Raw genomic sequence first — 57,671 nt, forward strand, 5'->3', positions numbered from 1 at the left:
TGAGTTGTTTGATCGCACATTACATTGTATGTATGTGTCGTTCTAATTTTTGCCCAACTCGCTATTTAATTGTCAAAGACCTTGAAGGTTAAAGCGAACGATCTATAATACAGTGATCGTAAACTTTGTCAACCTTGCTTTGTCTATTTCAGAGAACTTTTCTCGCCGAAGCGAGAGGCACTTTCTATCTAAGAGCAAGCGCCCTGTCAACCACTTTCGTGATCTTTTTTGAAAGACTTGCTGACCACCCTTTCGGGAGGCGCGGCGAGCAATCTAGAAGATTGCGTTCCCGCTGTCAACAGCTTTCTAAAAATTTGTTTTTCAAAATCATCCTGCCGCGTTAAGCGACTTGATGCGGAGTGGAAAGCTAATCAATCACCCCGTGTCTGTCAACATCTTTTTGATTTTTTTTATTTGAAGCTGATTCAAATCGAATCACTCATTTAAAGTTGATCAGATGCCATCAGGCTCTGTGCTATCAACTTAACTACCTCAAATTTTCAATCATCTCAGCACCTTGTTTCCTCAGTGCGGTGTGGGAATCTAAGTGAACCCGCACCCGATGTCAACAACTTTTTAAGATCTTTTTCAGTTCAAATCGAAGCTACTCTTAAACGTCATACCCGTCAGGGCTGTATTCGTTTTAAAACCTCAACTCGTCCTATATTAAATGATCTTAGCACCTTACTTCCGTTTGGCGCGGAGAGAGAACCTATTCGGAACCCCTTCCAGTGTCAACAACTTTTTGATTTTTGTTTTGCTCAAGCTCTATTTATATAGAAGCTTGATTCAAGCGATGCTTTTTAAACTTATTCCAGCTCGTTTGCATCGATTTAAATATCAAAAAGTTCAATGATCACGTTGCCTTACTTTCGTTCAGCGCGGAGACGAAACCTAGTGAATTCATCCCCGAGTGTCAATCACTTTTTAAAACTTTTTTTGAAGCGCTCAACCAATTCGCTTGAAGTACTTCAGCAGGCGGCAGGGACTAATCAAAGTATGCGTTCTGCTCTCTTAAAATTCTAAAAAGTTCAATGATCACTGCGCCTTACTTTCGCTCAGCGCGGAGATGCAACCTAGTGAAACGTCCATCTCCTGTCAACCGTTTTTTTGCTTTAAAACAAAAAAAATCCCAGTCGCCCGCGAGCCAGTTTCTGGCCCTCAACAACCGGGAAGCAGGTTCTATAAAAACTACTCCTCTCCGTCAATACGTTTTTGAATTATTATTGCTATATCTTGAATGGAGATACAACGGAGAAAAACACGCCTTATATTATTAATTCGCAAAAAATTGGAGGAGTGACCACTCCGCATATTGCCTTTATTCTAAATAGGTATACAAACGAATTTCATTAAGGCAACAATACTCCCATTTAATCAACCCTAACAACATTTACGATCATGTTTTTCCTAGACCTCAATTCACAAAGAGCCCATCTGCTTCATGGCTTTAAGACAGGCCTTGCGGCCGTCATTGCCTACACAGCCGCACAACTTATGCATCTTAAATTCGGATACTGGGCTTCCCTGTCTGCTGTCATCGTTATGCAGATAAACGTAGCTGACTCTATCCGCATGTGTCTCTACCGTTTTTCCGGAACAGCTGTCGGAGCAGCAATTGCCATTGCCTGCATTATGATTTTTCCTGAAACTCCATATATGACAGAACTGGCATTATTCCTGTCCATGGGGTTCTGCGCATATATGACCAAATATAATGTCCGTTATAAAATGGCGGCAATCACAGCGTGCATTGTTTTATTAGCCAGTGTGGGAGAACCGGGAAGAGTAAGTTATGGTCTTTTCAGAGTTCTCGAAATTACCCTTGGAGTAACAAGCGCATTCCTAACAAGCGTCCTCATACTTCCATTGAGAGCCAGTGTGGCCTTAAAAGAATCCATACACGAACAATTCAATACCTGCGCAACAATATATGATACCATGATGGAAAGCTTTTTGGAGAAGCAGACCGGGCTTGATCCAGACATGCTTGAGTCCATCAACAGTAAAATTGTCAACAGCCGTGAACTATATATAAAGGTATTAAAGCACGAGAGCTACATATACAATGAAGACACTGAAATGCTCGGGCTTAAAGTCCGTACACTTGAAAAAAGTGTCGCCCATTTAAGAGCCATGCTCTACGCCTTAAACAATGTTAAAGGTCAAGGCTATGACATCATTATGAAAGATGAACTTCACCGAATGTCAAAAGCTATCTCAAACGCCATGAACGCTATCGGCTCCGATGAATTGCCTGACGATCAGGCCCTTTCATGTGCATTAAAGGAAAATCAGGACAAGCTTGCCGCATTACGTGAAGAGGGAGCAACCAGAAGGTTCTATCTTGAAAAGATGATCCAGTTTTTTGCATTTTACCATAGTGCGGAATTCATGTGCAAAGACCTGCTGGCTTATACCCTTGAAAGGAAGGAAGTGCATAAACGCCTTCATGAAGAATAAAAATCAAATTCCAATCAGAGCATTCAGCAAAACATCTGCTTTTGGCTTATCATACTTATGAGTAGATAGGATTTCTCTGACCTTAAGGTCTTTGCCATAATATTCTTCATTCAGCTTGTGCCGTGGTGAAAGAGCTCCACCACTATATGCCATAGCTCCCAGAAATCCACTGCTGCTTGTCAGGGTCAGAACATTTTCCCTGGCACTCAGTGTATCGCGAAAACTGCTTCCGTTCAGCTCGCCCAGAACTAAATCAGCTTTTGCAGAGAGATTGAAAGTTCCATTGTAAACACTTTCCAGACCGGCATCATCAAAAAAGAATACCAGTATAGTACTCCCTGAGAATCCACCCTGTAGACCGACATCAACTCCGCTCAAAGAATAAAAGGCCGGACCGTTCCAGAAACCGGTGACATCCTTTGCACACAAAACACCTGTTCCTGATTTGATTCCAACCATGAACGCAGCCTTGTACTGATCTGGTATTATAAGCAGGCCTTTTGCTTCTGAAAGGAGGTAGTCTATTGTCTGCGGATCACTATCTCTGCGAAATTCAAGAAAAGTGCAGGCACAATCATCTACAATACGCTGACTTTGGAGAGAGCTGTTGCTGAGGCATGGATTACCGGAAATTACTTTGACAGGCTGACACGCAGGCAGAAAAAACAAAGCTGCCCCGACTATCAGCAGGCAGATAATATTCTTTAAAGCAACTGGCAAATAATTTACTGATTTTTTAGGCATATATATGACTATCTCCAATTTTTTACAGCTCTATGGTTATTTCAAAACAAGATAGAGTCTAAAGCCTGTGCCTGCAAATTTCAAATCAGGTTTATCAGAAATAAAACCCGGCTACAGTTTTCACAGTCAGCCGGGCTATCATAAATAATTTATTAGTAGCTCTGAATCATAACCTTTCCTTCCATCATCATAGGAATCCAAAGCTTATCCTCTTTTGAATCGTAATAAAAATCAGCTGGTCCACCTATCTTGCGTCCCAAATTTACGCTTTGAATTTTCCCGGACTTAAGATCAAGGCTGCGGAGCACCCCGCTTCTGGCAAATTTCACCCAGTCGGAGAATAAAAGTTTATCGCCAACAGCAACAATTCCATCATAAAATCCGCCAGAGGAAAAAACCTTTTTATATTCCATACTGGCACCTTTCAAGCACCCCTTTCCAATAAAACCATCAGCTTTTTTACCTGAACCGTATGAGGCAATATATAACGTATGGCTTTTACAATCGTAACTCAGTCCATTAGGACCATTAAGATCAGCAGCGGTCTTAATTTTGGTATATTTTCCAGTATCAGTTACTGCAACCAGATAAATATTACCTACGTCTGTAGCTGATACCGCAATAGTACTTTTATCAATCACAGCTATGCCATTTAAAAAAGATGTTCCTTCGTCTGAAAAGTCGAGATCAAACACCTTCCGCCCGTTTGAAGTGGAATAACCTTTCAGGTGATTAAGGTCCGCGACATACAAAACTCCGTTTAAAGCGGCTATTCCTTTAGGAGCGTCGAGACCTTCGATAAATTTTTCGTCTATCATCAAACCATCTGCCGAAACCCGTGAAATAAAACCGTCACCATCACGGTCCAGCGGTCTAATCTCAGTTCCGACATTTGAAACATAAAAATATGTTCCATCAGAAGTAACGCTTTCAGGGCTTGAAAAGCCTTCAATTATCGACTGCCCCGCAAAGCATGCAGCCGAGTGCAGCATAATGACCAGAACCAATAATACTGTTGAAATCTTATTCATAATTGTCTCCTTTGTGTTGAGGAAACAATTACCCGGACTTATTATTCAACGCTCCTGTTTACAGCTCAATTTCTGCCGATTTCGGTTCAAGTCGAAATTCTTTGGGGCTCATACCGTAAAATTTTCTGAACACAGCACTGAAATGTGACTGGCTGTCATAACCTGATTCATAGGATATCTCTGTTATACTTTTAGCTGAATTACGCAAAAGCTGGGCTGCCCATGAAATTCTTCTTTCACGTATCCATTTTGCCGGAGGCTTACCGAAGATTCTGTTGAATTCTCTTTTGAAGGTTGAAAGGCTTCTGCCGGAAAGCTCGGCCATATCATTGATGCTGATATTTTTATTGAAATATTTTTCTACAACAGCTGAGATATCATCCTCATAACGGCAAAAATGTAAAAAATTCAGAAATTCGGAATTTCTGCTGTCAGCACATATATAATGGAGCAGCTCAAACGATTTAAGTTTTAAAAAATCCTTATCACCGCCAAGAGGTGTTCCAAGTAAGTTAACAACAGAGGTAATAAAGGTGCTGATCTGTTCGCTGACAGCTACTTTAAAGACCGGGAGATTGTTACGCCCCTCTGTGCCTACAGCTGATCTTGAACCGAGGAATTCACTCAGAACAGCGTCTTCAAAAAAGAAAAGCATATTCTGAAACGACCCCCCATTTTCGGGAATCATTTCCGACATCAGATGGCATCCCTTTCTGGTAAAAAAAGCTTCCCCTGCCCTGACCAGCAGATCAGTATCATTGGAGTGAATACATTTTTCACCTTCCAGAATAAAAACCAGAGAATGCTTTGAGACACACATTTCATGTTTGAAATCGGACTGCCGGCGTTGGAACTGAGCCAGAATAACTCCATCCGCAGCTACATTTGGAACTTCAGCAGAATTTATTAAATCTCTTGGTATTGAAAGCATGATAAAAAAAGGGCCGTGAATAACGGCCCATCCTTATTATTAAAAATCAAGATTATTAGGAGTTCTGGGGAAAGGAATAACGTCACGGATATTGGTAACTCCAGTGATCATCATCAGCATCCTTTCGAATCCCATACCGAAACCGGAATGAGGAGCAGTTCCAAAGCGTCTGCTGTCCAGATACCACCAGTACTCTTCCGGATTAAGACCCAGCTCATTAATCCTTCTTTCCAGAACATCCAGCCTTTCTTCACGCTGGCTGCCACCGATAAGTTCACCAATTCTAGGCACCAGAACATCCATCGCGGCGACAGTCTTTCCGCCGTCATTCAAACGCATATAAAAAGGTTTTATTTCGACCGGATAATCATAAACGACAACCGGTTTTTTGAAATGCTCTTCCGCCAGATACCTTTCATGCTCTGTCTGAAGGTCTATTCCATATTCCGGTTTATATTCGAAATCCTTACTCTTCTTGCAGTTCTTTAAAAGCTCTACAGCGTCAGTGTATGGCAGCCGTTCAAAAGGTTCTTTTAAAATATTTTCAAGGGTGGACATCAGCGATTTATCCACAAACTTGGCAAACAATTCAATATCCCCTGCACATTTATCAAGAACATGGGATATCAGAAATTTAATCATCTCTTCGGACAAATCCATGTTGTCATGAAGATCGTAAAAAGCAACCTCAGGTTCGACCATCCAGAATTCTGCGGCATGACGTGGAGTATTTGAATTTTCGGCTCTGAAAGTCGGGCCGAAAGTATATACACCACCAAGAGCCAGAGCCAGCATTTCAGCCGGAAGCTGACCGGAAACTGTCAGGTGTGACTGCTTGCCGAAGAAATCCTTCTCCAGCTGCTCTTCCTTATTTTTTTTAAGATCTTCAAAACCAAGTGAAGTTACCCGGAACATCTCACCGGCACCTTCACAATCGGAACCGGTTATGATCGGAGTATGAACATAACAAAATCCTTTTTCATGGAAAAAGCGGTGTACTGCCCATGAAAGCTCGGAACGAATGCGGAACATTGCTCCATATTTATTGGTACGCGGTCTCAAGTGGGCAATGGTGCGCAAAAATTCATCACTATGGCGCTTCTTTTGCAGAGGAAAAGTTTCAGGATCGGCAAAACCAAGCATTTCCACAGCCTTTCCACGCACTTCCCACTTCTGTCCCTTACCGGGTGACTCGACAAGTTCACCGAGAATACTTACCGAAGCACCAGTTCCGACATTTTCCAGAACAGCTTCAATCTCAGGGGTATGGTCAATTACAACCTGAATATTTTTAAGGCAGGAGCCGTCATTGATCTCAAGAAAAGAAAATCCCTTGCTGTCACGTTTAGTGCGGACCCATCCCTTTATAAGTAGTTCCGGGGTGGCACTTTCAGCATTAAGAGCATCGTACACTCGCGTTCTTTTCATAGCAGCTTTACTCCATTATAGTATTTTAAAAATGTTTATCCGCTGCCGGGTCAAATTTCAACAGGGATAATGACAATTGCTCCATTTTAGATTGCCCCACTTTCCTCCCGGTTGCATCCGGGGTGGGACTAGGATATCTTCCCGTGTTTTCAAAAGAGAAAAAAGGGGATTTCAATGGGATTCTTTACCAATGTAAAAAAACTCTGGAAAAATCCGGAAGAGCGTGCTCAGGAAGCTCTGAAGGATTATCTGGGCGATGAATATCAGGAAGAAGAACAGCCTCTTGAGGCTGACCAAAAAGCAGTTGAAGAGCAAGAGCTTGAAGAAACAGCTTTAAATGATGAGCAGAAAACAGTTTCAGAATCAGCCGAAACAAAAGCTGAAATTCCAGAAGCTGAAATAAAAGAATCTGAGACCGAAGCAGCGCCTCAACAAGCTGAGACAAAAGAAAAAGACACGGCAGAAAAAGAGGCTGAACCAGTAGCTGAACCTGCTGCTGAACCTGCTGTTGTTGAGCCGGAACCTGAAGCTGTGCCTGACGAAGAGCAGCAGACCACTCAGGTTGAGACTGAACAGGAACCGGTAAAAGCAGAACCCGTCCATGAAGAAGAACCTGCTGCTGAAAAAATCAACAAGCAACCTTCTCCTAAAGAAACTACTACAATTATAGATGCTGAAGGGGTCGGCCTGCGTTCCGGTGATGACGACCGTCCACAATGGCAGAAAGACCTGACCATATCCTTACAGCAGGCTGAACCGAGACTTTCTGTATGGCTTGGACTTATTCTGGAAGGAATTGAATCCGCAGGAGATGAGCTTTGGGAACGCATAGCATTCCTACTTGAATCTCTTGAAGCTCCTAAAGCAGAAGCCGACAAATTTGTTTCAGAATTTCGTGAATGGCTGGAGGAGATGGACTATGAATTTGTTGACGAATTCAAGTCGGAACTCCAGTACCGCCTTGCTCTGGCCCTTGAACTTGAGGATGAGGAAGACGAACGCAGCAGACTTTTCATAAAACTTTCCGAAGGTCTCAACAAAACTAAAGAGCAGATCACAAAGCGCATTGACTCCATGCTCACAAGTCACAGCTCTTTTGATGATGCTTTCTGGGAAGAATTTGAAGAGATTCTCATAATGGCAGATGTAGGTTTTGAAGCAACCATGGAACTGGTTGAACGCATGAGGGAACGGGTTCGCAAAAGCGGAGAAACAAATCCCGAGAACTTCAAGAATCTGCTTCGTGACGAGCTGGAAGAAATATTCAAAGCTCCTAAGCGTATTAAAGCATACAATCCGCCTGAAGTTGTCATGATGATCGGCGTAAACGGTGTGGGTAAGACAACAACAATTGCAAAGCTTGCCCACCGCGCAAAACTTCAGGGACGCAAAGTTCTCATCGTTGCCGGTGACACATTCAGAGCTGCGGCTATCGGACAGCTTGAAATATGGGCCAAGCGTGTCGGAGTAGGTTTTTACGCCAAAGAAGAAGGCTCGGACCCTGCCGCGGTAGCTTACGAAGCCATGGATTACGCCGTTAAATATGACTACGACCTCATGTTGCTTGATACCGCCGGTCGTCTGCACACTAAAAGTAATCTGATGGACGAACTCCATAAAATCAGAAAAGTGCTGGGCAAAAAGCATGAAGAAGCCCCACAGCGCAGTGTGTTGGTAATTGACGCGACAACAGGTCAGAACGCACTGTCCCAAACCAAATTATTCAATGAATCTGTTGGGATTGATGAATTGATTCTTACCAAGCTTGATGGAACAGCAAAAGGTGGAATCATTATCTCGGTAACCATGCAGCACAAATTGCCGATAACTTTTATCGGGCTGGGCGAAAAGATGGAAGATCTCAGACCATTTAATGGTGAAGATTTTGCTAAAGCCCTGCTTGGATCAAAAGATGAAGAAGAATAAAATTCGATAATCATTACTAAAAAAATCCCCCGTAATACTAATTACGGGGGATTTTTTTAGTAATTTTTAATTATCAGAGCACCATTGCTGATCAACTTCAAAGTCCCATAGGGGTGTAGCACTGGACTTGAAAGACGGGAACTCAAGATAGCAGTGATGCAGATACATAGTATCTCCCTCACCTTTTCCGTACAGCGGATCACCAATGATCGGATGTCCTTTTGCCGCGAGGTGAACCCTTATCTGATGTCTGGCTCCTTTGGCTATTCGTACTTTCACCAGAGAAGTGTCATCCGAAAAATCTTTCAACGGTCTAACGTAAGAAAATCTCAGTTTATCAGCTGTTTCATTGGTAACTTTAGTTACAGACCGGGAGTCAGTATCAAGCCCGAACCGTATTTCCTCATCATTCTTAAAGCTGCCGGAAACTCTGGCCAGATAATATTTCTTCACAAATCCTGAATTTTCATACTGTCTGAAAGCTTCGGCGGCTTCACTGGTAAACGCAACCATCAGAATTCCTGAAGTCAAAAAATCGAGTCTGTTCACAAGGACTGCCGCCTCTTCAGGAAAAAGAGTGTTGAGCATACTTTCCACAGACTGCTCCAGACTCCCTGTAATTGAGGCACTATGCAGCCCTGAGGGCTTAAAGACAGCGGCGTAGTCATCAGTCCTGTTTAAAACTTTTACTCCGGGAGCAACTAAACCGGGGCACTCATTGACCGGTGAAGCCAAAGTTATTTTCTGTCCTTTATGTACTTTGTAAGCCGGAGTTCTGGGCTTACCATTCAGCAAAGCCTGCCCGGAGGTGATAAGCCGTCTTCTCAGCCTTAAACCGGAGTCAGGCAGCAATGAAGCCAGAGCTTTATCAAACCGTAATCCGTCAGTTCTATCATCAACTATTTTATCTTCGTTCATACTTGTCCTGTATTAATTTTTATACACTTGTCTTCTGCTGAAAATTAAGAACATTTTTTGACTGACAGAGATAAAGAGAATACAACTTTCAATTCAAATGGGACAGTGAAAATCAGTGAAACTCAAAACAGGAAGTCAGTCAAAAAGTGAATATCAGAGGATGTATTTACACCCTTATGGCCGCTACAATGTGGGGGCTTATAGGTCCGATATCTAAATTCCCCATGGAACAGGGTTTATCCCCGATTGAAAACGCCTTCTGGCGAGCAGCTATCGGGTGGATATTTTTCGCAGCCCACGCCTACCGCAAAAGCTCCCTTAAAATAGAAAAAAAAGATTTGCTGCCGGTACTCGTTTTCGGTGTAACTGGCGTCACAATATTCTACGGGGCATATCAACTTGCAGTGCGCGATGTAGGAGCGGCCTTAGCCTCTGTACTGCTATACACTGCTCCGGCATGGGTTGCTCTCATGTCATGGCTGTTTCTCGGTGAAAAAATGGGTTGTTCAAAAGTAATCGCACTCATTATGACAGTTTGCGGAGTGGTCTGTGTTTCCATGGGACCACAGCTTTTTGGAAACGCCACAACCATAAAATTTACATGGTTCGGTATAATCTGCGGCCTTACTTCCGGCTTCACTTATGCTCTTTACTACATCTTCGGCAAGACATTCCTGACCCGTTATTCCACACCGACAGTCTTTCTCTATGCTCTGCCTGTAGGAGCGGTACTGCTGCTGCCTTTTTTTGAATTCCACCACAAGACCTCCGGTTCATGGGCCTGCCTCATAGCTCTCGCCCTGATATGCACTTATGGAGCAAACTCCGTTTATTATGCCGGATTAAAATACCTAGAAGCAACCTCAGCCGCAGTTATCGCCACTTTCGAACCAGTAATTGCCGCAATTCTGGCCTGGCTGTGGTGGCAGGAAAAGTTTGACTGGACAGGATACCTTGGCAGTATGCTGATACTCGGGGCGGTTATGATCATTGTCCGTGCCGGACGGAAACAGGAAAAGACAAAAAAAGAATGTCCCGCTTAGTAAAATTCAGGAGCTTTTAAATGCTTGAACAGGTTAAGGCCTCTGCCGGGTCCGGAAAAACTTATGAACTGACTGCACGCTTTCTGTCTCTGCTGGCAGGTTCCATGGAAGAAGACAGCATACCGGTATGCAAATCAGATCATTCCAAAGGTTACTGCTGGCCGGAGATAATGGCCGTAACCTTCACCAATAAAGCTGCTTCTGAAATGAAAGAGCGCATAATCCGCTCACTCAAAAACCGGGCTCTGAATATTCAGGGTGACGGCTTAGGTGCGGACTGGAAAAGTTCCGAAGCTAAAGCCCAGCTGACAATGATACTGCGCCGTTACAATAAGTTGAATATCCGCACTATCGACAGCCTGCTGAACATGATTGTCAGATTATTTGCTCTGGAATTGAAGATAAGCCCTGAATTCGAAATTCTGTTTGAACCTGAGTCCCTTTTCGATCCTGTTTTCAATAAATTTCTGACAAAATGTGAAGATGGTGATCCGAAAAATATAGACCTCATGGCAAACGCCATCAACGGACTTATCAGGCATGAAGGAGGCAAAGGGTTCTGGCTGGCTGAGAAAATGCGTTTGAGAATGCTTGATATTTTAAAACATGTTTTCGCATACCCGTATGAAAGGCTTACAGACAACTCGCAAATTTTCGAACTGATCACTCCATATTATGATTCTTTCAAGCGCTCACTCAATAATTTTGCAGCAGTAATCGAAACTGACCGTCTGGGGGTTAAGAAACCCTTAATAACTTATCTCAGCTATCTGGAATCGCTCGAACCTCTCCAGCCACCCAAAGGCTCGGCAATGATATGCAAAGATGATTTTTCAGAATGCGTAAAAAAAGCCGACCATGGAAAAATTCTGCCGAAGCACGAACAATTATATTACGACCTTAAGCTCAAGCATGACGAGTATACCGACAAGGCAGAGATTTTATCCGGGGCCTATGCTCTTGCACCATTTGTGCGCATAGTGGAAGAACTCCGAGATGAAATTATCGCATGGCAGCAGGATCATGGGGTCTTATTAAGCTCTCTGCTTCCCAAGCTGGCATCGGCCATGTTGAACAGTGACGGAGCTATGCCTGATGCTTTCTGCAAGATGGGCTCAAGACTGCATCATTTATTAATTGATGAATTTCAGGACACAAGCACAGAACAATGGAGTGCGATTCTTCCTCTTGCCGAAGAATGCCTTTCAAAAAACGGAAGCCTTTTTTATGTGGGAGATGTAAAACAGGCCATTTACGGCTGGCGCGGTGGTGAAGCGGAACTTTTTGACAGTATCGGCTATAGCCCCGAACTGAACGGGATAAGCCAGACAAAATCAAGTATGCTTGAATTCAACTGGAGAAGTCTTGAAAAAATAGTTGAATTCAATAACTCTTTTTTTGAAACTCTGGCAGACCCGGATATCACAGAAGAAATATCCGAACAGGTCTACCCTAACGCCCCTTACGAATTCCGCTCTGAGCTGGCCGAAAAAATAAGTGCCTATTTTGAAAACCCGGCACAATCACTTCCAGAGAATCTGAAACGTGACGGCGGATATGTTCTTTTCCAGAAAGTACCTTCTGAAAACGCCGCAGAAATTTTAGAAGAAACACAAACAGTATTTTCGGATATTGTAGATGAAATTAGCAGCCGCAGAGATTACCGGGATATCTGTGTTCTGGTGCGCTCAAATACACACGCACAAATTGTCTGCGACTGGCTGATCAATAAAAACATTCCGGTCATCACTGAAAACAGTCTCCAGCTGGACCGCCATATTCTTGTCCGCCAACTGACATCCTTTCTAAAATTTCTGGATTATCCGCAGGACGATCTTGCCTTTCTGGAATTCATCTCCGGTAAGGAAATTTTTCAGGAAATTTCAGGAATTGATTCAAACAAAATTATTTCATGGCTGGCGCAACGCCAAAAAGGGCTTCTTTACAGGAGATTCGCTGAAGATTTTCCTGAAGTATGGGAAAAACATTTTTCTCCATTTATACGAAAATCAGGCCTGATGACTCCATACGATATTGTGAGTGAGCTTATTTCCAGATTTAAAATTCTGGAAAGGAGACCGCAGGATGAACTCTACCTCCGCAGATTTCTGGAAGTAATTCACCTGTGTGAAGAAAAGACTGGTACCTCACTAGCCTCTTTTCTGGAATTCTGGGACTCTTCGTCAGCAGAGGAAAAAGTTCCGCTTCCTGAAAACGTCAATGCGGTACGGATTATGACCATTCACAAATCCAAGGGACTGGAATTTCCAGTTGTTATTGTCCCATTTCATCACTGGTCACTGCCCAGAGCAGATAAAACTTTTTATGACGCTGAAATAGATGGGCATAATATCCTCACATTAATGGGCAGTTATCTTGGAGAGCCATATTACGAAAACCGGACCTCCATGATAACTGAACAACTGAATCTGTTATATGTTGCATGGACCAGGGCCGGTGAAGAATTGTACGGATTTCTGCCGGATAAAATTCCTTCAAGAACAATATGCCCGGTACTGAATGTTATAAACTCGATTATCGGAGAAAAATTTAATGACGAAGGTTTATTTAGTTTCGGAACAAAACCCGGTGGAGATTTAAAACAGCAGGGAGAAATAACCAGTAAACATCCAGCTGCCATTGTTAATCATAATGATTCAGAAGAATTAATGTCGTGGCTGCCGCGACTTAGAGTCTACAGGCATAATCTTGAAGATTATTCTTTTGATGCAAAAATGCGTGGAGAACTCACCCATAAGGCAATGGAACTGCTTATTCCGGGAACGGATGATGAGGCCGCAGTGGAAAAAGCTGCTTTATCAGCTATCGGCCTGTATCCTCTTGCAGAGGAGATGAAGGATACTCTGCTACAGGAAATTAAAGAGTCATGCCTTTGGGCATTATCTATCCCGGATATCCGTAAAGCCGTAATTTCAGGCAGACCGGAATCAGCAATAATGGATCAAAAAGGCAATGTGCACCGGGCTGACCTGCTATACATGACCGCTGAGGAAGCTCTGGTAATAGAATACAAGACAGGAAATCCATCGCCTGAGCACCATACTCAGGTTAAAAGGTATATTTCGCTACTATCCCAAATGCCCTCACACCCTGAGCTTATAAGAGGTCTGATTGTCTATCTTGACGGTAAAAATACCACGGAGGTGCTTCTCTAATGAATAACCTTCCGATCACTATTATTTCATGGAAAAATAATTTTATCCCGGAACTCGGGAAACTTATTATCGAAGAAACCAGTGGAGAACTCTCAAATACAGTCATCATCCTGCCGCACAACAGACCGGCAAGATATCTGCGCAAATTTTTTGCAGAGACAGATCTTCTCCCCAAGCCGTGTATTCTCCCGGAAATTATTTCATTCACCGACTTCCTCAATACAATATTGCAACGCATGAACAGTCAGTTGCCATACAATGCCGGCAAGCTTGATCAGGTCGGAATGTTATTCGGGATAATAGAAAAGTTAAGAGAAAGCAGCTCCGGTATTATCAAGCTGCTGCCATTTGAAAGGCTCAACTTTTTCCCTTGGGGTATAAGACTATCATCACTGCTGGAAGAACTGCTGCGGCAGGGAATTAAGCCGGACAATCTGGACATGCTTCGCGGAGAGGTTCTGGACTGGGCGGCAGCACTTCTTGAAGAGCTTGGAACTATTTATGATGAATATGTATCCGAACTTGAAAGCCGCGGCTGGACAACTCCGGGAATGGACTGCCTGAAACTGTCTGAAAATCTGGAGCAGACAGAATCCATTTTAAAGGGACGCAATCTATATCTTGCCGGGTTCTACGCTTTAAGCGGAATAGAGGAAATGTTCTTCAAATTCCTCTGGCAGAACTGCGGCCTGAAGATAGTATGGCATAGTGATCCAGCCCTTGCTTACGGTAAAAAAGGTCATTTTGCCGTTTCAGAACATCGCCGCTGGATAGACAACTGGGGTGCTGAAGTTGATTGCAGTCAGGATGATACCGATAGCTGTAAACTTCCTGAACTTAAATTTTATGAAGGTTTCGACCGCCATTCACAGCTCTCAGAGCTGGAAAAAGAGCTTCTCAACACCGAGCATAAAGACAGTGGAATAGTGCTGCCGGATACCGGGCTGCTGCTTCCGGTCATGCATCATCTGCCGGAACTGGATGTCAACATAAGTATGGGATATCCACTTGAGCGTTCCGCACTTAACGGTCTTCTCGAAGCAATATTAAAACTTCAGGAAAATCGCAGCGACAATAAATTTTTCTGGAAAGATATAACCTCAGTAATCAGACATCCTTATCTCAAAATGCTGGATCTTGATGGAGAACAGCCACTAAGAACTGTCTTTCACCAATGGGAAGCGGTCATGCGCGAGGGAACTCCGTATACATCTTTATTCGACTTCAGCCCTGTTTACAGTGACGGCAACGAACTTCTGGTTGCTGATCCTGAAAAAACCGAGGAGTTGCGGCGGGAAGTTGTACATGCCTGTATTGAAAATTTTACAGAAATTACAACTCTGGCAGGTTTGGCTGAAAGCCTGCAGGAACTGGCAGAAATGCTCAGAAAGAGAGGTGGAACTCTCTGGCAGAGATACCTGCTGGACTCTGAATGCCTGTTCCGCCTTATGAATGAAGTAATCCCTGAATTAAAGCAAAGCTCCATAAGCCATGATATTTTTGACCAGAATCTTGTTTTTTCAATTTTCCGTCAGCTGATATCCATGCAGAGAGTTTCTTTTGAGCCTGATCCCATATCCGGTATGCAGATACTCGGAATGCTTGAAAGCCGCCTGTTAAGCTTTGAGCGTACTTATATTCTCGATGCCGTTGATGAAAAGTTACCGGGAACCGACCCTAACGATCCTCTTCTTCCGGACAACCTGCGTTTTCTTCTTGATCTTCCTGATTCAAGGGAGCGGGAAAGCGTTGCGGCATACAATTTTTACAGCCTGATTATGGGCAGCAGAGAAACTCACATATTCTACCAGTGCGGAGTTCAGCCGGGGCTACTCGACGGGCGAAGCATGCGCAGCCGCTTTATTGAACAATTGATATGGGAACTTGAAAAAGAATCAGGAGCAATAATCAAACCCACTGACAATTTTCCTCTTAAAGCTATCAGCTTTCCTGTCAGCCCAATTCATTCTTCCCCGGAAGACATTGACAAAGAACCAGCCTATGAAAAACTACAGGACCGGCTGAAAAATAAAGGACTCTCCCCGTCAGCAATTGATACCTATATAGCTTGTCCGAAACTGTTTTATTACCGCTACCTTTCAGGCGTTAAGGAACCGGCAACGGTAAATACTGACGGTGACCGCGCCGGATTTGGAGAACTGATTCATAATGTTCTAAAGGATACGCTACTTCCGTTTGCAGGTAGAGAACTTAATCCCGGAGAAATTGCCCCTGAGCAGGTTGGTGATCTGTTCCTTGAACGGCTCAAAATAGACAGCCTTTATTTAAATCTTCCTTACGATGCCAAAAAAGCTCTTGAACAGGCAGGCAGACACAGGCTTGAAAAATATATATCATCCATTCCACGCACTAGAATTGAAGCCATAGAACAGGATTCCGCCTTTAAAATTGATATCCTGAATCAGGAAATACTTATTCAGGGCAGGATAGACCGTGTAGATTTTAGAAATGATCACCGTATCATTATTGATTATAAAACAGGCGGCCTGAAAAAACCCGGCCCGTCTTTCTGGGAAAATGATGATATATGGGAAACAGTTGATAACGGTGAAATAAATTCCTGTCCCGAGGATTTCCTTGAGAAACTATATAACTCAGCCTCCAGCTTACAGCTTCCGCTCTACCTGAGCATGGATCACTTTTCTTCAGGAGTTATCCCTTATGATGCAGTTCTGGTGGAGCTTGTGGAGTCAGGAATTGAAAAAAGTCTCTTTGACAAAAAGATGCCGGAAGAAGACCGGGACACTATAATTACAAAAAAAATTCCGGCACTTACAGAATATATTCTCAAACATATTATCGAAAGCCCTACTTTTACGGCAATTAAATCCAGACAATGCGACTGGTGCTGCTACAAAGAGGCATGCGGAGCCTAAAATGAAAGCTACGCCTAAAGCTGAAATTGTTATCTGTGGAGCCGGTATCATCGGACTGACAATAGCTCGTGCGCTTTTATCCAACGGTCATAAAAATATCATTGTAATCGACAAAGAGCAGAACATTGCCAGCCATGCCTCCGGCCGCAACAGTGGAGTTCTGCATGCCGGCATATACTATGCTCCCGGAAGTCTGCGTGCAAAATCATGCCTTTCAGGAAATTTTCAAATGAAAGAATTCTGCCGGGAAAAGGGTATCCCTGTCCGCCAGAATGGAAAAGTAATCGTTGCCCGTGAGAAATCTGAACTTGAGACTTTGCATGAACTATATGCAAGAGCTTCGGAGAACGGTGCTAAAGTTGAGATTATTGATGAAAAACGACTGGCAGAAATAGAACCGAATGCGAAAACCTGCGGCGAGGCTCTTTTCTCCCACTATACCGCAGTGGTAGACCCAAAGCTGGTTATGCAGGCTTTATACGCAGAGCTGGAGGCAGATAAGAACATTGATATACAACTGGGCAATGCCTTTATAAATGCGGACCCGGTGACGAATACAATCGTGACAGAGCGTGGTGATATTAAATGCGATCTTTTTATAAATGCCTCAGGGGCATACAGTGATAAAGTCGCCAGATGGTTCGGATTCAGCCAGAAATATAAATTAATACCTTTCAAAGGAATTTATAAGAAGTTAAAAAAAGGTAAGGAACATCTGGTCAACGGAAGTATATATCCCGTTCCCAACATTAAAAATCCTTTTCTGGGAATTCATTTCACCAAGGGAGCCAGCGGTGATGTTTATTTGGGACCTACGGCTATACCAGCTTTTGGTAGAGAAAATTACGGATTGCTGAGTGGCATGGATTTAGGCATGCCATCCATCCTGTTTCAGGATATGGTTCTATTCTTTAAAAATGAAAAATTTCGCCGTATAGCGCTTGATGAACCTAAAAAGTATTTTTTCAGCCATTTTTATTCCGATGCCCGAAGACTTGTTAAAAAGATTGATCCTTCCGATATCGAAAATTCTCCTAAAGTCGGTATCCGTCCTCAACTTATCAATTGTGAAAACAATTCACTAATGATGGATTTTGTGGTTGAGAATGATAAAAAAAGCATTCATATATTGAATTCTATTTCACCGGCTTTCACTGGTTCAATGTTTTTTGCGGATATGGTTGTCAAAAATTATATAGATTAACCTCTTATGTTTGCTTGCTACAACATCAGTTATACACTTTATAAAACAAACTATGTTTACAATTTTACGTTGATTTGAAGTTCTACAATTTAAGAACACAATACAATAATGTTTTGTTACAAATTATATACAGATATACATGCAATTAAGAATGTATTATTTACAAAAATAAGTTACTGCTTAACTTAACTATGTTAAGTTCTTTCAAAATAGCCGGTTACATCATTCTACTCTATCGTCTTCTTTGAAAAACAACTTGACTAAATGGCTTTTAGAGGAAAAGACTTTTTTCGCTCTTAACATATATAAAAACAGGAGATCATATCAAATGAAGCTTCCCCAGCTTAAAATGGGCGATCTGGTTGCCAGAATGCCTATAGTTCAGGGCGGTATGGGAGTAGGTGTCTCCTTGTCCGGATTAGCGTCGGCAGTAGCCGAAGAAGGTGGAATAGGAGTTATAGCCGCAGCAATGATCGGCTTGACTAATCCCGCCTCCGGTAAGGATCACGCCAAAAACCATATTGACGCCCTTGCTAGTGAAATTCGCAAAGCAAAAGAAAAAACAAAGGGAGTTTTAGGCGTAAACATAATGGTTGCGCTCTCCAACTTTGCAGATATGGTCAGCACCTCAATAAAAGAAGGAGCTGACGTAATATTCTCGGGCGCAGGACTCCCTCTCGATCTGCCTCAATACCTGACAGAAGGAACCAAGACCAAACTGGTTCCCATCATTTCATCAGGCCGTGCAGCACGTATAATATGCAAAAAATGGTTATCTAAATTCGATTACCTTCCGGATGCCTTCGTAGTAGAAGGTCCCTTGGCAGGAGGTCACCTCGGTTTCAAGCCTGAGCAACTTGATGATCCGAATTACACTCTTGAACAGATTGTTCCGGAAGTTCTCGACGCTGTTAAACCTTTCGAAGAAGAAAGCGGAAAATCAATTCCTGTTATTGCAGCTGGTGGAGTCTACTCCGGTGAAGACATTTGCAAATTCATCAGGATGGGAGCTGCCGGTGTTCAGATGGGAACCCGCTTCGTGGCCACCCATGAGTGCGATGCCGATGATAAATTCAAACAGGCTTATATTGACGCGAAGAAAGATGATATCACCGTCATCCAAAGCCCGGTAGGATTACCCGGTAGAGCCGTCAAAAATGATTTTCTACAACAGGTCAGTGATGGTGAAAAATCTCCATTTAAATGCCCTTTTCATTGCATAAAATCATGTAAAGTTGAAAAGAGTCCTTACTGCATAGCTTCAGCCCTCATAAACGCACAACGCGGAAAACTGAAAGCCGGATTTGCTTTTGCAGGAGCCAATGCTTGGAGAATTGAGAAAATTGTTTCAGTGAAAGAACTTTTTGCTGAATTGAAAAATGAATTCCTACAGGCATGTTCAGGTTTACCAAATCCGTTACATCCTGAAGAAGTTAAATCATAGTTAATTATTTAAAGTAGTTAAAATTAGCATTTTTTAATCAGATACAAATAGTAGAGGCGGGATATTCTTTAATACTAAAGAGTATTCCGCCTCTTTTTATTAGCTAAAATTCATATTGCTCATAATCAGTCGAGCAAAAAAACAGAGCCATGCTGACGCATAGCTCTGTTTGATAATTCTATGAATATAAATATTAACGGTTAACTGTAGACATGCTGTAAACTTCATGGGGATCAAGAATAAGGACGACACTTCCGTCACCCATGATAGTTGCTCCTGATATACCCCTTAAATCATAATTATTAAGGTAATTTCCAAGAGGCTTAATAACTATTTCCTGACGCTCAAGAAGTTTATCAACAACCAGCCCCAGTCTGCGGTCATTATCATGAATAATAACTACCGGAAGAATTTCTCTTTCCGTATTCTGGATCGGTTCGGCCAGAATTTCAGCCAATTCAACTATTCCGAGAACTTCACCGCGAAGCGTTACTGCTTTGCGTCCATTGACTTCCGTCAATCTTTCAGCCTCAATCTTAGTTGTTTCAGAAACGGCATCAAGTGGAATAGCGTAATTATCGCCATTTACCTGAACCATGAGGGCATCAATAATTGCCAGTGTCAAAGGTAGTGTCAGGGTGAACTTGGAGCCTTTGCCAACCTCTGAGGAGATGTGAACCTGCCCCTTAAGTTCCTTGATGTTGTTACGGACAACGTCCATTCCAACACCTCTTCCTGAGATATCTGTTACCTTTTCAGCAGATGAAAATCCCGGTGCAAAAATAAGTTCTATAGCTTCACGGTCATCAAGGTTACGTGCTTCATCAGCAGAGATAAGCCCTTTCTTAATGGCAATATTGCGCATTTTTTCAGGGTCGATACCTCTTCCGTCATCCTCAACTTCAATAGCTACGGAATTACCCTTGTGGTAAGCTCTAAGCCACACATGTCCCTGTGAAGTCTTTCCGAGAGCAAGCCTTTCTTCTTCAGGTTCAAGACCGTGGTCAACAGAGTTACGAATAAGGTGAACCAAAGGATCGCCGATCTCTTCCACAACACTCTTATCAAGTTCAGTCTCTTCACCTTCGGTTATAAGCTCAACTTTTTTACCGCTTTTACGACTTAAGTCTCTGACCAGTCTCGGGAACCGGGAAAAAACAGTCTGAACAGGAACCATACGCACTTTCATAATTGTATCCTGAAGATCGTCTGAAATTCTGGATAAAGCGTATGTTGTTTCAGTCAACTGCTGTGCAACAAGAGGAACATCAATATTGCCGTCTTCCAGTCCTCTGGCGAGCATATTATAACGTCCCCTGCTTATGATAAGCTCACCGATAAGATTCATAAGATGATCAAGTTTTTGATGATCAACTCTGATAGTGGACATAGCCTTAGGCTTTGCTGGAGCCTTAGACTGTTGGGGAGCGGAGCTTCCTGCCCCGGCTTTAGCTGCCGGTTTTGCTCCGGCCTTCGGTGCAGCTGCCTTAGGAGCAGGCTTTGGTGCTGTCTTAGGCGCAGGCTTGGGAGCAGGTTTAGGTGCTGGTTTGGGCTCCGGCTTAGGCTCGGGCTTTGGTTCCGGCTTAGGCTCGGGCTTTGGTTCCGGCTTAGGCTCAGGCTTTGGTTCCGGCTTAGGCTCAGGCTTTGGTTCCGGCTTAGGCTCAGGCTTAGGTTCCGGCTTAGGCTCGGGCTTTGGTTCCGGCTCAGGCTCACCTTCTGTTTCTCCGGACTGGTCTTTCAGCTCACTTATAGCAGCAACAACCATATCTTCAATGATACTGCATTCCTGCTTCAAGAGATCAACCATAAGCTCAAAGCTCATATCAGAAGATCTGGCCTGATCAACCAACCCGGCGGTCCTTTCTGCATAAACTTTGAGATCTTCAAACCCCATATATCCGGCAGAGTTCTGAACCGAAACCAGACTTCTGAATAGTCCGTCAATATAATCTTTCTGGTCAGGATCTTCGGCCAGAGTTTTTAAAGCTATATGAATATTTTCAATCTGCTGATTAACTGTCTGCTCAAATACGGCTACATCTTCCGGGTCAAGTCCATCATCTGCGGGCTCTTCTAACTGAATTTCATCTTCGGCAGCTTCAGCAACTTCTTCTACTTCAACTAATTCTTCTTCCGGTGGGGCAACCACTCCGGACTCAACTGCCCTTTGTAAAGGTTCTACCAGCTGGGTAATATCCAGCGGCTGAACTTCGCCGTTTGAAGGTGAAACATGTGCTATCAAAGATTCTATACCATCTACTACAGCGAGAAGAAGGTCGATCATCATATAGTCACAGTTTACTTCACCCTTGCGAACCCTGTTGAGCAGTGTTTCAGCTTCGTGAGTAAGAGAATTAAGCTCTCTGAAGCCGATAATGCCACTATTACCCTTCAGGTTATGGAAATATCTAAAAAGGTCGTTAACCAGATCATCGTTGGAATCGGGTGATTTCTCCAGCTCAATCAATCCATTAGTAAGATTCTCAATTATTTCATGAGCTTCTTCCAAGAAGTCAGCCAGATGCCCCTCTCCTACAGTAGTGAGATTATATGCTTCCGCATTCTGATCGACCACTGCAACGAACTGGTAGTAATTCTTCCGGCTGTCATCACCAGATGAATTGTTTCCTTGAACCATGTCCACCTCCGGATCTTCCGGTTCTATATCTTCACCGGATTGCTCCGGTTCTGAAACTTCTCCGGACTCTTCCGGTTCGGCTTCAAATTCAGGCTCCGACTCAACTTCCTGAACTTCTTCACTCTGAGGAGCAGGCTGTGCTGCAACAGATTCACCGGCCATAATAGCCTCAATTCTATCTATTATAGGGCCAGTCTCTACTTCCCCTTCGTTGCCAAGTTCATCCAGATTATCTATCAACTGCCGCAAAGCATCGGTAGCAGCAAGAATAACATCCATTATCTCTGAATTAACCGCAATCTCGCCTTTCCTAAGCTCATCAAGAACATTTTCTGCCTTGTGGGCAAGTCCATTAATGATATTAAGACCCAAAAATCCTGAAGCACCCTTGAGTGAGTGCATAGGCCTGAATATTTCATTCAGCAGACCAAGATTTTCAGGAGCTTTTTCAAGCTCAAGCAGGTTGGGCTCAATCGTTTCCAGATGCTCTTTTGCTTCAATGACAAAATCTGCAAAAATTTCAGGATCCATGAAATCCTGGCTCATTGAGACACCCCTGTTTTAGTAGTGTTCATCCGTACCTCAAAGAAGTTGAGTCAAAAGCGCCTGTTATTCAGCTGTTGTGAACATGCACAGCAGTCTAGCCTAACAGCATTTTAATATTTTTAACCATTTTTTCCGGCTGGGCAGGCTTTACCATATATAAATTTGCACCAAGGCTCAGACCGGTCTGAATATCCCTCTCCTGCCCTTCAGTTGAAAGAACAATTATAGGAATATCCTTGTAAGCATCCTGTTCGCGCACGGTTTTGATATATGTGAAACCGTCCATTCTAGGCATATTAACATCCGAAATAATCAGGTCAACGCCTTCGGAACTGTAAAGCTTCTCAAGTCCATCGAGGCCGTCTTCGGCTGTAGTAACCTTGAAACCTTCTTTTTTCATAATGAAGGCGACAAGATTCCTTACAGTCTTTGAATCGTCCACTATCAGAATATGTTTAGGCATTTCCCGCTCCTTCATTCGTTAAAATTTGTTCAACCAGACGATCAACGGAAAGGATATTGACCAGTTTCTCTCCATATTTGTAAAGACCGAGAAGAAACTCCGAACGTACACCAACTTCGGATTCGACCCCCCAAACGATATCTTTACTGTCTGCCCGGTACATTGTCCTGACACCATGAATGGCTAGTCCCAACTGGAGGCCTTTGTGTTTGCAGACAACAACAAATTTATCTTTTTCACCTTTCTCTTCGTTCAAAAGATGGCGTAAATCTAAAACAGGAGTCACTCTTCCGCGGAGATTGATTATCCCCTGCATAAAAAGCGGTGCAGAGGGTAAAAGAGTCACTGGTATTTTTTTAACAACTTCCTGAATAGACATAATAGGCAGAGCATATTCCTGATCCCCAACCACAAAGCTGACGAGCTGAACTTCCTCTTCAGTCATCAACCTTTCTTCATACCCTTCATCACTGCCATGGTTATCATCAGCGCCATTTACAAGGCCGGATAAAAATCCAGGGACTTCAGCCGAGCGGGGATCAACCGGATCGATATTTTCAACCAGCTGCTGCCCGTCAACCCCGAGGTATTTATCCATGAAGGCAGTTTCGGCAGACGTAAAATCCTGTTCCGATTTCTCATCGGGCAGCTTTACGTTTTCTATGAAATATTCTTCAGGAGTCTTCATTTCGAATTATCTCTCTTGCCAACTGCATATATTCAAGGGAACCACGGGTTCGTGAATCAATATCAAGGATAACCTTTCCACTGGCACATGCCTCCCTGAACTTTGTGTCTATATGAATAACCGTACTGAATACTTTTTCACCGAGCTTACGGCGAATAAGATTCAAAATTTTTCTGCATGCTCCTGCTCGTCCATCATACATAGTTGGCAAAGCCATGAAACGAACCGGGGCAGGCAAAACCTTATTCAACGTCTTGATCGTGTCAAACAGCAGTCTGATACCGTAAAGAGCCAGAAAATCAGTCTGAATCGGTATCAAAACAAAAGTTGATGCGACAATCGCGTTAACAAGCAGCACTCCAACATGAGGAGGGCAATCCAAAAGGACAAAATCATAATAACTGGAGATCTCTTCAATTGCATTTGAGAGAATCATCCCTTTATTCTTTCTATCTTTCAGATCTATCTCAAGCTCTGAAAGCCTGATACAGGCCGGAACAAAATCAAAATGAACAGATGTACTTCTGTTTATGATCTGGTTCCATATTTCACTGTAATCAACATCTTCAAAGAACAGATCGTGAGCGGTATGATGAACGCTCTCAGGGAAAAAGGATAGCTGAACCGATGCGTTTGCATGTGGATCAAGATCTATAACCAGCACTTTTTTTGACAAGCGGGTAAGAGCTTCACCCAGTGTCAATGCAGTAGTGGTCTTTCCTACCCCTCCCTTTTGGTTGGCTATGGCCAGGACTTTTGCGCCCAATGCCGCTTCCTCTGTTACAAAATTATTTAAAAACAGCCCCTCAAATAGCAGTATAGCTATTCAAGTTTCTGGTAGATGATGGCTCCCGGATGATGAACCGGCTTAAAAGCTCTTGTTATATTATGCAATGACTCTGAATGACCGATAATAAGATGTCCGCCCGGAACAAGATTATCGTAAAAGGCGTTAATTACCTTTTTCTTCATTGCATCATCAAAATAAATTATAACATTTCTACAGAACACAATTTCAGATCTCTCTACGCGCTTGACCTGGACTCTGTCGCTCAGATTGATCTGCCCGAAGGCAACCATCCTTTTCAGTTCCGGCTTTATTTTGAAAACTTTGCCATCAGCATCAAAATACTTACTTACTATCTCTTTCGGAGTAGTGCGCAATGCGTATTCAGAATATTCGCCCTTTCTGGCGGATTTCAAAACTCTCTCAGACAGATCGTTAGCAGTAATTTTAATATTCCAGGAACTTAATTTGCTTCCCAGAACTTCACTGATAATCATAGCCAGAGTGTAGGGTTCCTCCCCGGTTGAACATCCTGCAGACCATATTCTGAGTCTTTTGCTACGCTTCTTACGCAACTCATCGAACACAGCAGGCAATACTTTAGTCTCAAAGACCTTCAACTGCGGTGGATTTCTGTAAAAACTTGTTTCATTTGTTGTGATAACTTCAAAAAGCTTATTCAGTTCAGCTTTCTTTCCAGAGTCATACTGCAAATAATAATAATATTCGCCGAAGTCTTTCAGGTTCAATTCTTTCAGACGATTGGCAAGCCTATTTTCCAGAAGGTACTTCCGGTTGGCAGCTATAAAAATGCCAGCCTGATCATAAATGAAATCCCTGAGCTGGGTGAACTCCAGCTCTGAAATCTTCAGCTCTTTTCGCAGCGAAATAGTTTTGGAAAACAGAGAAGACATTTATTCTCCATCTCCTTGCTCTTCTTGTATTTTAAGAATTGATTCCTCCGCAGCCTGAACCACTTCCGAATCTTCACTGGAGTTAGAAACTGCCAGCAGCGCCTGAAAAGCCAAAGTTCCTCCGATATTGCCTAGAGCGTCAATAACTTTAAGAACTACAAGTTTGTTCGGAGCATCAAGCAAAGTAATCAGCTTTGCCAAAGCTGCTTTTTCTTTTTTCTCTCCCAAAGCTTCTGCTGCACGAATCTGAACCCAGTCGTCAGCATCATCAAGGGCCTGAATTATATAACCAGCAACTTTTTCATTATAGCAATGCCCCATCAGCTCAATAACTGTCAGCCTTACATCACGATTCTCATCATTAAGGCGGGAGACGATTAAATCGAGGTCTTCGTTATCGATGGTACATAAATTAAGTGATTCCAGCGCAATCTTACGGATATCAGGAATTTCATCTTCAAGAGCGAGTTTAATGATTTCAAGATTTCCTTCGGAATCAAGCTTACCCAGAGCATAAACAGCCATAAGCCTATCAATAGGATCATCGCTGGAAAACATTTCCACAAATCTGGAAATCATTTCCTCGCCGCCTATTGAAACACAAGCTTCAAGAGCTGCTTCCTTGACGTCGTCATACGGATGCCTGAGCAAGGAGAAAATTTTCTCACCTTCTTCTTCAAGCCCAAGCTCATCACCAAGAAAGAGCAATGTAGCTTTAAGCATTGCCCCATCCTGCTCTGTTTCAAGCACATTGACAAAAAAGTCTTTAGCCTCTGCTCCTGCAACTTGAACAAGAGCCGCAAGGATATCCCTCTTAAGGTTACGGTCCTTATCAGGGAAAGCCTTCATTAAAGCTTCTGCTGTTTCAGGTCCTTCAATCTTTGAAAGAACTTCAACGGCAACAGTGGCCACTTTCACTGAATCAGAGTTCAAAGCATCGATTAAGGATTGATTGAGACCTATATTAGCAAGATTATCAACAATGGCAGCGAGCCTTTCCCGGTCACGGTCAGGATCAAGCTTTTCACTAAGCTGTAGAACCTGCGCACTGGCTTTCTCGCCACCAACGAATCCAAGCCCCAGAATGGCTGCGTCCTGAACTTCCTCATCTTCATCTTTCAAAGCGATGAGCATGTATTGGCGAAGTTTTTCCTTTTCGGAGCTGGAAAGCAGCTTGAGAGATTTGCCGCCCAGAATATTAACTATGGCTTTTACTATTTTATTTCTTAAAGCTGTTGCCGACTTATCCAGATGCCTGAGCAGCATGGTTACAGCCTTGATGTTTCCAACTTCACTTAGAGCATCAATGATCATTGAAGCAACAAGATCGGAACTGTGATCAAGGGCTTTAACCAGAGCTTCTACCGAGCTGGCATGTTTGATTTTAGCCAGAGCTTCGATAACAGCATACTGAACCCATTCATCATCTTTCATTGCCAGATTCAAACACTTAGCGGCATCAGGGTTGGCTAATTCACCAAGGCTCACCGCAGCCTGATATCTGACATTGACTTCAGGGTCTTTAAGAAGAGCATCGCATAACGGCTCAACAGCCATGAAGCTGTCGGTAGAACCAAGTATATCAACAGCAAAAATTCTTACATCTGTATCTTCATCATGGACAAGGGCAACCAGTGAAGGAAAATCCTGAGCCCCGACCTCACGCAGAAGGTCCATTGAAAGATTTCGGACCGGAGCGTCATCAGATCTCAGAAGAGGAACAACTGCCTGAACAGTTTCCTTTCCCCCTATATGCCTCAAAGCATGATCTGCTGCTTCCTGCAATCCTAAATGGTTGGTTTTCAATAATTCGGCGAGAAGAGGTACTGCTTCAACACAATTGTGCTCACCAGCCTGAAACGCGGCCTCACGAACTATTTCGTTATCATCGCTGTTAAGGTCTTTAAGAATCTTGGCGCAGTCCGTCATTGCCCATTCCCCGTTTGTTTAAAAGCCTTACGAAAGTAATCAATCCTACTCACGTTAAATGCATTTTACAGATACAAATTGTTCATAATGGCATCTGCCATATCATCAATATCAACAATTTCATCGGCAAGGCCGTCATCAACTATGGCCTTAGGCATACCATAAACTACACAAGTTGAGTCACTCTGGGCAATAGCCCTGCCGCCTTTTGATTTAAGAACTTTTATACCGTCTCTTCCATCATTGCCCATACCGGTTAAAATTACTCCCAGAGCCCTTCTGCCCATTGCCTCGGCAACGGAAGTAACTAAAACATTGGCCGAAGGTTTGTATAAGGCATCGGCAGGATCAGGTGTGACGCAGAGATCAACCCTGCTCATCTTCTGATTTAATATAAGATGAGATCCCCCCGGAGCCACAAACGCATGTCCGGGTGAAAGTCTATCACCTGTCTCAGCTTCTTTAACACTAATTTTGCTCACTCCGTCCAATCTTTTGGCAAACGGACCGGTAAAAGCTTTCGGCATGTGCTGAGCAATAACAATACCTGCCGGGAAATCAGCCGGGAAAGCTGAAAGAATTTTCTGCACAGCCGGCGGCCCACCAGTTGAGACGCCAATTACAACAACGTCTCTTTTCGGCCTGCCGACTCTGGGCTTCACAGCTTTCGCAGCAGAACGGCTTTCCACATTTCTGTGGGCTGCAAGGGAAGACCGTAATTTAGGCACGGGACGCATTTTGCGCCGGGCCACAGTTTTAACCTTTGTTATAAGATCAAATTCAATTTTAACGATATCTAGAGAAACCTTGGATAGCTGCTTTGGAATAAAATCTACAGCACCAAGATCCATTGCTTTCAAAGTTGCCTCAGCACCTTCAGTTGTCAATGAGCTTACCATCAGAACAGGACGTGGCATTTCCATCATTATATGCCTTAAAGCTGTCAGCCCGTCCATACGTGGCATTTCAATATCAAGTGTTACGACATCCGGATTGAATTTTCTTATTTTTTCAAGCCCTTCTTCGCCATCACGAGCGGTGGCAACTACTTTGATACCGGAATCTTTTTCCAGCATCGTACTGATAGCCTTGCGCATGAAAGCGGAATCATCGACAACAACAACCGTAATCACTAAACAAATCTCCTTTTCACTAACAAATCGCGCTAACATTCAGGGTATACTAAAAGAACTTGAAAATATGCACGAACCGACAATGGGAATTTAGCGATAACCCCCGTATCCGGGAAAAATATCTCACATTTACATAAATTTGTCCAACAGACCGGGCAAAAATATAACCCGATTAGCAGACTTATTATAGTTAACATGAAATTAGCAAAAAAAACCACCCTGCTCCATTTTTACCATAGGCGATTGGTAATAACAGTGCAACCACCATTGAGAAGACATTCGAAAAAATAAGAAATTATTTTTTTAAGCTATTTTTTCCTTGCCAAGAGCGGCAGGTTTAGATAGATACAGTTCCTCGCTACGGGATGTGGCTCAGTTTGGTAGAGCGCTGCGTTCGGGACGCAGAGATCGCTGGTTCAAATCCAGTCATCCCGACCAGAAATTTCAAGGGGTTACGGCAAAAGCTGTAACCCCTTTTTTGCATTTAAGCACAAATTTTTAAGAATTTAAGCACAAGCCTTTTTCTCACTCCTTAAAATCCTTTTCCCCCATCCCATGCACAAGCCACCAGTATTGGAGCCATTCATCCTCAATAGTATTGCATATAATTTTAGGTGGCAGCTTACCCGAAATTTAACACCCCACAGCTTTTTACGGCAGCAGGTTTCGGAGTACTTTGAGAATATTTTTAGGTTGCAAGGCTATACGGAGGCCACTTTTGGGGTGGCAGCGGAGCAGCTCATAAACATATGAAAAATATCCTGAATTAGACTTGTTGTGCTTTAATATTTTATAGGCGTTATCTTTACCTTTGTGATAGGCGTAGCGTGCGACCCAAGACTTTAGGAATTCCCGGTCGACCTTCGGATCAACCGCTGTCCCATAGCGCAATGGTGCTGAAAATGTGATTGTATCATCAATAAAATCAGCAACACTAATAGCACTGCTGACATTTCCACCATGCCGCCTGCGAACCATCGCCTCACAGGGAATTGAGGCGACATTCCCGGTCAGCATCAACCGCAGTAATGATTCCAGATCAGCTGAAATAATATCATGCTGGTAGAAGCCTATCTTAACCGCCATATCACGCCTATAGAGTGTGGAGCCGTGAAACGGGAAATAGCGTCCGGTAAGCAGAGCTTCAAAGGCTTCGGCTGGCGTGTATATACACTTGTCACAATTATTTGATTCACTAGACTTGAGGACTCCTTCCGGAGACAGATCATCGAACACCCCGGAAACCATCACCAATTCGGGATGTTCCTGAAAAAGTGCAACTGCCTGTTCAATAAATGTGGGATCAACAAAATAATCATCGCCATCAAGATTTAAGACCAAATCTCCACGAGCCCGATCGTAAAGCGTTTTCTGATAATTCGCCACCCGCCCAAGATTATGTTCATTACGGCAGACACGAACTCTTGAATCGTTCTTATAGGAAGCCATAACGTCCAGACAGGCTTCATCACTTGAATGATCATCGGCTATAATTATTTCAAGATTCTGATATGTCTGCGCCAAGGCCGAATTTACCGCCTCAGGCAGAAATTCAGGCTGATTATATGTAGGAATCATTATGCTAACGAGTGGTGCTGAACTATTCATAATATTTAGGTTGTTATAGATTTTTATATCTGGTGTGGCAAAAAATTAAGGTAAAACCATAATCGCTTGCTGCTTACATTGTGTCTTTGAATTTTGAAGAAGCAAAGGAAGTTAATTCTTGAATTATTATTAATGAAAAATCAACAGAATGAGACTGCCGATATTATTCCAGCAAGGCCATGAAACACTGCCTCAACAAGGCATCTAATAAAGATTCGCAATGCGGATGATCTATATTAAAAATGAAGGAAGAGGCTTAAAGCGCTGCTACAGCGACAATATCTATTTGCCGTGAGTATTTATTTTTTGTAGCATTCCAATTTTTAAGAATATTTTGAAAGTTCTGTTTGAGTTTTATTTTTATTATTCCTGACTTAAAGCGCTGCAGATGAGTTTTTTGCCTAAAACAAATAAATTTTAACCCGAAATTAACTTACAAATTAATACGCAAGCAAGAGTGAGAGCTAAACATGAATATGGAATTTAAATATGTGCCTCCGGGAATGCCCAGCGAATTACAGTCATTAAATCTTGATGAACTCTGCCAGCATTATTGGACTCATCAGGATTGTTTCATGACTGATGAGTATCTCTGCACAAGCTATTTTAGCAGATTTCTGGCAGAAGCAGATCTCACTAAGCACCAGAATGCGATTAAATGCTTTATTCATATGATGAATAAATTCATACAGCTGTCACCATTTAATCCCATTCTTCAAAATGTCACGGCCCAGCTCTACAACACAGCGGAGAACTCTGTAAAAAACAAGTTACTCGCCCCGCACAATATTTCCTCTGATTTTCAGTCAAGAATCACACATCTGCAACAACGCGGTAAAATTCAGAAAGCCCACGATGTTATTCTGGCTGAATTGCAGTCTTCTCCAGCCAGTCTACCTTTAGCTGATATGCTGCTGGAAATGGACATCTCAAGTGGTCTCCCGCTTGAATCATGGCTGAATAATTTTGAGGTTCCCGATCTTTTCAAAAAGGACTGGCAACACCTGCTGGCATTGAAACATGCCAAGTATGCAAAGTTTGAAGAGGCACTATATTACTGGGAACAGATAGCTGATGGAGCAGACATGGACCGCGACATAAGTTGCAACCTTATGGGCGCAAGTTATCTAAAGACAGGTAATAAGCAAAAAGCAGCCGAGCTATTTGCAAAATCTCTTGCAATAGACCCGTCACAGACTCCGATAAAACTGCTCAAAGCTGAACTTGAAAATCCCTTTACCATAAAAAAAGACGCTCTTGGCGACAGGTCCATTCCTGTCTGCATATACTCATTCAACAAAGACAGTTTCCTTGAAATGACCCTGCACAGCGTCTGCAAATCTTCTCTTGGAAAATCCGATATAATTATTCTGCTCAACGGGTGCAGTGATAACAGTCAGAATGTAGTTGAGAAAATAAAGTCTGAATATCCTGAGGTTTCCATAGAATTAATCGTAATGCCGGTTAATATTGGAGCTCCTGCTGCAAGAAATTACCTTGTGAACCGTGTTCTGACATCCAGAAACACTGAATACATGGCTTTTCTTGACGATGATGTGGAATTACCGGCGGACTGGCTGGAAAGCCTTGTTACTGCAATAGAAGAAGATCCGAAGATAGGAGCTGTAGGCTGCAAGGTTCTGAATCCGCAAGACTCTAGCTACCAGTATCTTTACCGGAACACATCCATAGCTAAACCGGGTATAATCAGGCTTAGTCTCAGTACGCCGCTGCATACTACGGATTCAGGGTTATATGATGTCAGACGTGATGTTGATACCGTGATGGGCTGCTGCCATTTAATCAGGACTGAGTGTTTCGAAAAAGTGCCGGGATTTGATATCGGTTTTTCGCCAAGCCAGCTTGATGATGTTGCTTTTCATCTTGATCTGCGTCTGCACGGCTATAAGGTGAGGTATCTTGGACAGCTCTCCTGCACCCACCACCGTTCAACTGGCTTTATGAATGCCAAAATGCACGGATTTAACGGCAACTCTTTAGGTAATGACGTAAAATTTTATTACCGTTTTCTTGACTCATTTGAAAAAATAAAAAGCTGGCAGGATAATCGCAATAGCAAGCTGAGCTGATCAATTTATAATTAATAAAAAAATCCGGGAACTGGACTTCAGTTCCCGAATTTTTATGTTTTTAACTAAATTTCAATTATTCACAGATGATACAGGGAGCCTTTAATAAACGTACAATCATCACAGTTGCGCATAAAGCAACAATCATGCTTACAAGGTAGACAGACTCAAGTCCTGATCGGCCGGCTATCCAGCCCAGCACGGGTCCGCTCATCCCAAGTGAAATATCCAGAAAAACTGTATAGGTTGCCATAGCAAGTCCACGATGCTCAGGAACAACCCGCCGGAGTGATTCAACTCCAAGAGCGGGATAAACAAGCGAATATCCCAGACCTGTCAAAGTAACACCAATTATGGCTGCCAAAGGTCCCTGCGCAATCCAGATAAGTCCCTGTCCGACACTTTCTATGAGAACACAGACCAGAGCAACTTTAGCTCCACCTATTTTATCCGGCAGATGTCCGAGACAAAGCCTGCCGACCATAAAAGAGACACTCAGTGCGGATAAAACTATCCAGACTCCGACCCAGCCTCCCTTAACAAAAAGCAGGGTTATGAATGTGGTTACAGCTCCATATCCAAAACCACTCAAGGCCACACTGACTCCGGGCATCCATACAGCACCGATGACTTTTTTGATTGATACGGTATTTCTCGGCGGCGGAGGAACAGAAGCAAGCCGATATATCAACGGCAGAGCAAGCAGTGGAATGAGAAATGAAACAATGGCTACACCTTCAAAGTGGTAACTTTCATAAACAAAATTACCAAGGGGAGTACTGACTGCAAGAGCACCGAAAATAGCAGTTCCTATCCAGGCCATGACCTGTCCTGAGCGGTTGGGACCCAGCATGGTCATCCCCCAGCACAAAGATCCGGTTATAACCAGATTCTCTCCTGCCCCAAGCAGAAAACGTCCGAGCACCAAAAGGGAGATGGAAAGTATTTTAAAATTTGCCAGCAGAGTTGAGGCTATGCAAAGCGCACCGGCACAGGCCGCAACAAGCAGTCCCAGAACAACGGCCTGCTTAACCCCTTTCCGGTCGACAAAAAGCCCTGCTCCGGTTCTTGAAAAAACAGCAACCGCAAACTGACTGCCCACAACCAGCCCGACTATAAAGGTATCAAAGCCGAGATCATTGTGAACATAAAGTGGCAGAACAGGCATAGCCAGCCCGATGACCAGATACAACATGAAAACAACACCTATCAGCGGTAAAAGGACTTTCGGCCCTGTACTTTCATCAACCGGCTGACTGGCTGTTAAAGAATTATCAGTGGAACACATAATTAATTTTAAAAACCATATCCTTTACAATTAGATAACAATTTAAAACATAATCAAAAATTTTTTACTTCAAAAAATAATCTGAATTTTTAAACCGAGAACACCATACTCTCAGCCGCAATACATTTTTATGATTACGACTTATTGAATAAGTGCTGAATGAACTGAGAACCGCTCGGCAGTATGCACAAAAATTAGTACGGCTTAATTACCAACATTTTTTTCAAGATAGGAAGGATACCGATCCCCGTATATTTCTATTTTCGATAAGGCTGTATCAAGTTCACTCAGTTCCTGTGCAGTAAAGGTGATTTCAGCTGCACCCAGATTTTCCTTCAAGCGATTCATATTTCTTGTTCCAGGTATAGGCACAATCCATTTTTTTTGAGCAAGAACCCAACCAAGAGCAATCTGCGCCGGAGTGACTTTTTAGCCATTGCGATATCATGAATTAATTTAACAAGGACCTGATTTGCATCAAGATTCTCTGGAGCAAAGCGTGGCACAATACTTCTGAAATCATCTTTACCAAAAGTCGAATTCTTATCAAAACGACCGGTAAGAAAACCTTTGCCAAGGGGACTGAAAGGCACAAGCCCTATACCCAGATCTTCGAGCAAAGGTATGAGTTCGCTCTCAGGTTCACGCCACATCATTGAATATTCACTTTGAACAGCAGTAAGGGGCAATATTTCATGAGCTTTTTTAACAGTTGCAATTCCGGGTTCAGAAAGTCCCCAATGCTTTACCTTCCCCTGTTCCATAAGCTCTTGTACTGCTCCTGCTACATCTTCAATGGGTACTTCAGGATCAACACGGTGCAGATAATAAAGATCAATCGCTTCAATCTTTAACCTTTTAAGCGATCCCTCTACAGACTTGCGAATGGCCTCAGGTCTGGAATTCAGAATCTGTTTTCCATCACGCAGATCAATCCCGAACTTGGTGGCAATGGAAACCTGACCTTTAAAAGGTTCAAGGGCTTCACCAACAAGTTCCTCATTGAGATATGGCCCATAGACTTCGGCTGTGTCGAAAAAGTCTACCCCCATCTCAACGGCAGAACGGATCAGCGCTATCATTTCATTTTTATCAGCTGCCGGCCCCTGAGCAAAACTCATCCCCATACAACCAAGTCCCAGAGCTGAAACTTTAAGTCCGCTTTTTCCTAATTCTCTTTTCTGCATATCAAATCTCTAAGCCCTATCTGTAATTTTAATGAGCTGACTGACGCTACATATTTTGCGATAGTCAGCTTATAACTATTTTTATTGATTCCGAACTGCTTGATTAAGATAATATTATATGTCTCAAATATTTTTAAACAGAGCGAAACCATGTCATAAGTCAGCAATACTTCAAGAATACTTACTCCAGTATTCAATTCCTATTTTATTCTTGCCCATTTCTACGAGATTGAGAGAGACCGGATTGTATTAAAATAGTATATTCTGTTAGAAGCCCGGGGTAAGGAGATAGAAATGGTCACTGAATCTACAAACCAGATTATTAAATCACGTAAAAAACTTGCCCGGAAAATTCTTCAAAAAACAGAATTCAGCCATCGTTTAGAATCAGAAATACCCGGCCTGATTTTCGTCAGGCACGAATCGCCCACAAGCCCTTTAAATACGATCTACAATCCTTCAATATGCCTTGTTGCTCAGGGATCAAAACGGGCCGTTCTAAATAATAATGAAGAGTATGTATATAACGAAACAGATATGCTGATAACCTCAGTAGGGCTTCCTGTTATATCAAGCATTCTGGAGGCAACACCCGAAAAACCGCTTTTATCCCTTGTCTACAGGCTTGATATGCATGCTGTAAGCCAACTTCTTGTAGACAGTAACCTACCGGTAATTCAAAAAGAACACACCAGCAGGGGGATGGCTTTGTGCAAAGTTCCAGCTGAACTTTACAGCTGTTTCAACAGGATGATTGATCTTCTTGATAATCCAAGGGATATTCCCATAATTGCCCCGCTGATTCACAAAGAAATTATTTACAGACTCCTTATGAGTGATCTCGGCTCAAGACTACGCCACACCGCCACGGCAGGCACACACGGTCAGCAGGTGGCCCAAGTGGTCAACTGGATTCAGCATAATTTTAACAAGCCCTTCAAAACAGAAGATCTTGCTAAAAAGTCAGGAATGAGCATTTCAACTTTTCATAATCATTTCAGGGAAATGACCGCAATGAGTCCATTGCAGTTTCAAAAATCACTTCGCCTTCACGAAGCCCGCAGACTCATGCTTACCGGGAAAAAAGATGCCTCAACCGCAGCTTTGAAAGTGGGATACGAAAGTGCCTCACAATTCAACCGCGAGTATAAAAGAATGTTCGGTGATCCTCCCTTGCGGGATATAAAAAAGCTGAACAGCTCTGTAGCAGAATATTATCCTGAGCGGTACGATCATATCCGGGAAGGGAATATTTAAAAAACAACAGCAGCAGATTCAAATAATGCGATCTGCTGCTGTTGCATTTATCTCTATCTGAGGGACCAAAATTCCCCTCACACTCCAATTACAGGCAGTTTATCCTGTTTGCAGCACAGGCAGCACCAAATCCGTTATCAATATTAACCACGGATACTCCACTGGCGCATGAGGTCAACATTCCCAGCAGCGCGGAAAGCCCTGAAAAAGATGCTCCATACCCTACCGAGGTGGGTACAGCGATTATCGGCTTGGAAACCAATCCGCCGATAACACTTGCCAGAGCTCCTTCCATTCCAGCTATGACAATCAGTACTCTGGCTTTTTGAATATCTTCAAGCCGTTCCATAAGTCTGTGAATACCGGCTACGCCAACATCAGATATCACCTTTGAATGATTACCCATCATTTCACAGGTAACTCTGGCTTCCTCAGCAACTCCGAGATCAGAGGTTCCAGCGGTGACAATCATCACTTCACCTTCGCGGTAATCAACAGGATGGCTTATATATGTGAGGGTTCTGCCTAACTCATTATACTCTACCCCAGCACACAGACTTTTTACATGCGCGGCCATTTCAGGACGGACTCTTGTCGCCAGCAGATTGGTGCGATCTTTCAATTTCAAGAAAATATCACCGACCTGTTCAGGTGTTTTTCCTGCACCATATATAACTTCAGGGAATCCGTTTCTAGATGGCCGTGAAAGATCAAATTTCGTGTGCCCAAGGTCAACTGTGGTATTTCCTTCTATCATCCCAAGAGCATCATCAACATTAAGACTGCCGTCTTTAATTCCGTTCAATATTTTTACTAATTTATCACTCATAATCAAAAAACCATTTATATAAATTTATGTCGGATCAGGAATATTTTTTATCAATCTTATTGAGGCTGCCCATACGGTATCCGTCAATATCAACAGTGACATGATCATATCCGAGAGCCTTAATTTCAGGGCTGAGACTACTTTCAAGCAATGCTGAACAAAGGCCCGCAACTTCTTCAGAAGGGACCTCAATACGGGCAAGTCGACCGTGACTGCGCAGGCGAACCGCAGGAAAACCGATGGATCTTATCAGCTGTTCACCTTTATCAATTTTAAGCAGCTCAGATTCTTCAACAAAATTCCCATGTGGAATACGGGTAAGCAGACACGCTCCTGCCGGAGTATCCCAAGTATCCAGACCCTTTATTCTGGAAACGTCCCGGATATCCTGTTTGGAAAATCCGGCAGCAAGAAGAGGACTTTCTATTCCCAGTTCCTTAATGGCCTTGCGCCCCGGTCGGTAATCTCCGAGATCATCAACATTGCTTCCGTCAATGACATGACTGATAGAATTGTCAGCGGCTATCTCCAAAAGTTTTCCAAACAAATATTTTTTGCAAAGATAACATCTCTCAGGTGGATTATTCTGCAGAAAATCCGGCAGATCAGTTTCAATTACAAGATGGCGGACTCCAAAAGATTCAACCAGTTTCAAAGCTGCCTTGATTTCAGATTGCGGAGAATAAGGCGTTTTGAAAGTTACTACCAGCAGACTTTCCTTAATGGACTTAGCCGCAGCATAAAGCAGCAATGAACTGTCCACCCCACCGGAAAAAGCCAGAACAGCGTTTCCCATCCCAGATAGTAATTCACTAAGTTTTTTATACTTATTTTCTAAGATGTTATCAGTATTCACTTTAAACACTTTTCTTATTTATTATTTCGTAAACCCGGGACAGAGATATATCCTTTTCACGGGCAATTTTTCTGCAATCCTCAAATTCAGGCTTGGAGCGATAAATTTCACCATCTATTAAAGCATGCTTAAAAGTCACAGGACCGAGATCGGTCTGCACAGTTTCAAACTTTCTCTCCAAAGCTGTTTTATCCAGCGGAAAACATTTCACTCCAAGTGTGGTGGTATGGTAAAACAGCAATCTGGTAAAATGTTCTTTGTCATCCTCCGAGCAAAGAACGGAAAGCATGGTTCCGGGACGGTTCTTTTTCATTGTAACCGGGGTGAAATAAACATCCATAGCCCCTTTTTCCATCAGCGTTTCCAGAGCGGCTCCAAGCATTTCAGCCGTCATATCATCAATATTACACTGCAACAGGCAGGCCTTACTGGATATATTTCCGTCAGCAGAATCTTGAGATTCAGCTAAAAACACCCTTAAAAAATTAGGAAATTCAGTTTTGCGGTGTCCAATGCCATAACCGGTTTCAGTTATTTCCATAACCGGAGAAGACGGGAACGAACTGACAAGTGTTTTGATTATTGCAGCACCTGTCGGAGTAGTTGCTTCGTGATCAGAAGCTCCTCTTCTGCTGGGGACATTCTTTAATATTTCGGCAGTGGCAGGAGCAGGAACGGGCATAACTCCATGGGCGCAGCGAACAAAACCGCCACCAAGTTCAACAGGAGAGCCCCAGACAGCATCAACCCCAAGCTTGTGAAAACAGATTGCCGCACCGACAATATCCACTATGGAGTCAGTTGCCCCGACTTCGTGAAAGTGTACTTCATCAATGGTTTTGCCATGCACGGCCGCTTCAGCAACAGCAACCTTTTCAAAAATGCTGATGCTTGTGTCTTTCACTTCCTTGGAAAGGGTACTTTTATTTATAATTTCCCTGATATCTGAAAAATTACGGTTAGGTGCATGACTATGTTCATGCTCGCCATGCGAATGATCATGTCCGTGTCCGCTATGATGATGCCCTTTCGCTGAATTTGAAGCCTTGCTTGCGTTGTTATCAGCATGAATATGATGGTGGTGATGCCCGCAGTCCTGATTTTTAAGAACAACATCAACTTTTGTTCCATGAATTCCATTACGCGAATCAGAACTGACGATCAGCTCGAATTCATCCTGAAGACCGAGTTTATCCAGTTCAGTTTTAAGAAAATCGGCATCAACACCAAGGTTGATCATAGCTGCAAGATTCATATCGCCGCTGATTCCGGCAAAACAATCATAATATAATACTTTCATCTATATAATATTTCCATGTGGCGTACCATTTGGCACGCCACTATTTAATTCAGTGCTATCAGGCAGAATATACGGCCAGTTTAATTTTCCATTTCACGGGCAACTCTTTCAAGCATGTCCGGAATTCTTATTTTCTGAGGACACTTGGTAAGACATTCCCCACAACCAACACACTGGGAAGCCAGACCTGATCCACGCTGAGTAACGGTACCTCCGGCAAAAATATTATACAGCCTTTTGGCTTCCTTTTCATCGCCGAACATGTGCATTCTGTTGAAGTAGTCAAAGCAGGATGGAATGATTACCCCGGCAGGACACGGCATACAGTAACCGCAACCGGTGCAGCCGACCTGCATAAGCTCCCTGTATTTATCCGCAGCCTGTTTAATAAGAGAAAGCTCGTCTGCGGTTAAGGATTCAGGCTCAGCCTCAGATGCAATACGCATATTCTCACTTATGTGATCTTCGTTATTCATTCCTGATAATACGACTGTAACTTCAGGATGATTCCAGACCCAGCGCAAAGCCCATTCCACAGGGGTTCTCTTAACTTCAGATCTGCCCCAGATTTCAGCAACTTCTTTAGGAGCTTCAGCTAAGCCCAGACAGCCCCCGCGCAAAGGTTCCATGATTATCACACCGATATCTTTTGACGCAGCGTACTCAAGACCACTGGTTCCGGCCTGAAAATGCTCATCAAGATAGTTGTACTGAATCTGGCAGAAAACCCACGGGTAGGCGTCGACTATTCTTTTGAAATCCTCGGATTCCCCATGAAATGAAAAACCGGCATTAATTATTCTGCCGTCTTCCACAGCCTTGTCCAGAAATTCCATAACACCCAATGCGGAGATGTTATCCCAGGAATCCCCTGAAAGACCATGCACAAGATAATAGTCTATATGATCTGTGCCGAGCCTCTCCAGCTGGGCGTTAAGGAATTTATCCATATCTTCACGGCTGGTCACCAGCCATGTAGGAAGCTTGGTGGCTATTTTAACTTTTTCCCGGTAACCGTCTTTAAGAGCCTTACCAAGCAAAGGCTCACTTTCACCATTATGATACGGCCATGCCGTATCCAGATAATTTATTCCGTCTTCAATTGATTTTCTAATCTGAGAAACAGCTCTCTGCTCGTCAATTTTACCATCTGTCATAGGCAGACGCATACATCCAAATCCCAAAGCTGACAGTTTATCTCCATTTTTGGGCATAGTTCTATAATGCAATGGTATCTCCATGTTCTCTTAAGTTAGCAGTTAAATCCTGTTCAATTTTTCAGAATCTTTAATACGGCATTCCGGCTGAGGAAATACACATTCCATGCAAAATCTTGCCTGATTCTGTAAAAACATGGATCATACTTAAAAGCTAACGCAACAGATATTTAAGAGTATATCCAAACGATGGGTAAGCCCAGACCATGTCGGCAAGGGCATCAATCGTTATCCCGCAACGCATGCCGAGGGTTATCAAATTTATTATTTCTTCAGCACGGTCGCCCATTATATGCGCACCCAAAATAAGTCTTGATCCTTTCTCAATTAGCAATTTGAATTCGGCACAATCCTGCCCCAGTCTTTTATATTCTGACCATCGTGAAGCATCCTTAGAGAGCACCTCAAAATCCAAGCCCTTTTCTCTGGCCTTTTCTTCAAGCAGTCCCACTGCCGCTATTGGTGGATAAGTAAACAGGGCGTAGGGAATCAATCCGTAATCAATGGTTTTATTATTTCCATTTATGATTGAGTCAGCAGCAATTTCAGCTTCAAGAGATGCTACCGGAGTAAGAGGCATTCCGCGATTGACTACGTCTCCTGCGGCATAAACCGAAGGATTCGAGACACTCTGCATATATTCATTAACATCTATTCCGCCACTAGTTGTTTCAACTCCGGCAATATCTGCGCGTAATCCTTCTATGTCCGGGATTCTGCCTGCACCATGGATAAAACAGTCCGCTTCAAAAGAATTATTACCTTGCGGTCCGGTTTTAAGAATAAGTCCGCTATCTGTTTTCTGTAACGAAACAGCCGGTTCATTCATAACTATTTTCACGCCGATATCTTCCAGCTTCGCGCACAAACGTTTTGTCAGATCAATATCAAAATTTCTGAGTACCCTGTCACTTCTATTGATAATAGTCGCCTTTACCCCGGCAAGCGCAGCGATATGGGCTAGCTCAAATGAGATAAAGCCACCGCCAATAAAAGATATCCGTTTCGGAAGTTCATCAAATTCAAAAAAATCAGTGCTTGTTGAGACCAGCTCTTCTCCGGTAATTCCCATAGTTCTTGGTCTAGCCCCTCCGGCTATACATATCTTTTTAGCATGTATTTCTTTACCCTTAACCTTAATACTTTGGGGACCGCTGAAAACAGCAGGACCGTCAAAAACATCTATGCCCTTACTAATGTAGTGTCTGCGCACAATGGCGGTGATAGGATCAGTAAACGAGCGCTTGAACTTTATAAGCTCGGACCATTCAACAGAACCTTTCCCCAACACTCCGTGTTTATTGCTGTTATTATATTTTTCTACGGTTTCAGTAATATCTGCCAGAACTTTTTTAGGTTCGCATCCAACCAGAGGGCATGTTCCACCCAGACCGAACTTCTCAATCACAGCAACCTTCATTCCGGCTGAGGAACATTTTCCGGCAACAGAACCGCCAGCAGGTCCGGCGCCGATAACCGCAACATCATATTCATACTTTGTCATAATTTATTTTCCCTCACTTTTAAGGTAAACCAAAAAACATGTCTGACAAAACCATAACACATCCCGTAACAAAAATAAGGCCCCTATCAACAGGACAAAATGATTGCCATGATGAAAATGGAAACATTGTAAACTGCGCCGGAAGCGGTCAGGACGCCGAATTCTCTTCAGGAATAAAATGGCCGGACCCAAGATTTGAAACAAATGGAGAAACTGTCACTGATCTTTTAACAGGACTTATCTGGAGCAAAAATTCAAATCCGGCAGGCTTCCCCATGCTGTGGGAAGAAAGCCTTGATTTCATCGATTCATTAAACAGCCAGAATTTCGCAGGTAGAAACGACTGGCGCATGCCAAATAGAAAAGAACTGCACAGCCTTATCAGCTTTAATGAAAACAAACCTGCCATAGCTGCACCAAATCCGTTCGGTAAAATTTTTCTAGCCTGGTACTGGACTAGTACCAGTTACGCCGGAAGCTTGAAACATGCATGGCGGGTTCAACTTGAAGGCGGCAGAATGTTTTTCGGAGCAAAAACAGAATACTCCCTTTTGTGGCCTGTATGCGGTGAAAGCAGTAATCTTGCTTTAACCGGGCAGAAAGCAAATTACGATCAGAAAAAAAGAGACAACCAGCATGGCATGGAATGGCCGAAGCATAGATTTATGGATGAGGGGGAAACAGTAGCAGACGCACTGACAGGACTTCGCTGGATGAAAAAGGCTGACCTGTGCGGTGCTGTATCATGGAAGGAAGCCCTTGAAAAAGTAGCAGAGTTAAACGCTGGTGATAGCAAAAACAATTGGAGAATGCCTAACATACGTGAACTTGAAAGCCTGATTGATGCTTCCGAGTCCTATCCGGCATTATCTGACAAGCATCCTTTCACCGATACCGGAGATGTTTACTGGTCATCAACTTCCAGCAGCTTTGAATATGACTGGGCTATGGCCATCTACCTTGATAAAGGAGCTGTAGGCGTCGGTTTTAAAACAGGAGATCCTTTTCTGGTCTGGCCGGTTGCCGATATTAAAGATTAAATCCGGCAACCGGGTCCATATTTTATACTTCTTTGCGGTACATAACGTAGTAACCGCAGGGAACAACAACCAGAGTAAAAGCAGTCGAAGCAAAAAGACCGAAAATAAGAGCCCATGCAAGCCCTGAAAAAATAGGGTCCAGTGTTATGGGCCATGCTCCGAGAGCTGTTGTTAAAGCTGTCAGCACAATCGGTCTCAGCCTTACCGCACCGGAGAGAACTATAGCCTTTTTCAGGTTATACCCTTCGGCTACGGATGATTTAATAAAATCAATAAGAACGATCGAGTTTCTAATGACTATGCCGCCAAGAGCAATCATTCCGATCATACTTGTTGCGGTAAAAAATACCGGATCGGCGTAACCGCCCACCATCCTGCCCGCAACCATATTCAACAGCCAGAATCCCGGGAGGATGCCAAGCATGGTCAGCGGAATGGACGACATTATGAGCAGTGGCATCAAAAATGAGGACGTTTCAATAATCATCAGGATATAAATACCGGTCAAGGCCGCAGCATACGCAATGCCAAGATCACGAAAAACATCAACTGTAATTTTCCATTCCCCTTCTCCGGCCCATTCCGAACGTGTTCCGGCAGGCATGGGGTCTGTTTTCAACCTATCCTTTAAATCATAAACAACTTCACCCGGAGCCTGCCCTGCTGTTTCAGCATAGACGTAGGCCACCCGTTTGAGATTTTTATGATATACAGGCTGGTCTTCTTTTATTTCCCTGAAATTTCCAAGTTCAGCCAAGGGGACAAGGGCGCCTGAAGAGGTTTTGAGCCTTAACTCTCCCAATATTTCCGGTCCACTGCGCAGCCTTACAGGCAGAACAACGCGCACCGGGAGTGGCTGACGCTCACGCGGAGAATGAATAGAAGCCGGAACATCACCGGAAAGAGCAAGACGAAGCGTTTCAACTACATCTGCGGTGCTGACTCCATGCAGAGCGGCTTTCTCTTTATCAAGCACAAAGTCGTACATGGTCCTTGGTTCTTCTGAAGAATCATCAACATCCACAACATTCGGCTCTTTGAACATCAATTTTTTCAGATGAACAGCCCCGCTTACAAGATCCTGATACGAAAGTTCAGGCCGCCCATAAACTTCGGTCGTGATAGTTGAAATTACCGGAGGTCCCGGAGGTGATTCAACAATTTTAAGAACAGCTCCATTTTCCATGGCTATTTTCTGTAAATCCCTGCGGATTCTCAATCCGATAGCATGACTCTGCTCATCCCTGTCTTCTTTTTTTAAAAAATTAATCCTGATATCGGCTAAATTAGGTTGTTCACGCCAGTAATAGTGGCGAACCATACCATTAAAATCCATCGGTGAAGGCTGGCCGGTAAAACTTTCAAAATCAGTTATTTCCGGTACTCCGCGCAGATAATTTTCAAATTTCCTGACAACTCTGTCTGTAGCCTCAAGGGGCGAACCTTCAGGCATATCAATCACAAGCTGCAATTCGTTTTTATTATCAAACGGTAAAATTTTAACCGGAACAAAGCGGAAAACAACCAGCAGGATGCTTCCGGCCAGTCCTAAAATTATTCCGGACAGTAACAACCTGCGATAAAATTTACTTTCAAGAAACGGAGTTATTAATTTCTGATAAATGGAAAGCAGACGGGGATGTACACCGTCAAAAGCTCCATTTGTATTTTCAGAACCAGCTGAGACTGCAACCGGTTTTTTATTTTTAAGGAGTATATAGGCCATCCACGGAACCACAGTTAAGGCCGCTACTGTTGAAAAAGTAACTGTAAGCGGAACGGTTGCCGCCATAGGAGCCATATACGGTCCCATCATTCCGGTAATAAAAAACAAAGGAACAAAAGAAACAATGATCGCCAGAGTAGACATGATGACAGGTGGTAAAACTTCACGCACACCATCAAGAGTAGCCTCAAGAGGATTCTTTTTACCTTTCAGAATATGACGCTGAATATTATCAACATTGGTTATAGGATCATCCACAACCAGACCAAGAGAAAGGATAAGGGCAAAAAGTGTAACCCTGTTAATTGTATATCCGAAAAGCTGGCTCATAAATAAAGCCAGCGAAAAACTCATCGGAACAGCAAGGGCGACAACAACTGATTCGCGCCATCCGAGAGTAAAAACCAGCAGAACAACAACCGTTACGATGGCATAGCCGAGAGAGCTTAGCAGTTCGTTTACTTTTTCCTGTGCTGTTTCTCCGTAATTTCTGGTGACACGAACAGCTATACCATCAGGAAGAACTTCGGATTTTAATTCATTCATCCTGACAATGATATTATCGGCAACATCCACAGCGTTTGTGCCTTTTTTCTTGGCAAGAGCAAGGGTCACTGCCGGAGAAGAGCTTTCTGCTCCGCTGTTTATGCTTTTCAGATAAAAATCAGAAAATCCGATTCGGGAATAACTGCGTGGTTCTGCCGGACCATCTATTATGTCCGCAACATCACGAAGGTAAACCGGGTTGCCATCGGAAACACCCACGACAAGAGCAGCCGCTTCGTCCGCAGAAAGAAGAAAAGACTGACTAACCACGTCCTTGCGTTTATTGGCGGCAATAAAGCAACCGGCACTCATGGATCTGTCTGCACCACGCAAAGCCTCCTGCACCTCAAGAGGAGAAATATTATATCCTGCCAGACGTTCCGGGCTTATCTCGACCCGGACCTCTCTACTTCTTCCTGAATAAATTGAAACCCTTGAAATATTTTCCAGTTCTGCAAGGCGGTGATATAATTCTTCGGCAATACGCCTTAAATCGAAATCACTGTAGCGGTCTGAGTATCCTTTTTCAGGATAAAGTGTCAGCGAAACAATGGGAACATCATCAATCTCTACCGGCTTCACGGCCCACCCGGTAACAATGGAAGGTACCAGTGCCTGATTTTTAAGAATGGTGTTGTGCAGCTTTATGAGTGAATCTTCGCGGTCCTCACCGACAAAAAAACGGACGGTAACCGAGGCACTGTCTTTCCGGGAAATTGAATAAACGTACTCCACACCATCTATCTGCCACAAAAGCCTTTCAAGAGGTGTTGTGACCAGCATCTCAACTTCTTCAGCCGAAGCGCCCGGAGCCTGAACCAGAACATCCGCCATAGGAACGACAATCTGGGGTTCTTCTTCCCTTGGGGTCACGATAAGAGCTGCACCGCCGAGGGCAAAAGATGCCAGCAGAACAACAATGGCCATGCGTGAAGTAAGAAAATATCTGACCAGTGATTTGATCAGTCCCTCACTGTTCCCGCTCATAACGGACCTCCGCCTATTCCGATAATTTCTCCGCCTGAAAGGCCTGAGAGCACTTCAACCATTCCCTTATAAATTCTTCCTGTGCGGATGAAAATCTGCTGCCAGTCTGAACCTGATTTGACCATAACCGTTTCCAGCTGCCCGACTCTTATAACTGCTTTTTCAGGTATCAGAACGGTTTCAGTTTTTTCAATCGGAATATAAAGCCTGCCGAACATACCCGGATAAAGGCCCGGTTCTACAGGTATTCTGGCTTTAGCCATGAATGTTCTGGTAACAGGATCAGCAAGGGGTTCAATTTCCTCTACAATACCTTCAATATTGCCCTGAGTACCAAGGGCGGAGATCACTACGGGCAGTTTATCACCAATATGGACTTTGCTTATAAGTCCCTCACGAATCATGGCTTCCAGCCGAAGACTGCCTCCGGTCTGTAATGTCAGCAGTTCCTTTCCGGGTAGGGCTAGGTCTCCGGGTTCAGCTTTTCTTTTGGCAATTATTCCATCTTCCTGAGCAGTGATTGTCGTGTAGCCGGCTATAATAGTAGCTTCCTGCGCTCCTTTTCTGGCCTCCTCAAGCCGTGACTTAGCCTCGTCCAAGGCGTCTTCGGCCTGAGCGAGCATGGCTTTTGCCTGCAGATATGAAGTTTCATCCTGCTCAAGCTCTTCCGTAGTTACTACATTTTTATCATGAAGAGCCTTCATCCTGCGATAGGTGGACTCTGTTTTGGAAAATCTTGCTTTTGCTGAACTTAAAGCTTCTCTGGCCTGTCCGACAGAACTTACCGCTGAATCCACATTCTGTCTGGCACGCTGCATCCTGATTTCAGAAGCTCTGTTATCCAGTTCGATGAGAGGATCACCGGCACTGACTCTATCACCGGGACGGACCAGAACCTTATGCACTCTTCCGGTTACACGCGCTTCGACACGGACATCTGTTTTCGGCTGAACAGTACCGACAGCTTCATGCCAGCGGGGAATAATTTTTTTGACCGCTTCAACAGTCTTCTCAGGTTTATAATTATGAGCAGTAACTTCTGCCGCCGAACCGACTGGAATTGAAGTGAGAAGAAACAAACTGAATAGAAAGGATATGAATACTTTTGTCATGTGCGGCACCCCTGTTTATTATTAACCACGGAGTTTATACATGTTTTATAAATAAAACAACGACAGTCTTAAATCATGAAGGTCTGATTAAGATAGGCCAAGGCTATCAGATTAATTACTGCTGCGGCCTCTAAGATCATTAAGCCTTCTCTCGGCCCTTTTGATTTCATTACCCAGAGTTCTGATCTGCCATATAAACGCTGAAATATTGTTACGCCGTTCAAGCGGAACTTCTTCAAGTTCACCACGAGCTCTAATTTCTCCAACAAGATCAAGAAACTCATCTACAGCACGGTCAAAATGCGGTCTGTTTGAGCAATGCTCGGGATCACGGGCGCATCTCTCCAGCCAGCGATACTGCGTTAGCGCCCTGCCGAGCAAACGGCGCATTCCTTTTTCAAAAGCCTCAAGCGGTCCTCCGGGTGAACGCCGGATGGTAGAAGACATGGCGGTCAGCATCCTGTGCATTCTTGTAAAAACACGCAGCAATCTGAAAAGGTCCTGCCGCTGACGCCCTTGAAGGCCGGGTTCAGCAGAAGCCTCATGAAAAAATTCAGCACAGATATCAAGTGCCATTGATGCCGCAATTCTGCTTTCAACAAGATCAGATTCACGCCACATACCGTCAAGATATGACTCTGTTAACTGTTTGAAATGATTGTACTGGGCATGGATAAGATCGCCCATCTGAGCCCGTAGATTTTTTCTGGCCATATTAGGCCAGACCAGAAAAGAAGCTCCGAGTCCGATTGTAATTCCAAGAACAGTATCAATGATCCTTTCCAGCCCCATCTCCCAGCCATCGGCAAAAATAATACCCAGCAGTAAAATAACAGCGGCAGTTAGCGAACAGCTGAAAGCAGTGTAGTTATAGACCTTGAACATAATAGTCAGGAAAAAGAGAAGCAGCATCAGTGCTATTGAGACTCCAAGAGCCGGCTTAAAAAAGAGAATAAGTATTCCCAAAGCAGCTCCGAGCACTGTACCTGTAAGCCTTCTCCAGCTATGGCGCAAAGTACCGCCTACTGACGGACGCATAATGACCATTACACTGATAGGAAGCCACACCGCATGCTTAAGGCCCAGCCCTCTTGCAAGGGCCATGGCCAGAGTCAATGCCAGAGCACCTCTCACAGCATGCCGGAAAAGGACGGAATCAGATCGGAATTCATTTTTTATTATAGCGAGACTTTTACGCAGCATGTTTTGCAAACTCCCGCCGGGCGGCAAACCTGATTTTAGACATCTGCTCAAATTCAACAACTACATTGCGCATGGCATAGATTGCGCCCCATGCTTCCAGAAAGACCTGTTTGGGATGATCTCCCCGGCGATACGCTCCAAGGTTAAGCAGTTCTTCTTCCAGATCATTAACACCTGTATAAAAGCCTTCAATATCAGGAGCCTTGGCCCCGTCAGCAAAATTTTTACTATACAAATCAAAGGACTCAGCGGCCTTAAACATCTGTTTATTAAAATTTGATTTTAAATCATCAAAAGCAGATTCGTTTCTGGCAAAACCGCTGCTGTTGGAAAGTCCGACCACTGCTTCCAGCATTCTTACAAGTAGCGAGTATAAAGCAGCAGGCCCTTGCGATGCTCCGAATTCCTTCATCGGATCAATGCTCATCGCTTCCAGATAACGCCTGTACCTTCTGAGCGAAAGGACTGAGACCTCATGCAATGAAGCCAGCTCTTTCACTTTGCCTGAACGCCCTGAATAACGGGCTACAGCATTGAAAAAGGCAGCCATATCACCAAGGGCAACTGTTCCGGCACGCAATAAAATATTTTCAGGTCTTATAGGCCAGACATAAAATATCATTATATAAGAGATGACCCCGCCGAGAAGAACAAAACAGGAACGGGTGACACCTGTCATAAAATCCGCAGGGGAAAAAACACTCAGCAGATTTATAACCAGTAATCCCAGTCCAAGAATGGAGGCGGATACTCCAAGAGCGGGAATGATAAAAGCAGCAAAGGCCGCAATAAAAATATACAGCAGACTTAAAAATTGAAAAGAGCCTGCATAAGAAGCAAGCGGAACAGTGATGACGGCTCCGGCAAGCAGTATTGCCGCAGCTTTTTTACGACCGGAAAAAGTACTACCGGAGCGGAACAGAACAACTGCTACAGCCCCGTACATACACCAGTGCAGATAATTTAAAGGTACACGAACTAGATACGCAAGAATAAGTGCCGTTAAACAGGCTCCGACAGATTTTGCAGCGTACCGGGTCATAAAGAGACCAGGATCAACCGGGTGGATAAAAGTCTTATAAAATAAATTTAATAAATGTCTCACAAATAGAAATCTAACCTTTCTTGAAGAATCTCGGAGGTCGAAATGATTACCTTTACGTAACAAATAAAGCTACAAAAATGGATTATAATACATTATCGTACTGTTATTTTAACAATATTATCAATCAGATTGTATTCAGGACAACGGAAAGAGACTTAAAATAAAACACGGCTCTTCCGCCCTCTTCAAGCTGCATTTCATCAAGATCTTCGGTTGAAATCAAAGCGCAAAGTTCAAGCCCTGTAGCTGTTTTACCTGTAATCTCGGCAATGACTGCGGTCTTCTTGATTCTGATAACATCCGTTTCATAACAGTTGCTTGCACTCAATTTTGTTTCTCTGTTAACCGGGCTTACACCAAGAAGCGGAGCCTTGACAGTGGCAATTACCGGACTGCCGTTTTTAAGCCCAAGAGAATGAAGACTTTCTAAGGTAATTATGGAGTTAACACAAAGACCGGATTCAGTTTTAAGATCAATGGAGGCCATCAGACCGTCTTCAGCGAGGGAGGTAATATGACCAATGAAAGTGTTTCTGGCACTGGTCTGGTGACTCATTTTGCTCAGCGCAAGACGTTTTACTATCGAACTTACATCAGACTCGGTAAAACACTGGAAATCATTTGCAAAATCTAGTGAAGCCTGCCCCATAACCTCACGCACAACAGTCAAAGGCACTCCACTGCGCAGCATTTCCACTGCCCGTGAATTTCTGATCACTTTGGGCGCACCCATTTCACGGGAAAAGCCGCAGGATTCGGCCCGGTCATAAAAGTAACGGCGGACATGCCCCTGATCAAAACTAAAAATTTTACCCTTGAAAACAAGCCGGGCCGGACTGTCCAAAAATGACCCGAGTTCTGAACAGAAATCTGCCGGAAGAGGTACTCTGCGTGCGGAATCCCCGTCACCTATTTTAACCTCAGAACTGTTCAGCATAATATCCTGATCAGAAAGACCAAGTACTTCCCCGAGTCTGGCCCCTGTAAATCTGAGCATCAAAAATAGATGCAGCATTCTCTCGCGTGAGAAAATAACGTCCACCCGTCTGGCAGCCACAATCCACTTTCTAAAGGAGTTTTCAAGCTGATCCAACTGCGCCGAATCAAGATAATTGACATTGTTGGAAACGCTGAAAACATCAGATGGTGAGATTCTTCCGCCCCTTCCACCGCTATAATAATTCATAACCTTCTCCTGAAATTCATGCACCCTGTTAAAGCTGAGTTAGGCATATATTCTGCAAATATTCAAACAGATAACTTTGCTGTCACGAGTTTGATAAATAACGTGACCGACTTGTCTTTTCTCTTAAAAACTCAATAACCATTGAAAAAACGTATGTTAGTCCCTGTCTTCATGCAAAGCCGGGACCATTGGTAAAAATCGGGCCGCGAAGATTAAGAGTCAAAATTACCCGATTTAATTATGTGTCAATCCAAATTTGAGGGAATCATCAATGAAAAAACAATTCGCAACTATCGTTATCTGCCTGAGCATCATGCTTATGTTCTGCGCCAGTGCATTCGCCCAGAGCCTATCAGTAGCCTGTGCAGCGAATTTTACCGGCGCAATGAAGGATCTGGTAAAACTTTACGAAAAGAACACCGGAACTGACGTAACCTGCGCATTCGGTTCAACCGGAATGCTTTACGGTCAGATCAAAAACGGTGCTCCTTACGATGTATTTTTTGCAGCAGATCAGAAACGCCCTGCTCTTCTTTTCAAAGAAGGTCTCTCCATCGAGCCGAGCACTTATGCAAAAGGTAAACTTGTTCTCTGGAGCAAGAGTGCAAAAATTGAAAATATCGCAACATGGAAAGATGTTATCACTTCTTCAGAACTGACAAAAGTCGGTACTGCAAACCCCAAAACAGCTCCTTACGGTAAAAGATCTATTGAAGCTCTCACCGCAGCAGGACTGCTTGATAAAGCTGAAAGCAAAATCGCTTACGGTAAAAACGTAGCCCAGTCTTTCCTCTATGCCTACTCAGGTTCTACCGATGCTTCATTTGTAGCTCTCTCACAGGCTCTGTCTCCTAAAGGAAAAGAAGGAAAATACTGGTCCATTGCTGAAGCTGGTCCGGTAACTCAGGATGTCTGCATTTTAAAAGCAGGTAAACAGGATGCCGCAGCCGCATTCCTGACATGGCTTAAAACTGATGAAGCCAAAACTATCATAACTTCATACGGATACGAATAAATTTATGGATACAGCGTCATTATGGGTGACCGCACGGCTTGCGCTGTGCGTCACCCCGCTTCTTCTTTGTGCGGCTCTGCCTCTTGCTTATTTTATCGTGTTCAGCAGAGTTAAAGGTAAAAAAATCATTGAGGCAACCTGCAATCTGCCGCTGGTACTTCCACCGACAGTTCTTGGTTTCTATCTTCTGGTGGCGATGGGACCAAATTCCCCATTAGGGGAAGGATGGGAAACTTTCACCGGAAGTCGTTTGATTTTTTCATTCAGCGGGCTGGTTATCGGATCAATGGTCTACAGTCTTCCGTTCGCCATACAACCGTTGAAAACTTCTTTTGCAAAACTTGATACCAGGCTGATTGAATCAGCTTACATATTGGGACTTTCCCCAATAAAAACATTTTTCCGTGTCATACTTCCGAACTCACTTGGTGGAGTTGCTTCTGCAGGGGTGCTGATTTTTGCTCACACTGTCGGCGAATTCGGAGTTGCACTTATGATCGGCGGAAGCGTTCCCGGGCAGACCAGAGTTGCCTCCATATCAATTTTTGAACATGTGGAAATGCTTGATTATGCCGGAGCCGCGTCTCTTTCAATAGTGCTCCTTATTTTCAGTTACATTGTACTGCTCATTATGGGCAGCATCAAATAGGAGATCCCATGACCCTTGAAGTAAACGTAACTAAAAAACTGCCGAACTTTGAACTCAATGTTTCCTTTAAATGCCGTGCCGGAAATCTGGCTGCGATAGTAGGACCATCAGGATCAGGTAAAACAACTCTTGTCCGCATAATTTCCGGTCTCGTTCGCCCTGACAGCGGCAGAATAACTTTCAACGACAAAGTGTGGGTAGACACCGATAAGAAAATTTTTCTGCCTCCACAGAAAAGGGATCTGGGTCTTGTTTTTCAGGACTACACCCTTTTCCCTCACATGAACGTCAGAAAAAATGTTGCTTTTGCTGCTAAAAGTGAAAGCAAAGTAGTTGAACTTATGAAACTTTTCGGCATTTCCCATATTGCTGAATCCAAACCATGTACCATCTCAGGTGGAGAAAGACAGCGTGCCGCATTCTGTCAGGCCCTCGCCCGCGAACCGGTAATGCTTCTGCTGGATGAACCATTTTCAGCACTTGACGCCGATACCCGCGACAGACTTCGCACCGAGCTTGGAAAAATGAAAAAAGATCTTTCCATCCCGGTTCTGCATGTCACCCATGACCTTGGCGAAGCCAACGAACTGGCTGATACAATTCTGCCTATTGTTGCCGGCCGGATCAGCCCTGAATGGCTGAAACGGTTGTCACAACCACACGAAGAATCACAGGAGATGGCAAAAGATATGCTCTGCCGGGTAACCGGTATGGCTGTCTGAACCTAAACAACCTTGCCCACGGAGTCTGAAAATGAACCGCAAAATTTATGTTCTCATTACTGTTCTTGCACTTACTCTATGTTTCTCACAGGCGTATGCCGCCAAAAGACCTGTTCTCGCTGCCGGCGCAGGATATAAAAAAATGGTCAACGATCTGTGCAGCAACTATCAGAAGCTGAAAGGAACTTCTCCGGAGCTGATTTACGGAAATATGGCCCGCGTAACATCGCAGGCAAAAGTCAGCGGCAGGGTTGATATAGTAATCGGGGCAAAATGGTTCCTTGACCGCTCCGGAATTAAATTCAGCAAACTTTTTACCCTCGGCAGCGGCAAACTTGTTGCAGCAATGATCCCCGGTAAAAAATTTGAAAACAGCTCTTCACTTGAATCAGCTGATATCCAGCGCATCGCCCTCCCTGATCCTGACCGGGCTATTTATGGTCGCGCTGCCATGGCTTACCTCAAAAACAAAGGGCTTGATAAAAAGCTTAAAGATAAACTCGTAATTGTTGCTACAGTTCCTCAGGTTGCATCGTATGTAATATCAAAAGAAGTTGATCTCGGTTTCATCAATCTGACCCACGCACTTAATGTAAAGAATAAAATCGGCGGATATGAAATTATTGATACCGCTGATTACCCGGCCATTGAAATTGAAGCCGGAGTTATAAATGAAAGCCCTGAAGTTGACGACTTCATGGAATTTTTAAAATCTGATCAGGCCAGAGAAATCATCACTAAACACGGCCTGTAGGGGATAAAAGTTGTACTCCGAACTGCTTATGTCCCCTGAGGTGACCTCTCCGATAATACTCACGGTCAAAGTACTGGCTGTTTCTTCAATACTGTTTCTGGTAGCCGGTCTGGGATTCGGGTATTATCTGGGGAGAGGAAAATCCATTTTCAGGGAACTTTTAGACCTGCTGGTGACACTGCCCATGGTCTTTCCCCCTGTAGCCACCGGCTTTGTCCTCCTTATGTTATTAGGCAGAGTCGGACCACTGAGTAAAATATTCGGTAAGGAAATTGTTTTCAGTTTTTCCGGGGTTGTACTGGCTTCATTCATTGCGGGGCTGCCTCTGGTTGTAAAACCGATACAGGCCGCACTTGGAGGAGATCTTAAAAAATTTGAAGAAGTGGCTATGGTATTGGGAAAAAACCGTTTTCAGGCTTTTTTTCTGGTACTGCTGCCGAACATTCGTAAAAGCCTTGCAGCCGGTATGGTGATGGCACTTGGAAGATCACTCGGAGAAGTAGGTATTACCCTTATGATTGGCGGTAATATTATAGGCCGGACCAATACGATGTCTCTTGAAATTTATAACTCCGTTTTCAGCGGGGAATTTGACAAAGCCGCCATGTTGTCAATAATTATCGGAATAATGTCTTTAATCATATTCATCTCGCTGAAAAAACTTTCCGCAACATAAACCTGTAGAGGCAAATAATGAGTGAAACCTTAAATAAAGTTCAAGCTGAAGCTGCTAAAATCTGGAAAAGTGGCGGTCTGCTGGATCAACAGATAAAAGTAAAAGCCAGAGTTCTTTCCATTGAAGAAGCAATCGGTAATCCTGAGGGAGATGATTTTCCGCTCCAGAAAGGAAAAGAAAGATTGATGGAAGCTGATTTCTGCGGATGTAAAGGACAGGCTTTCACTGATATGTTCGGTGATTTTTCCGGAACGATCGGAGAAATTTCGAAAATGGATCTTGAAAATAATTTCAGAAGAGCTATTTTTATATCTTCCCTTAATGCAACAATGCGTTATCTGGGAAAAACAGACCGGACTATACACTGTAAGGATAAGGAACCAACAATCTGTGCAGGCAAGCTACCGCAATACATACGCGATAACTACGGGGATGTGAAAATAACTCAGGTCGGATATCAGCCTAAAATGGTTGAGGCTCTGAGTTCCGAGTTTCAATATCGTGTATTGGACCTTGACCCGGATAACATTGGACAGAAAAAGTTCAATGCCGTTATCGAAGGTTCCGAAACTTCGCAGGAAGCCTTAGAATGGGCAGATATAATTCTGTCTACTGGAACAGTAATTGTGAACGATACTCTGGAAGATTTTCTGCGGGAAAAACCGGTGATTTTTTATGGTACAACCATAGCCGGAGCAGCTTCCATCATGGGTTGGAAACGTTATTGTGATCAAAGCCTTTAGTAATATATGTTTCTCTGAAGATTAACGGGCAAAATAAAAATCATCACTCTGGACAGAGCCTTCCGGTAGAGGTGCTGCTCAGGGTATTCAGAGAAACACTGATCCTCCTAATAACTCTTTAGACAGGGCTGGAACTATACCTGGTTCCAGCCCTGAACCTCCTGAAAAGTAGTACAAAAGCAGAGGTGCCCATGGACAATCCATGGGCACCTCAACTTTCAGGTCCGGCTCACGACCGGCTCTCCATAATTAAGGGAGAGTACAACAAAATTACAAAATTTTATCTAAAAACTCCTTGATTCTGGGATGAATTTCTTGCTCAGAAAAGAATTCAGAAGGAGTTCCTTTAGCTATAAAATTACCACGCTCCATAAAAATAACCGTATCGGCCACTTCTCTGGCGAAACCCATATTATGGGTGACTATAACCATGGTCATTCCTTCTTCAGCCAGTGATCTTATGGTATCAAAAACCTCACCGACAAGTTCAGGATCAAGTGCTGAAGTAGGTTCGTCAAAGAGAAGCATTTTAGGATTCATGGCCAAAGCCCTTGCAATCGCCACCCTTTGCTTCTGACCGCCGGAAAGCGTAACCGGGTAAACATCGGCACGATCGGCAAGGCCAACTTTATCCAAAGTGCTTAAAGCTATCTCACGGGCTTCATGTTTGGAGCGTCCGAGAACAGTAACCTGTCCTTCCATGACATTCTTCACAACCGTCATGTGCGGAAACAAATTGAACTGCTGAAAGACCATACCAATTTCAGAGCGTAATGCACAGAGTTTTTTCTGGTTATCAAGCACCAATGAGCCATTTTTTTCGGTATAGCCGCATGGCTTTCCCTCGAACAGGAGCTCCCCGGAATCAATTATTTCCAGAAAATTCATGGTCCTGAGCAGTGTTGATTTACCGGAGCCTGAAGGCCCGACGATAACCACTTTTTCTCCGCGCTTGATTTTAAGATCAATATGATCGACAGCGGTTAAGCTACCGAATCTTTTAACTACCTGTTTCAGCTCTAAAATTGTTTCCATCTATATCAACCCGTTTAAACTTTTATATCTCGGAGTCCTGGAAATTACAGCATTCATCGGGAGCTTAACGCCTTTCATACTTTCCGACTTTGTATTCAATTTTTTCAAAAACAAAGGTGAAGGCACTGGTAAACACCAGATAAATTATAGCAGCCAAAACAAGCACACTAATATTGAAATAGGCATTGAACATCTGGTCCGCTGAACGCATCAATTCAACCATGGAAATTGTCGAAACAAGTGCCGTATCCTTGATGAGAGCGATAAATTCATTAGCTACAGGCGGTATTATCCGTTTGTATGTCTGCGGAACAATAACCCTGCGCATGGTCTGGGAATATGTCATTCCAAGAGCTTTAGCTGCCTCTGTCTGGCCCGCATCAATAGATTCTATTCCCGCCCGTATAATCTCTGCAAGATAAGCCGAATAGTTGATTCCAAGGCCGATAAGCGCGGCAGTTATAGGCGCAAGGGTTATACCCATGGCTGGCAGACCGTAATAGATAAAAAACAGTTGCAGCAGAAGCGGAGTCCCTCTGAAAAACCAGATTATGAACCAGCATATACTTGAAAACGGCCTGACCCGGCTTATTTTTCCAAGAGCTATAAGCAGACCTACAACAGGTGAGACCAGCATGGTCACAAACACCAGAAGCAGGGTCATGGATGCCCCTTTCAGCAGAGTCGGTAAAAATCTGGTACAGTCTTCAAGAAACTTTTTCCATTCGGGCTTCTGGGCTCTCTCAATTGACGCAAGAAAATTTTTAGCCTCAATATTGCCGGGATATATTTTTAATATCTCATTGGCATTTCCACGGGCTTCATCAAATTTTTTAAGAGAAAAATTCAAACGGGCAACCTGCATACGGGAGTACACAAATTCACCGTCATCACCTTCCGGTCCGGGCTTTGGTATCTGTAGAAACAGTTCTTCAGCTTTATCCAGATTACCGGTGGCCATTGCATTTCCAGCCTGTTTGATCAGAGCATCCGAAGTTGCGGAAGCCTGAACAGCGGGCGGAAAGCAGAACATTAGCAACAGAAAGAGCGGGACAATTACCGCCCCGCTCTTTCCAATCAATTTCATCGAGTTAATCATGCCTTACCATTTCTTGGGATTGGTGATGTCCTCGCCGAACCATTTACGTGAAATTTTACCCATGGTTCCATCAGCGACCATTTCATCAATAGTCTTCTGGACCATGTCACGAAGAGAAACATCATTCTTGCGGAATGCCACACCAAAAGGCTCAGAGGAAATGAATCCTGGCAGAGCGCGGTATTTACCGGGACGCTGTGCGATGTAGTAGCGACCGGAAACGTTGTCAACTACAACTGCAGCGAGACGACCTGATTCAAGATCAAGAAATGCTTTCGGGTTGGTGTCATATTCACGGATTTCAGCAGGAGCAGGTTTGATAGTTTTTGCTGCTTCAAGAGCAGGAGAACCTTTCTGAACACCAACTTCAGTTCCGCTCAGTTCACTGGTTGCCTTAACTTTGGAGTTGGTCATGGAAACAACGGCAATCTGACCGTCCATGATGTAAGGCTTGGTGAAAAGAACAGCTTCAGCACGTTCAGGAGTGATGGTCATGCCATTCCAGATACAATCAAATTTATTGGCATTAAGAGAATGGATAACTCCGTCCCATGCTGTAGGCTGCCATTTGATTTTAATACCGAGTCTCTTACCGAGAGCTTCAGCAGCATCGATATCGAATCCGGTCAGAGTT

General features: G+C 43.6%; 45 protein-coding genes and 1 tRNA gene (1 of these 46 running past the window's edge). 17 read left to right on the forward strand and 29 right to left on the reverse strand.

Annotated elements, in window-relative coordinates; translation table 11 throughout:
• Positions 1 to 1,401: 1,401 nt before the first annotated feature.
• Positions 1,402 to 2,463 carry an FUSC family protein gene (locus G496_RS0109260; protein ID WP_027179039.1) on the forward strand — a complete coding sequence of 354 codons (1,062 nt, stop codon included), beginning with the start codon at positions 1,402 to 1,404 and terminating at the stop codon, positions 2,461 to 2,463.
• A gap of 3 nt (positions 2,464 to 2,466) precedes the next feature.
• Here G496_RS0109260 and G496_RS0109265 read toward each other — a convergent pair whose 3' ends face one another.
• From G496_RS0109265 to asnS, 4 genes are all read right to left on the reverse strand, one after another.
• Positions 2,467 to 3,207, reverse strand: a complete 741-nt coding sequence (locus G496_RS0109265) for a lipid-binding SYLF domain-containing protein (protein ID WP_051294949.1) — start codon at positions 3,205 to 3,207, stop codon at positions 2,467 to 2,469.
• Positions 3,208 to 3,359: 152 nt separating this feature from the next.
• On the reverse strand, positions 3,360 to 4,238 hold the full coding sequence (locus G496_RS0109270; protein ID WP_027179041.1) for a YncE family protein: 879 nt from the start codon (positions 4,236 to 4,238) through the stop codon (positions 3,360 to 3,362).
• Positions 4,239 to 4,296: 58 nt separating this feature from the next.
• On the reverse strand, positions 4,297 to 5,169 hold the full coding sequence (locus tag G496_RS0109275) for a helix-turn-helix transcriptional regulator (protein WP_027179042.1): 873 nt from the start codon (positions 5,167 to 5,169) through the stop codon (positions 4,297 to 4,299).
• Between the two features lie 39 nt (positions 5,170 to 5,208).
• A complete protein-coding gene (gene asnS, locus G496_RS0109280; protein ID WP_027179043.1) occupies positions 5,209 to 6,597 on the reverse strand; it encodes an asparagine--tRNA ligase in 1,389 nt (462 codons plus the stop codon).
• 174 nt (positions 6,598 to 6,771) lie between these two features.
• Between asnS and ftsY the strand changes: the two genes are divergently transcribed.
• On the forward strand, positions 6,772 to 8,523 hold the full coding sequence (ftsY, locus tag G496_RS0109285) for a signal recognition particle-docking protein FtsY (RefSeq protein WP_027179044.1): 1,752 nt from the start codon (positions 6,772 to 6,774) through the stop codon (positions 8,521 to 8,523).
• A gap of 66 nt (positions 8,524 to 8,589) precedes the next feature.
• Here ftsY and G496_RS19300 read toward each other — a convergent pair whose 3' ends face one another.
• Positions 8,590 to 9,441, reverse strand: coding sequence for an RluA family pseudouridine synthase (locus G496_RS19300; RefSeq protein ID WP_051294950.1), 852 nt, complete (start codon positions 9,439 to 9,441; stop codon positions 8,590 to 8,592).
• A 146-nt stretch (positions 9,442 to 9,587) separates the two neighbouring features.
• Between G496_RS19300 and G496_RS0109295 the strand changes: the two genes are divergently transcribed.
• The 5 genes from G496_RS0109295 to G496_RS0109315 all read left to right on the forward strand — a co-directional run bounded on the left by G496_RS0109295 (position 9,588) and on the right by G496_RS0109315 (position 19,205).
• Positions 9,588 to 10,484 carry a DMT family transporter gene (locus tag G496_RS0109295; protein WP_027179045.1) on the forward strand — a complete coding sequence of 299 codons (897 nt, stop codon included), beginning with the start codon at positions 9,588 to 9,590 and terminating at the stop codon, positions 10,482 to 10,484.
• A gap of 20 nt (positions 10,485 to 10,504) precedes the next feature.
• Positions 10,505 to 13,660, forward strand: coding sequence for a UvrD-helicase domain-containing protein (locus G496_RS0109300; protein ID WP_027179046.1), 3,156 nt, complete (start codon positions 10,505 to 10,507; stop codon positions 13,658 to 13,660).
• Positions 13,660 to 16,557 (forward strand): PD-(D/E)XK nuclease family protein, encoded by a 2,898-nt coding sequence (locus G496_RS0109305; protein ID WP_027179047.1) that lies wholly within the window; start codon positions 13,660 to 13,662, stop codon positions 16,555 to 16,557. The genes G496_RS0109300 and G496_RS0109305 overlap by 1 nt, the downstream gene beginning before the upstream one ends.
• A gap of 1 nt (position 16,558) precedes the next feature.
• Positions 16,559 to 17,761, forward strand: coding sequence for an L-2-hydroxyglutarate oxidase (lhgO, locus tag G496_RS0109310; protein ID WP_027179048.1), 1,203 nt, complete (start codon positions 16,559 to 16,561; stop codon positions 17,759 to 17,761).
• 328 nt (positions 17,762 to 18,089) lie between these two features.
• Complete coding sequence (locus G496_RS0109315; RefSeq protein ID WP_027179049.1) at positions 18,090 to 19,205, forward strand: NAD(P)H-dependent flavin oxidoreductase; 1,116 nt, start codon at positions 18,090 to 18,092, stop codon at positions 19,203 to 19,205.
• Positions 19,206 to 19,398: 193 nt separating this feature from the next.
• Here G496_RS0109315 and G496_RS0109320 read toward each other — a convergent pair whose 3' ends face one another.
• From G496_RS0109320 to G496_RS0109350, 7 genes are all read right to left on the reverse strand, one after another.
• Positions 19,399 to 22,389, reverse strand: a complete 2,991-nt coding sequence (locus tag G496_RS0109320) for a chemotaxis protein CheA (RefSeq protein ID WP_027179050.1) — start codon at positions 22,387 to 22,389, stop codon at positions 19,399 to 19,401.
• A 94-nt stretch (positions 22,390 to 22,483) separates the two neighbouring features.
• On the reverse strand, positions 22,484 to 22,852 hold the full coding sequence (locus tag G496_RS0109325) for a response regulator (RefSeq protein WP_027179051.1): 369 nt from the start codon (positions 22,850 to 22,852) through the stop codon (positions 22,484 to 22,486).
• Entirely contained in the window at positions 22,845 to 23,540 is a 696-nt protein-coding gene (locus G496_RS0109330; RefSeq protein ID WP_027179052.1) for a chemotaxis protein CheW, read from the reverse strand. The genes G496_RS0109325 and G496_RS0109330 overlap by 8 nt, the downstream gene beginning before the upstream one ends.
• Positions 23,527 to 24,306 (reverse strand): ParA family protein, encoded by a 780-nt coding sequence (locus G496_RS0109335; RefSeq protein WP_027179053.1) that lies wholly within the window; start codon positions 24,304 to 24,306, stop codon positions 23,527 to 23,529. The genes G496_RS0109330 and G496_RS0109335 overlap by 14 nt, the downstream gene beginning before the upstream one ends.
• Positions 24,307 to 24,362: 56 nt before the next feature.
• Complete coding sequence (locus tag G496_RS0109340) at positions 24,363 to 25,241, reverse strand: CheR family methyltransferase (RefSeq protein WP_027179054.1); 879 nt, start codon at positions 25,239 to 25,241, stop codon at positions 24,363 to 24,365.
• On the reverse strand, positions 25,242 to 27,170 hold the full coding sequence (locus G496_RS0109345; protein WP_027179055.1) for a HEAT repeat domain-containing protein: 1,929 nt from the start codon (positions 27,168 to 27,170) through the stop codon (positions 25,242 to 25,244).
• Positions 27,171 to 27,235: 65 nt separating this feature from the next.
• Positions 27,236 to 28,303, reverse strand: a complete 1,068-nt coding sequence (locus tag G496_RS0109350; protein WP_027179056.1) for a protein-glutamate methylesterase/protein-glutamine glutaminase — start codon at positions 28,301 to 28,303, stop codon at positions 27,236 to 27,238.
• 361 nt (positions 28,304 to 28,664) lie between these two features.
• Here G496_RS0109350 and G496_RS0109355 point away from each other — a divergent pair.
• Positions 28,665 to 28,741 (forward strand) — tRNA-Pro (locus G496_RS0109355).
• Between the two features lie 213 nt (positions 28,742 to 28,954).
• Here the strand turns inward: G496_RS0109355 and G496_RS0109360 are convergent.
• On the reverse strand, positions 28,955 to 29,881 hold the full coding sequence (locus G496_RS0109360; protein WP_027179057.1) for a glycosyltransferase family 2 protein: 927 nt from the start codon (positions 29,879 to 29,881) through the stop codon (positions 28,955 to 28,957).
• A gap of 500 nt (positions 29,882 to 30,381) precedes the next feature.
• On the opposite strand from G496_RS0109360, the gene G496_RS20555 reads away from it, so the two are divergent.
• Positions 30,382 to 32,001: a glycosyltransferase gene (locus tag G496_RS20555; protein WP_051294951.1), complete on the forward strand. Its 1,620-nt coding sequence runs from the start codon at positions 30,382 to 30,384 to the stop codon at positions 31,999 to 32,001.
• Between the two features lie 76 nt (positions 32,002 to 32,077).
• Here G496_RS20555 and G496_RS0109370 read toward each other — a convergent pair whose 3' ends face one another.
• From G496_RS0109370 to G496_RS19310, 3 genes are all read right to left on the reverse strand, one after another.
• Positions 32,078 to 33,289: an arabinose transporter gene (locus G496_RS0109370; RefSeq protein ID WP_027179058.1), complete on the reverse strand. Its 1,212-nt coding sequence runs from the start codon at positions 33,287 to 33,289 to the stop codon at positions 32,078 to 32,080.
• A gap of 204 nt (positions 33,290 to 33,493) precedes the next feature.
• Positions 33,494 to 33,661: a hypothetical protein gene (locus G496_RS21560; protein ID WP_281171270.1), complete on the reverse strand. Its 168-nt coding sequence runs from the start codon at positions 33,659 to 33,661 to the stop codon at positions 33,494 to 33,496.
• A complete protein-coding gene (locus G496_RS19310) occupies positions 33,634 to 34,476 on the reverse strand; it encodes an aldo/keto reductase (RefSeq protein ID WP_281171271.1) in 843 nt (280 codons plus the stop codon). The genes G496_RS21560 and G496_RS19310 overlap by 28 nt, the downstream gene beginning before the upstream one ends.
• A gap of 294 nt (positions 34,477 to 34,770) precedes the next feature.
• Here G496_RS19310 and G496_RS19315 point away from each other — a divergent pair, with 294 nt between their 5' ends.
• On the forward strand, positions 34,771 to 35,733 hold the full coding sequence (locus G496_RS19315) for an AraC family transcriptional regulator (RefSeq protein ID WP_051294952.1): 963 nt from the start codon (positions 34,771 to 34,773) through the stop codon (positions 35,731 to 35,733).
• An 88-nt stretch (positions 35,734 to 35,821) separates the two neighbouring features.
• Here G496_RS19315 and larB read toward each other — a convergent pair whose 3' ends face one another.
• The 5 genes from larB to G496_RS0109405 form a co-directional block, all read right to left on the reverse strand.
• The gene (larB, locus tag G496_RS0109385; RefSeq protein WP_027179059.1) at positions 35,822 to 36,568 is read right to left on the reverse strand and encodes a nickel pincer cofactor biosynthesis protein LarB; all 747 of its coding nucleotides are present in this window, start codon (positions 36,566 to 36,568) and stop codon (positions 35,822 to 35,824) included.
• A gap of 28 nt (positions 36,569 to 36,596) precedes the next feature.
• On the reverse strand, positions 36,597 to 37,418 hold the full coding sequence (larE, locus tag G496_RS0109390) for an ATP-dependent sacrificial sulfur transferase LarE (protein WP_027179060.1): 822 nt from the start codon (positions 37,416 to 37,418) through the stop codon (positions 36,597 to 36,599).
• 1 nt (position 37,419) lies between these two features.
• Complete coding sequence (gene larC, locus G496_RS0109395) at positions 37,420 to 38,718, reverse strand: nickel pincer cofactor biosynthesis protein LarC (RefSeq protein WP_027179061.1); 1,299 nt, start codon at positions 38,716 to 38,718, stop codon at positions 37,420 to 37,422.
• Positions 38,719 to 38,798: 80 nt separating this feature from the next.
• A complete protein-coding gene (locus G496_RS0109400) occupies positions 38,799 to 39,947 on the reverse strand; it encodes an aldo/keto reductase (RefSeq protein ID WP_027179062.1) in 1,149 nt (382 codons plus the stop codon).
• 142 nt (positions 39,948 to 40,089) lie between these two features.
• Positions 40,090 to 41,439 (reverse strand): dihydrolipoyl dehydrogenase family protein, encoded by a 1,350-nt coding sequence (locus G496_RS0109405; protein ID WP_027179063.1) that lies wholly within the window; start codon positions 41,437 to 41,439, stop codon positions 40,090 to 40,092.
• A gap of 38 nt (positions 41,440 to 41,477) precedes the next feature.
• Here G496_RS0109405 and G496_RS0109410 point away from each other — a divergent pair, with 38 nt between their 5' ends.
• A complete protein-coding gene (locus G496_RS0109410) occupies positions 41,478 to 42,479 on the forward strand; it encodes an Lcl C-terminal domain-containing protein (RefSeq protein WP_084407532.1) in 1,002 nt (333 codons plus the stop codon).
• Between the two features lie 22 nt (positions 42,480 to 42,501).
• Here G496_RS0109410 and G496_RS0109415 read toward each other — a convergent pair whose 3' ends face one another.
• The 5 genes from G496_RS0109415 to G496_RS0109435 form a co-directional block, all read right to left on the reverse strand.
• The gene (locus G496_RS0109415) at positions 42,502 to 45,738 is read right to left on the reverse strand and encodes an efflux RND transporter permease subunit (protein WP_027179065.1); all 3,237 of its coding nucleotides are present in this window, start codon (positions 45,736 to 45,738) and stop codon (positions 42,502 to 42,504) included.
• Positions 45,735 to 46,850 (reverse strand): efflux RND transporter periplasmic adaptor subunit, encoded by a 1,116-nt coding sequence (locus tag G496_RS19320; protein ID WP_051294953.1) that lies wholly within the window; start codon positions 46,848 to 46,850, stop codon positions 45,735 to 45,737. The genes G496_RS0109415 and G496_RS19320 overlap by 4 nt, the downstream gene beginning before the upstream one ends.
• Before the next feature lie 111 nt (positions 46,851 to 46,961).
• The gene (locus G496_RS0109425) at positions 46,962 to 48,053 is read right to left on the reverse strand and encodes an FUSC family protein (protein ID WP_027179066.1); all 1,092 of its coding nucleotides are present in this window, start codon (positions 48,051 to 48,053) and stop codon (positions 46,962 to 46,964) included.
• The gene (locus G496_RS19325) at positions 48,043 to 49,095 is read right to left on the reverse strand and encodes an FUSC family protein (RefSeq protein WP_156900626.1); all 1,053 of its coding nucleotides are present in this window, start codon (positions 49,093 to 49,095) and stop codon (positions 48,043 to 48,045) included. Before G496_RS19325 ends, G496_RS0109425 begins: the two co-directional genes overlap by 11 nt.
• 187 nt (positions 49,096 to 49,282) lie before the next feature.
• A complete protein-coding gene (locus G496_RS0109435; protein ID WP_027179067.1) occupies positions 49,283 to 50,344 on the reverse strand; it encodes a TOBE domain-containing protein in 1,062 nt (353 codons plus the stop codon).
• Positions 50,345 to 50,615: 271 nt separating this feature from the next.
• Here G496_RS0109435 and modA (G496_RS0109440) point away from each other — a divergent pair, with 271 nt between their 5' ends.
• From modA (G496_RS0109440) to G496_RS0109465, 6 genes are read left to right on the forward strand one after another with little or no spacing between them, the layout of a single operon-like run.
• Positions 50,616 to 51,359 (forward strand): molybdate ABC transporter substrate-binding protein, encoded by a 744-nt coding sequence (gene modA, locus G496_RS0109440; protein ID WP_027179068.1) that lies wholly within the window; start codon positions 50,616 to 50,618, stop codon positions 51,357 to 51,359.
• Positions 51,360 to 51,363: 4 nt separating this feature from the next.
• Positions 51,364 to 52,008 carry a molybdate ABC transporter permease subunit gene (modB, locus tag G496_RS0109445; RefSeq protein ID WP_027179069.1) on the forward strand — a complete coding sequence of 215 codons (645 nt, stop codon included), beginning with the start codon at positions 51,364 to 51,366 and terminating at the stop codon, positions 52,006 to 52,008.
• A gap of 8 nt (positions 52,009 to 52,016) precedes the next feature.
• Complete coding sequence (locus tag G496_RS19330; RefSeq protein WP_051294955.1) at positions 52,017 to 52,730, forward strand: ATP-binding cassette domain-containing protein; 714 nt, start codon at positions 52,017 to 52,019, stop codon at positions 52,728 to 52,730.
• A 31-nt stretch (positions 52,731 to 52,761) separates the two neighbouring features.
• Entirely contained in the window at positions 52,762 to 53,484 is a 723-nt protein-coding gene (modA, locus tag G496_RS0109455; protein WP_027179070.1) for a molybdate ABC transporter substrate-binding protein, read from the forward strand.
• Positions 53,485 to 53,494: 10 nt separating this feature from the next.
• Positions 53,495 to 54,160, forward strand: a complete 666-nt coding sequence (locus G496_RS0109460; protein WP_425411668.1) for a molybdate ABC transporter permease subunit — start codon at positions 53,495 to 53,497, stop codon at positions 54,158 to 54,160.
• A 17-nt stretch (positions 54,161 to 54,177) separates the two neighbouring features.
• Positions 54,178 to 54,903, forward strand: a complete 726-nt coding sequence (locus tag G496_RS0109465; RefSeq protein ID WP_034632935.1) for a Rossmann-like domain-containing protein — start codon at positions 54,178 to 54,180, stop codon at positions 54,901 to 54,903.
• Between the two features lie 270 nt (positions 54,904 to 55,173).
• On the opposite strand, the gene G496_RS0109470 is transcribed toward G496_RS0109465, so the two are convergent.
• The 3 genes from G496_RS0109470 to G496_RS0109480 form a co-directional block, all read right to left on the reverse strand.
• On the reverse strand, positions 55,174 to 55,938 hold the full coding sequence (locus G496_RS0109470; protein ID WP_027179073.1) for an amino acid ABC transporter ATP-binding protein: 765 nt from the start codon (positions 55,936 to 55,938) through the stop codon (positions 55,174 to 55,176).
• A 64-nt stretch (positions 55,939 to 56,002) separates the two neighbouring features.
• Positions 56,003 to 57,025 carry an amino acid ABC transporter permease gene (locus tag G496_RS20885; protein ID WP_245577891.1) on the reverse strand — a complete coding sequence of 341 codons (1,023 nt, stop codon included), beginning with the start codon at positions 57,023 to 57,025 and terminating at the stop codon, positions 56,003 to 56,005.
• 15 nt (positions 57,026 to 57,040) lie between these two features.
• Positions 57,041 to 57,671 carry the 3' portion of an amino acid ABC transporter substrate-binding protein gene (locus G496_RS0109480; RefSeq protein WP_027179075.1) on the reverse strand. 161 nt of this gene lie beyond the right edge of the window, so only the last 631 of its 792 coding nucleotides appear in the window; the start codon falls outside the window, past its right edge; the stop codon is at positions 57,041 to 57,043.

This window comes from Maridesulfovibrio bastinii DSM 16055 (assembly GCF_000429985.1).
Taxonomy (GTDB): Bacteria; Desulfobacterota; Desulfovibrionia; order Desulfovibrionales; family Desulfovibrionaceae; genus Maridesulfovibrio; species Maridesulfovibrio bastinii.

What these genes read in the sequence shown, in the direction of transcription:
- G496_RS0109260 (WP_027179039.1), top strand. Translation starts at nt 1,402, where the DNA reads ATGTTTTTCCTAGACCTCAATTCACAAAGAGCCCATCTGCTTCATGGC.
- G496_RS0109265 (WP_051294949.1), bottom strand. Translation starts at nt 3,207, where the DNA reads ATGCCTAAAAAATCAGTAAATTATTTGCCAGTTGCTTTAAAGAATATT.
- G496_RS0109270 (WP_027179041.1), bottom strand. Translation starts at nt 4,238, where the DNA reads ATGAATAAGATTTCAACAGTATTATTGGTTCTGGTCATTATGCTGCAC.
- G496_RS0109275 (WP_027179042.1), bottom strand. Translation starts at nt 5,169, where the DNA reads ATGCTTTCAATACCAAGAGATTTAATAAATTCTGCTGAAGTTCCAAAT.
- asnS (WP_027179043.1), bottom strand. Translation starts at nt 6,597, where the DNA reads ATGAAAAGAACGCGAGTGTACGATGCTCTTAATGCTGAAAGTGCCACC.
- ftsY (WP_027179044.1), top strand. Translation starts at nt 6,772, where the DNA reads ATGGGATTCTTTACCAATGTAAAAAAACTCTGGAAAAATCCGGAAGAG.
- G496_RS19300 (WP_051294950.1), bottom strand. Translation starts at nt 9,441, where the DNA reads ATGAACGAAGATAAAATAGTTGATGATAGAACTGACGGATTACGGTTT.
- G496_RS0109300 (WP_027179046.1), top strand. Translation starts at nt 10,505, where the DNA reads ATGCTTGAACAGGTTAAGGCCTCTGCCGGGTCCGGAAAAACTTATGAA.
- G496_RS0109305 (WP_027179047.1), top strand. Translation starts at nt 13,660, where the DNA reads ATGAATAACCTTCCGATCACTATTATTTCATGGAAAAATAATTTTATC.
- lhgO (WP_027179048.1), top strand. Translation starts at nt 16,559, where the DNA reads ATGAAAGCTACGCCTAAAGCTGAAATTGTTATCTGTGGAGCCGGTATC.
- G496_RS0109315 (WP_027179049.1), top strand. Translation starts at nt 18,090, where the DNA reads ATGAAGCTTCCCCAGCTTAAAATGGGCGATCTGGTTGCCAGAATGCCT.
- G496_RS0109320 (WP_027179050.1), bottom strand. Translation starts at nt 22,389, where the DNA reads ATGAGCCAGGATTTCATGGATCCTGAAATTTTTGCAGATTTTGTCATT.
- G496_RS0109325 (WP_027179051.1), bottom strand. Translation starts at nt 22,852, where the DNA reads ATGCCTAAACATATTCTGATAGTGGACGATTCAAAGACTGTAAGGAAT.
- G496_RS0109330 (WP_027179052.1), bottom strand. Translation starts at nt 23,540, where the DNA reads ATGAAGACTCCTGAAGAATATTTCATAGAAAACGTAAAGCTGCCCGAT.
- G496_RS0109340 (WP_027179054.1), bottom strand. Translation starts at nt 25,241, where the DNA reads ATGTCTTCTCTGTTTTCCAAAACTATTTCGCTGCGAAAAGAGCTGAAG.
- G496_RS0109345 (WP_027179055.1), bottom strand. Translation starts at nt 27,170, where the DNA reads ATGACGGACTGCGCCAAGATTCTTAAAGACCTTAACAGCGATGATAAC.
- G496_RS0109360 (WP_027179057.1), bottom strand. Translation starts at nt 29,881, where the DNA reads ATGATTCCTACATATAATCAGCCTGAATTTCTGCCTGAGGCGGTAAAT.
- G496_RS20555 (WP_051294951.1), top strand. Translation starts at nt 30,382, where the DNA reads ATGAATATGGAATTTAAATATGTGCCTCCGGGAATGCCCAGCGAATTA.
- G496_RS0109370 (WP_027179058.1), bottom strand. Translation starts at nt 33,289, where the DNA reads ATGTGTTCCACTGATAATTCTTTAACAGCCAGTCAGCCGGTTGATGAA.
- G496_RS19310 (WP_281171271.1), bottom strand. Translation starts at nt 34,476, where the DNA reads ATGCAGAAAAGAGAATTAGGAAAAAGCGGACTTAAAGTTTCAGCTCTG.
- G496_RS19315 (WP_051294952.1), top strand. Translation starts at nt 34,771, where the DNA reads ATGGTCACTGAATCTACAAACCAGATTATTAAATCACGTAAAAAACTT.
- larC (WP_027179061.1), bottom strand. Translation starts at nt 38,718, where the DNA reads ATGAAAGTATTATATTATGATTGTTTTGCCGGAATCAGCGGCGATATG.
- G496_RS0109405 (WP_027179063.1), bottom strand. Translation starts at nt 41,439, where the DNA reads ATGACAAAGTATGAATATGATGTTGCGGTTATCGGCGCCGGACCTGCT.
- G496_RS0109410 (WP_084407532.1), top strand. Translation starts at nt 41,478, where the DNA reads ATGTCTGACAAAACCATAACACATCCCGTAACAAAAATAAGGCCCCTA.
- G496_RS0109415 (WP_027179065.1), bottom strand. Translation starts at nt 45,738, where the DNA reads ATGAGCGGGAACAGTGAGGGACTGATCAAATCACTGGTCAGATATTTT.
- G496_RS19320 (WP_051294953.1), bottom strand. Translation starts at nt 46,850, where the DNA reads ATGACAAAAGTATTCATATCCTTTCTATTCAGTTTGTTTCTTCTCACT.
- G496_RS0109425 (WP_027179066.1), bottom strand. Translation starts at nt 48,053, where the DNA reads ATGCTGCGTAAAAGTCTCGCTATAATAAAAAATGAATTCCGATCTGAT.
- G496_RS19325 (WP_156900626.1), bottom strand. Translation starts at nt 49,095, where the DNA reads ATGACCCGGTACGCTGCAAAATCTGTCGGAGCCTGTTTAACGGCACTT.
- G496_RS0109435 (WP_027179067.1), bottom strand. Translation starts at nt 50,344, where the DNA reads ATGAATTATTATAGCGGTGGAAGGGGCGGAAGAATCTCACCATCTGAT.
- modA (WP_027179068.1), top strand. Translation starts at nt 50,616, where the DNA reads ATGAAAAAACAATTCGCAACTATCGTTATCTGCCTGAGCATCATGCTT.
- modB (WP_027179069.1), top strand. Translation starts at nt 51,364, where the DNA reads ATGGATACAGCGTCATTATGGGTGACCGCACGGCTTGCGCTGTGCGTC.
- G496_RS19330 (WP_051294955.1), top strand. Translation starts at nt 52,017, where the DNA reads ATGACCCTTGAAGTAAACGTAACTAAAAAACTGCCGAACTTTGAACTC.
- modA (WP_027179070.1), top strand. Translation starts at nt 52,762, where the DNA reads ATGAACCGCAAAATTTATGTTCTCATTACTGTTCTTGCACTTACTCTA.
- G496_RS0109465 (WP_034632935.1), top strand. Translation starts at nt 54,178, where the DNA reads ATGAGTGAAACCTTAAATAAAGTTCAAGCTGAAGCTGCTAAAATCTGG.
- G496_RS0109470 (WP_027179073.1), bottom strand. Translation starts at nt 55,938, where the DNA reads ATGGAAACAATTTTAGAGCTGAAACAGGTAGTTAAAAGATTCGGTAGC.
- G496_RS20885 (WP_245577891.1), bottom strand. Translation starts at nt 57,025, where the DNA reads ATGAAATTGATTGGAAAGAGCGGGGCGGTAATTGTCCCGCTCTTTCTG.